Raw genomic sequence first — 54,439 nt, 5'->3', positions numbered from 1 at the left:
CACAAGCGGAATCCGCCCGGGCTCTGTTGCTGGACACAGTGCGGAATGTGGAGGACAAGCTGCGTTCGGGCGCGGGATTGACGACGGAGGACCGGGTGGCCGTGCGCCGCAACTGTGCTTACGTGGTGGAGGTTTGCAAACATGCGATCGCCGAGGCGGTCGAGGCCTGCGGCGCTTCAGCGCAATACGAGGACTCACCGCTGCAGCGTCACCTGCGCGATGTGAACACGTTGTCCACACACGTTGTGTACGACACGGATTCGGCCTACGAGCTGTTCGGGCGGGTAGAACTCGGCCTGCCGCCGGGGTCTGTCGCGTTCTGATGAGCGCAGTCTGGTGAACGCCGAGGTGCCCGAGCTCACCGGGTTACGTTGCGCGCTCGACGATCGCGTCCTGACCGTCCTGTTTGACCACGGCCCGCTCAATCTTCTCGACGGGCCACTCATGTCAAGCCTGTCGCGTCTGGCCCGATGGCTCTCCGATCGTGACGATGTGCGGGTGGTGCTGTTCGGCAGTGCCAATCCGGACTTCTTCATCGCCCACCTGAATGTCGAGATTCTGCAAACGGATTCGGCTCGCACGGCGGAGTCGGTCGAATCCTTTCAGCGACTGGTCGGCAGGTTTCGGGCGTTACGGCAGGCGACCATCGCACTCGTGGAGGGCAGGGTTGCCGGTGGTGGCAGCGAGTTCCTACTCAACCTGGACATGCGGTTCGCGGTGCGCACCAAGGCGGTCTTCAATCAGGTGGAGACCGGATTGGGCATCGTCCCCGCCGGATCCGGCCCCCAACACCTGGTCCAGGCCATGGGCCGGGCGCGCGCCCTTGAGGTGATTTTGGGTCACCAGGATTTCGGTGCGGATCTGGCGGAGCGATACGGCTGGGTGAACCGTGCCCTGGACCCCGATGAGGGGTGGCGGTTCGTGAATCGGCTCGCCCGGCGTATCGCTGTCAACCCGCTCGAACTGATCGCGGGAGCCAAGAGCACGGTCGATGCGCTGGCCAGCGACCTGGAGCCGGGATTGGCCGCCGAGCGCACAGCCATTGTTGCCGCGTTCGCCGACGCCCACAGCACCCGCCGAATCGAGCGTTTTCTGCAACGGGGCGGCCAGACGGTGGAGGGGGAACGTGGCCTCGGCGATCTGGTGGGCGACCCCTAGACTGCGACTACAACCAGTAGTAGAACCAAGTAGCAGCGAGGGAGAACTCATGGGTCAGGTCAGTGCGTCCAGTTCGGTGTTGATCGACGCGGCGCCCGAGGCAGTGCTCGCGGCTGTCGCCGACTACGAGAACGTGCGCCCGAAGATCCTGTCCAGCCACTACCGCGACTACCAGGTGCTCGAAGGTGGTCAGGGTGAGGGCACCGTGGCGTCCTGGAAGCTGCAGGCGACCGAGTCGCGGGTCCGGGACATCAAGTCCAGCGTCAGCGTGGCAGGGCACACCGTCATCGAGAAGGATGCCAACTCGACGCTGGTGACCAGCTGGACCGTCGCACCCGCCGGAACCGGCTCCACCGTCACCACCAAGACCGCGTGGACCGGTGGCAGCGGTATCAAGGGATTCTTTGAGAAGACCTTTGCGCCGTTGGGGCTCAAGAAGATTCAGGCCGAAGTTCTGGCCAACCTGAAGCAGGTCGTAGAAAAGGGTTAAGTCGGCTAGCCGCCGGGAGCGGCCTCGGGTGCCGGGGCCGGTTCCGCGGCGGGCGCGGTACCGCTGAGGTACGCGACGATTCCCTGAACCACGGCCTGTGCGTATTTGGACCTGCCCTCGGGGCTCGTCATCATCGCGGCGTCCTGGGCGTTCTTCATGTTGCCGAGCTCGACGAGCACCTTCGGGTGCTGGGCAAGGTTGAGGCCCGCCAGATCGGAGCGGCCGTAGAGTCCGCCGGTGCCGATGTACGTCGCCGGTGTCAGGCCGGCAGCCTGCAGGCTGTCGCGCATGGTCTTGGCGAAACGCAGTGTCGGTTCACCCTGCACGGCGTTCACCGGCGGGCTTGAGTAGTTGACGTGGAAGCCGTGGCCGCCGGCCGGGCCGCCGTCGGCGTGGATGCTCACCACAGCGTCGGGGTTGTAGCCGTTCTCGATCTCGGCGCGCTTGTCGATGCACGCTGCGAGCTTGTTGTCGTCGCCGCGGGTCATGGCCGTACGCACACCCAGCTGGGTCAGCTGCTGGCGGATGAGCAACACGGTGTTCCACGTGAAGGTGTGTTCGGGGTATCCGCCGTCGGTGGCGGTGCCGCTGGTCTGGCAGCTCTTGGTGCCGCCGCGGCCGTCGGGCACCTGGTTGTTGATCGAACCGTCGTTGGCCCCGTTGTGTCCGGGATCCAGCACGACGATGCGTCCAGCGACACCGGGTGCCGCACCTGCGGTGACGATGGTGGGGGCCGAGGGCGCGACGATAGGCAGCACCGTGACCGATGCCGCCGTCAGCAGCGCCGTCCCAGCTAGACCCGCGGCGCGCCAGAAACTCACTCGCACCTGGCCACGGTAGCCCGGACGGCGGCTACCCTTGTTGACGACCCGCCGAGGCCCGGCGAGCGTGACCAACTTGATATCCGCCACTAAGGAGACACATGCAACCCGGAGGCGCCCCGGATATGTCGGCCCTGCTCGCGCAGGCACAGCAGATGCAGCAGCAGCTGATGGCTGCTCAGGCGCAGATCGCGGCGGCCGAGGTCGTGGGCGAGTCCGGCGGCGGCCTGGTGCGTATCACCGCTAAGGGCAGCGGTGAGGTGACCGGCGTTCAGATCGATCCGAAGATCGTCGATCCCGAAGACGTGGAGACACTGCAGGACCTGGTCATCGGCGCGTTTGCCGATCTGTCATCGAAGACACAGGAGCTCGCAAGCCAGCGGCTGGGGCCGCTCGCGGGTGGTCTCGGCGATCTTGGTGGAGGGCTGGGATTGCCCGGTGTTTGAGGGCCCGGTCCAGGACCTCATTGACGAGCTGGGCAAGCTGCCCGGGGTAGGGCCCAAGAGCGCGCAGCGCATCGCCTTCCATCTGTTGGGAGTCGAGGCCCCCGATATCGATCGACTGACCGCGGCCCTGACGCGGGTACGCGACGGTGTCCAGTTCTGCGAGGTATGCGGGAACGTCTCCGATAAGGAGCGCTGCCGCATCTGTTCCGATCCACGCCGCGATATCGCCCTGGTCTGTGTTGTCGAGGAGCCCAAGGACGTACAGGCGGTGGAGCGCACCCGCGAGTTCCGCGGTCGCTATCACGTGCTCGGCGGTGCGCTGGATCCGCTCTCGGGTGTCGGACCCGAACAGCTGCGAATTCGGGAACTGTTGAGACGCATAGGAACCGAGGAGGATGGTGTCTCCATCTCGGAGGTCATCATCGCCACCGACCCGAACACCGAGGGCGAGGCCACGGCGACCTATCTGGTGCGGATGCTGCGCGATTTCCCGGGGCTGACCGTCACCCGGTTGGCGTCGGGTCTACCGATGGGCGGGGACCTGGAATTCGCCGACGAACTGACCTTGGGACGCGCCCTGTCCGGGCGGCGCCCCCTCTAGATCATTTGGCGGACAACCGCTCCCGGCGCAGTCGCGCCACCTCATCCAGATCCAGCGCAGTCAGTTCCGGCACGTTCATGGCGCGTGCCAGCAGGAGATCGGCAAGCTCGGGATTGCGCGCCAGACACGGACCGTGCATGTAGGTGGCGATCACACTGCCCTGCACCACACCGTCGGTGCCGTCGCCGGCCCGGTTTCCCGCTCCGCGTGACACCCTGGACAACGGTGCCGCTGCGGGTCCTAAAACCGTTCCGCCACGGTGGTTCTCGAACCCGGTCAGCGTGTTTTCGAGCTCATCCATAATGGGCACGCCGGCCAATTCTCCGATGGTGCGCTTGTCCTGGGGACTGGTGGTGACATCCAGCAGGCCGACGCCTTCGACGCGTTCGCCCGATGATGTTTCGTACCAATGCCCGAGCACTTGGATGGCCGCACAGATCGCCAGCACCGGTGCACCGCGCTCGGCGGCGCGCTGCAGTCCCGGGTGTGCGATGAGGTGACGAGTGGCAAGGCGCTGGGCGTAGTCTTCGGCGCCGCCCAACGTGTAGACATCAAGGGAGTCGGGCACCGGATCGGCCAGGGTGATCTCCACGATCTCGGCATCGATACCGCGCATCCGCAACCGCTGCCGCAGCACGACGGCATTACCCGAATCGCCGTAGGTGCCCATGACGTCGGGCAGGACCAGGCCCACGCGGACGGTGGATTCGCTCATACTGCACCACCTTTCGCCAGCGCGCGATTGAGATGGAGGAAGGCCGTGTAGTTCGCGATCACGTCGACCCTTCCGGGTGGGCAGGCTCGGATGGCCTGTATGGGGTCGTGGTGCAGGGTGTGCGTGACGCTGGCGTAGGTCAGCCGGACCGCCAGATCGGTGCCGCGCTCGCCGGACGCGACGACGGGAGGCACGGGGGAGTCCGCGTTATCGCATGCGAAATGCTCGAAGTTGACGTCCCACAGCCAGGACAGGTCCTCGCCGTCGGGCACTTGTCCGTTGACGGCGATGACGAGCCCGTCGGCGTCGGTGTCCACCATCGACAGCGCCTCCTGCCAGCCGGCCGGGTTCTTGGCCAGCAGCAGGCGCACCGTGTGATCGCCGAGCTCGATGCTGCGATAGCGGCCCGCGACCTGATCGACGGCGGATACCGCATCCACGGCAGGACCGGGGCGGGCGCCGAGCTCGACGGCGGCGGCCACCGCGAGGGTGGCGTTTCCACGGTTCGCGGTGCCGGGCAGGGTCAGCGACATCGGCAGGCTGATACCGCTGGGGCCGTAGATGCGATCGTCGTCGAACCACCAGTCCGGATCAGGGCGGGAGAAGTCGGTTCCCGTGCTGTACCAACGGTTTCCGTCCCGCATGATGAGTTCTCCGCTGCGTGGACAGCTCACCGAGTCGCCGGCCCAGCCGCCGCCTGCTGCCACCCAAACCACATTGGGGTTGTCGTAGGCGGCAGATGTCATGAGGACGTCGTCACAGTTCGCGACGATCACCGCATCCCGGTGCCGGGACAGCCCCTTGCGCAGGGTGCGTTCGATGTTGTTGATCTCGCCGACGCGATCAAGCTGATCGCGGCTGAGGTTGAGCAGCACGATGACCGCGGGGTTGACCGCGTCGGCGACATGCGGAACGTGCATCTCGTCGACCTCGAGCACCGCGAGCTCGGCCTCCCGGGTCCCGGCCAGCGCGGCGACCAGACCGGCATCCATGTTGGAGCCTTCGGTGTTGGTGGCCACCGGTCCCACGGTCGCCAGGGCGGCCGCGGTCATCCGGGTGGTGGTGGACTTGCCGTTGGTCCCGGTGATCAGGGCCGTGCGGCGACCCCGGCCCAGCTGCGCCAGCACCGAGCCGTCCAACTTGAGGGCGATGAGCCCGCCGATCATGGAGCCCGCGCCGCGACCGCTGATCCGGGATGCCCAGCGAGCCGACCTCCCGGCGGCCAGTGCGATCCGGCCGCGCACGGATAGGTGGTCTTGGGTCACCCGCGGAGTTTATTGGAGGCGGTGGGGAGGGCACGATGTCACCGCCTTCGAGCACGCGTTCACCGTCCGTGCGACCCGAGGGGAGGGCCGCACGGACGGTGATGAACTACGCCTAGGCCAGGGCGCTCTGGAGCGTCTTCTTGACGTCGTTTACTGAGGCCAGGAGGGTCGCACTGGCCTCGGACAGCTTCTCCTTCTGCGCGTCGGTGCCGGTCAGGGCGATGACACGCGCCAGGCCGGCGACCTCGGCCAGCCCCGAGCGGAGCTTGAGGATGTTGACGAGCTTCGGGAAGAGCTTGGCCCGCAGTGCCTGCGCGGTCTGGCTCGTGATGCCCCGCTTTGCGAGCAACTTGGTGCCGAACTCGGTCAGGCTGGCTACGCCGTCATCGGTCTTGACGACGCCGCGATGGGCGAGTCGTTCGAGGACGCGTTCCACCACGGGCTCGGGAAGCGCGATCTCGCCCTCGGTGGCATCCGAGACGCGCTGCACGATCTCCGCGGCGCTGGCCGGCCCGTCGAGCAGCAGTGAGGCGGTGACCGCACGCTTGATGCGGTGACCGAAGCCGACGGGGCCGAACCCCGGGCCGCCAAACCCGGGTCCACCGAAGCCGGGACCACCGAATCCGCCGAAACCGCCGCCGGGACCTTCGGGGCCTGCAAATGAATCAGACATCTAAATCTCCTTTTCTGATGATCAGGCAGCTGATCTGTCGTCGACAGAACCTGTATCAACATCCTTGATACCCGCGCCGAATCGAGCATGTCAAGGTTCTTGATATGAATCAGCTGAGAATTTAAATAGAAGTGGTAATCCATTGCACGGCAATGGCTCCCCGGCCAGTCCTATGTCGGACGCCCTCGTGAACTCGATAAAAGGTGGTGGGCCGGTGGGTTTACCGCCCGAGCGCACGGAGTCAATGGGCACGAGTCTGCGCACATCCTGGGCGGTTCATGCCAGGATGCTTCCGATGAGTCAATCCGATGAGGTCGAGCCGCTCGGGTACCTGATGTTCCGGGCCGGTGCCGTGATGCGTCCGCAGGTCCTTGCCGCGCTGAAGCCGCTCGGGCTCGGGATGCCGGAGTTCATGTGCCTGCGGATGCTCAACGAAAGCCCCGGGCGCACCAGTGCTGAGCTGGCGCGCGAACACAATGTCTCGGCCCAGGCGATGAATCAGGTCCTCAACGGATTGCAGAACGTCGCCTTGGTGTCCCGGCCGACGGTGCCGGCGTCGGGACGTGCCTTGCCGGCTCGGGTGACCGCCAAGGGCAAGGCACTACTCAAGCGCGTGGAGTCGGCCATCTGGGCGGCGGAGGACGAGATGTTTGGCCGGTTGGATGCCGACGATCAGCGTGAACTCAGGCGAATTCTCGGGCGGCTGATCGACGCTGCCGGCGAAAACGAGTGAGCGTCTCCCCAACCAACCAGCCGGTTGGGTGAGCGGCTAGGGTAACGCCTGTGTTCCGGGCCACAGCTGAGACCACGCCGCAGAATTGGGCCGCGCTGTCGGCCTGGGTGACGCGGCAGGGGCACGTTCTGGACACCTCGGCGGCGCGACAGTTCGCCGGCGGCAAGGCCAATCTCAACTACTTGGTGTCCCTCGACGGGCAACCTGCCGTTTTTCGGCGCCCGCCCGCGGGGCCGATCGCCGAAGGCGCCAACGATATGGCCCGTGAGTGGCGGGTGCTGTCACGCCTGAACGACGGCTTCGCCTTGGCCCCGCGCGGCCTGCTGTACTGCGACGACCTGGACATCGTGGCCGCCCCCTTCCAGTTTTTGGAGTACCGAGAGGGGCTGGCGATCGGTGGCGAGCTGCCACAGGGCCTACCCGCCGACGCCCCGGCACGCATCACCGCCACTCTCGTCGAGGCCATGACCTCTCTGCATCGGATCGCGCCCGAGAATGTCGGATTGGGCGAGCTCGGCAAGCCCGGCGGGCTGCTGGAACGGCAGCTCACCGGCTGGACGCGCCGTGCTCACGCGGTCTGGCCGGACGGCCTACCTGCCGTCGTCACGAATCTGACCGTGCGGCTGCAGCAGCAGATCCCCGAGCCGTCGGGAGTCTCGTTGCTGCACATGGATCTCAAGCTCGACAACATGCTTGTCGACGAGGAAACGTTGGCCCCCAACGCGATCATCGACTGGGATATGACCACCCGCGGCTGCCCGTTGTTCGACCTGGCGATTCTGGTGTCGTACTGGATGGAGCCCGGCGACCCGGCCGAGGTACGTGCCGTCAATCAGATGCCCACCACCGCAACGGGTTTTGGAACCCGGCGGGACATCATCGATTCCTATTTCGCCGCGGCCGGAACAGATCCCCGCCCGCTGCACTGGCATGTTGCCTGCGCGCGGCTTCGATTGGCGGTCGCGTGGATGCAGCTGTACCGCAAGTGGCAATCCGGTGACCTGGTCGGAGCGGATTATCTTGGCTTCCAAGACATCGCCATCGCCGTCCTTGACTGGGCGGCAACACAATTCACCGAGGGAGAAATATGATCGACTTCAGCATTCCGGAAGAGTTGGCCGCCAAGGCGCAGCGGGTGCGCGAGTTCGTCACGGAGACCGTGATCCCCTACGAGCGCGACCCTCGCCTGACCGCGCACGGACCCACCGATGAGCTGCGCAACGAACTCGTCGGTAAGGCCCGGGACGCCGGACTGCTCACCGTTCAGGCACCCGAATCCTATGGTGGCTGGGGTCTTTCACATATCGGTCAGGCAGTGATCTTCGAGGCGGCGGGCTGGTCGACCCTGGGCCCCATTGCCATGAACTGTGCCGCGCCCGACGAAGGCAACATGTTCCTGCTCGGCAAGATCACCAACCAGGAGCAGTCCGAGAGGTTTCTGCGGCCTGTCATCGAGGGACATCAGCGCTCGGCGTTCGCGATGACCGAACCCGACGGCGCCGGATCGGACCCGTCTCAGCTCAAGACCTCGGCGACCTTCGACGGCCAGAACTTCGTCATCAATGGGCGAAAGTGGCTCATCACCGGCGCCCGCGGCGCCAAGACCTGGATCATCATGGCCAATCTGGAGGCCAATGACCATCTGCCCGAGGGGCCGACGCTGTTCCTGTGTGACGGCGACACCGAGGGAATTGTCATCGAGCGAATCATGAACACCATGGACCGCAACTACGCCGAGGGGCACGCGGTCGTTCGGTTCGACAACCTGACCCTGCCGCGCGAGGCACTGCTCGGCGAGACCGGCCAGGCCTTCCGGTACGCACAGCTGCGGCTGGCCCCGGCGCGGTTGACGCACTGTATGCGCTGGCTCGGTGCCGCTTCCCGCGCTCAGGACATCGCGGTCGAGTACGCGCGCACCCGGACCTCATTCGGCAAGACCATCGGTGAGCACCAGGGCGTGTCCTTCATGCTCGCCGACAACGAAATCGCGCTGCATCAATGCCGTCTGACCATCTGGCATGCCTGCTGGATGATGGATAACGGTGCCAAGGGCCGGCACGAGAGCTCGATGGCCAAGTCGTTCGTGTCCGAGGAGCTCTTCAAGGTGACCGACCGGTGCGTGCAGGTATTGGGCGGTATCGGCATCAGCGACGAGACACCGGTGGAGATGATCTTCCGCGATATGCGCGCCTTCCGCCTGTACGACGGCCCCACCGAGGTACACAAATACGCCATCGGCCGGCAGGTACTGCGAACCCCGCGCGCCTAGAACGGGTTGTCGGTCCCACATGCCATCCTTCAGTTATGCCGATCTGGGGGCAGACGCCCGACCACAGCCCCAAGTGGGTGGTGGTTGACCTGGAGACTTCCGGTTTTCAGCCGGGTCGGGCGCGTGTCATCAGCGTCGCGGCACTGGCACTGGATGCGGACGGGACCATCACGGACAGCGTGGTGAGCCTGCTCAATCCGGGCGTTGATCCGGGTCCGACGCATGTCCATGGGCTCACCCCGGAGATGTTGGAGGGCCAGCCGGAGTTTTCCGATGTCGTCCCCGATCTCATCGCGCTCCTGCGGGGACGCACGCTGGTGGCCCACAATGTCGGCTTTGACTATTCGTTCCTGGCGGCCGAGGCCGAGCTTGCCGGTGCCGAGCTGCCCACCGACGCCGTGATGTGCACCGTCGAGCTGACCCGGCGTCTGGACCTGGATACTCCGAACCTGCGTCTGGAAACCCTTGCGGCGCACTGGGGTGTCGAGCAACTCAAGGCCCACGACGCCTACGACGATGCCCGAGTGCTGGCCGAGGTACTGCCGAAGGTGCTCGAACGGGCGCGGGAACGCGGCACCTGGCTGCCGATTCGCGAGACCACCCGCAAGCGTTGGCCCAATGGCCGGGTCACCCACGATGAGCTGCGCCCGCTCAAGACCCTGGCATCTCGCCAACCGTGTCACTGGCTCAACCCCGGTCCGTACACCGCGGGACAACCGCTGGTGCAGGGCATGCGTGTGGCCCTCAGCTCCGAGGTCACCCGCACGCACGAGGAGCTGGTCGAGCAGATCATGCAGGCCGGACTCGCCTATGCCGATACCGTCGACGAGGACACCTCGGTGGTGCTCTGCAATCAGGCAAACCCCGAGCAGGGTAAGGGATTTCATGCACGGTCGCTCGGTGTGCCGTTGCTGGATGACGAGACATTCATGACCGAGGTGCGACGCGTTGTGGGTGGCACCGATATCGAACAATTCGCGATTCCCAGCCGCGCCGGAGCACAGTACTCGCTGTTTTGATGAGCCCAGCCTGATGCGTCGAATCCTCTATGTAGTGCTGACGGTTGTGCTGCTCGTCAGCGGGTGCGGGAATCACTCGGCCATCACTGCCGCGGACCTGGACGCGCAGACTGCCACCACACTGGACACCGCCATCAACGAGGTGCTGACGAGCACCGCGGTCCCGGGCGCGATCGTCGGGGTGTGGGGGCCCAAGGGCAAGTACGTGCGGACCTTCGGCGTCGCGAACACCACAACCCGCGCGCCGATGCAGACCGACTTCTTTCACCGGATCGGCAGTGTCACAAAGACCTTCACGGTGACGGCGGTGCTGCAACTCGTCGACGAGGGCAAGCTCGGACTCGACGATCCGGTTGCCAAGTACATCGACAAGGTCCCGAACGGTAACAAGATCACCCTGCGGCAGCTTGCCCGGATGCAGAGCGGGCTCTTCAACTATTCGATGTCGCTGGCCTTCAACCGCGACCTGGAGACCGATCCACGGCGCCGGTACAGCACCCAGCAGCTGCTCGACTACGCGTTCGCGCAGCCGCCCAATTTCCCGGCGGGGCAGGGCTACGAATACAGCAATACCAACGCCGTGCTGCTGGGGCAGGTGGTGGAGAAGGTCAGCGGGCAGACGCTGCCCGCGTTTGTGCGCGAACACATCACGGAGCCGCTCGGCATGAGCCACACCAGCTTTCCGGATACCAATACCCTTCCCGATCCGCACGCCCAGGGCTACACCCAGCTGACCCCCGCCGGGCCGCTCACCGATAGCACCGACTGGAGCCCGTCGTGGGCGTCGTGGGCGGGTGCCATGATTTCGACGCTCGATGACCTACGGATCTGGGTGCCCGCGTTGGCGACCGGCGCGCTGCTCAAACCCGCCACCCAGGAACAGCGACTCGATGCGACGGCGATGCCTCCGGTGCCCGACGATATCCGTTATGGCCTGGGTATTTTCGATGCCCGGGGGTGGATCGGTCACAACGGCAGCATTCCGGGCTATCAGACGCTCGCCATCTACTCGCCGGCCGAACAGACCACGGTGGTGGCACTGCTCAACACCGATGTGGCCAAGCAGCCCGCGCAGCCCAGCACGCTGTTCGGCACGGCGATCACCAAGGTGATCAGCCCGGAGCATGTGTTCCTGCTGGAGAACGCGATTCCGCAGCCGCGCTGATCAGGCGCGAGGTTGATCAGGCGTAGGGCAGCAGTGCCATCTCGCGCGCGTTCTTGATCGCGGTGGCGACCTGACGCTGCTGTTGCACGGTCAGGCCCGTCACGCGGCGCGACCGAATCTTGCCGCGCTCGGACACGAACAGTCGCAGGGTGTTGGTGTCCTTGTAGTCGACCGTCTTAAGGCCAAGCTTGGCAAAGAGATTCGGCTTGGCGGGCTTGGTGTCGACAAGTTTGGCGCGACGATTGCGCGTGGGCTTGGTGGCCATCACCAGCTCGCTTTCCGCACGCCGGGCAGCGACCCGTCGTGCACTAGTTCACGGACACGTACTCGGGACAGGCCGAACTTGCGCAGGTAACCGCGCGGCCGGCCATCGACGGCGTCGCGGTTGCGCAGCCGGACCGCACTGGCATCGCGGGGCTGACGGTTCAGCTCGGATTGCGCGGCGACGCGCTGCTCGTGGCTGCTGGCCGGCGAGCGGATGATCTCCTTGAGCTCGGCTCGTCGCTCGGCGTAACGCGCGACGAGGGCGCGGCGTTGTTCGTTCTTGGCGATCTTTGATTTCTTGGCCATCTCAGCGCTCCTCGCGGAAATCGACGTGCTTGCGCACCACTGGGTCGTATTTGCGCAGCACCATCCGGTCCGGGTCGTTGCGCCGGTTCTTGCGGGTGACGTACGTGTAGCCGGTGCCCGCGGTTGACCGCAGCTTCACAATGGGGCGAGTTTCGTTGCGTGCCATCAGAACTTCCGTCCTTGCGCGCGCAGCCGGGCCACCACGGCCTCGATCCCGTCACGGTCGATGACCTTGATGCCCTTGGCGCTCACCCGGAGCTTGATGCGCCGATCCTCAGAGGGCAGGTAGTAGGTCTTCAGCTGGATGTTGGGCGACCAGCGGCGACGGGTGCGGCGATGCGAATGCGATACCGCGTTGCCGAAGCCCGGTGACCGTCCGGTCACCTCGCAATGTGCGGACAAGGGAACTCCATTCATACCCATTTGATAATGGGAATCATTTTCGACAAGTGCTGTCCGGGACTGTACCGTGAAGGCGGTACTAATGAAAATCGTTTGCATTTAGCTGCACAAGGGCTGGAAAAGGGAGATTCATGCGCACGCCGGTGCTACTCGTGTCCGGGCAGACCGATACCGATGCGGTCGTGCAGGTCATGGCGCGCGACCCGGGAACGGTCGTCGTCACGCACCGGTTTGACGGGCACATCGTCAAGCGGTCCGTCACGGGTGTCCGCGGTATCTCCGAAACCGTTCTGGAGCTGGCTCATGGCTGTGTGTCGTGCACGGTCCGCGACGATCTACTCGTCCTGTTGCGCAAGCTGCATCGCCGTGACGATGTGGGCAGGATCGTGCTGCACCTGGAGCCATGGTTGGAGGCGGACCCGATCTGCTGGGCGATCAACTCCGTGCCCGTTCGGGTGGGGCCGGGATTCGTCGATGGACCGGCGGCGCGCGATGTCGAGATCGCCGGCGTGGTCTGCTGCGTCGACAGCGCGCACTGGCTGGAGCAGGCGCTCAGTGACGACGAACTCCCGGATGGCCGGACGTTGGCGCAAGTGGTGATCGGTCAGGCGGAGTTCGCCGACGTGCTGCTGGTGCGCAATCCCGAACCCGAGGTGCTGTCGGTGTTGCGGCGCCTGGCACCGCGCGCGCGGATCACCGCACGCACCGGCCGCGTCGAGCAGGCCCTTGACCATCTGGAAGTCGACGCGCGACGTGGCCGGGCCGATGACCCGCACGGCGCGTTGCTCGCCGGGCAGCCTTCCCTGGTCGCCGACGGTCGCGTCGCGCTGGTCGAATTCAACGCGCGCAGGCCCTTTCATCCGCAACGGCTACATGCCGCTATCGACATGCTGCTGGACGGTGTGATCCGCACCCGCGGCCGGCTCTGGCTGGCGACCCAGGACAAGCAGGCGATGTGGCTGGAGTCCGCCGGCGGTGGGCTCAGGGTATCGGCCGCCGGAAAGTGGCTGGCAGCAATGAATTCGATCGAAGCGCAGCGGACCGACCCGGAGCGCAGGGCATTCGCCGACCTCATGTGGGACTACCGGTTCGGCGATCGCCATAGTGCGATGACTGTCTTGGTGTGCGGTGCCGACACCGTCGAGGTGCTCGACGCATTGCGGGGTGCGCTGCTTACCGACGATGAAATGGCAAGCCCCGCAGAGTGGGACGAGTTTGACGACCCATTCGGTGACTGGCATGAGGATCCATGCGAGCACGCGTCCGAGGTTGAGGCATTCCTTTCCTACGGCGAACACAACACAGAAGGGAACCACTGATGAAACCCGGAATTCACCCCGACTATCACCCAGTCATCTTCCAGGACACCACCACCGGCAAGATGTTCCTGACTCGCTCGACGGCGACGAGCACGCGCACCGCCGAGTGGGAGGGCCAGGAGTATCCGCTGATCACTGCCGAGGTGACCGCGGACTCCCATCCCTTCTGGACAGGCGATCGCCGGATCGTCGACACCGCCGGTCAGGTGGAGAAGTTCCGACGCCGGTACGGGACTCGCTAACCGAATCGAGTGCGAGCCTGACGCGGAAACTCGACTAAGAGTCCGCGCCAGGCTCGCGTTCGACGTGAGCGCTAGCGGGTACGAGCAGCACGGTTGACCGCCGACACCACGGCCCGCAGCGAGGCCGTGGTGATTGACGGGGCGATACCGACACCCCAGACCGTCTGGGCCTCACCGCCATTGGGGCCTACGACCATGGCCTCCACGTAAGCGGCGGCCTGGGCGTCGTCACCCGCGCTCAGGGCGTGCTCGGAGTAGTCCAGGACGTTGACGGTGTAGCCCACGGTCGACAGCGCATCCACAAACGCGGCCAACGGGCCGTTGCCCGTGCCATGGACTTCGGTTTCCTTGCCATCGATCTTCACCACGGCGGCAATGGAATCCGTGCCGCCATCCTCTTCGGAGGCGGTCACCTTCTGACGGATGCGCTCCAGCGGGGTGATCGGTGCCAGGTACTCCTCGGCGAAGACGTCCCAGATCTCCTTGGGGTTCACCTCGCCGCCCTCGCCGTCGGTGATGCGCTGGATCGACTGCGCGAACTCGATCTGCAGACGGCGCGGCAGCACCAGTCCATGATCGGACTTCATGATGTAGGCGACGCCGCCCTTGCCGGACTGCGAGTTGACGCGGATCACGGCCTCGTAGCTGCGGCCGACATCCTTGGGATCGATGGGCAGGTACGGCACCTGCCACAGGATGTCGTCGATATCCGAATCTGCTTCGTCCGCATCGCGTTTCATCTGATCCAGGCCCTTGTTGATGGCGTCCTGGTGGCTGCCCGAGAAGGCGGTGTAGACCAGGTCGCCGCCGTACGGGTGTCGCTCGGGGACCTTCAGCTGGTTGCAGTACTCGACGGTGTGCCGGATCTCGTCGATGTTCGAGAAGTCGATCTGCGGATCGACACCGCGGCTGAACAGGTTCAGCCCCAGCGTCACCAGGCAGACGTTTCCGGTGCGCTCGCCGTTGCCGAACAGGCAGCCCTCGATGCGATCCGCACCCGCCTGGAAGCCCAATTCGGCTGCCGCGACGGCCGTTCCACGGTCGTTGTGCGGGTGCAAGCTCAGGATCACCGAGTCGCGGCGCGCCAGGTTGCGGCTCATCCACTCGATGGAGTCGGCGTACACGTTGGGGGTCGTCATCTCCACTGTCGACGGCAGGTTGAAGATGATCGGGTTCGCCGGTGTCGGCTCGATGATGTCGCCGACGGCGTTGCACACCTCCAGCGCGTACTGCAGTTCGGTGCCGGTGTAGGACTCGGGGGAGTATTGGAAACGCCAGTGCGTGTCAGGGTATTTCGCGGCTTCTTCGACACACTTGTGTGCACCGTCGGTGGCGATCTTCTTGATCGCGTCCTTGTCACCGCGGAACACCACGCGCCGCTGCAGGATCGAGGTCGAGTTGTAGAAGTGCACGATCACCCTGGATGCGCCCTCGCACGCCAGGAAGGTCCGCTCGATCAGCTCCGGACGGCACTGCGTCAGCACCTGGATCGTGACGTCTTCGGGAATGGCGTTCTCGCTGATCAGTTCGCGGATGAAGTCGAAGTCGGTCTGGCTGGCCGACGGGAAACCGACCTCGATCTCCTTGAAGCCCATCCGGATCTGCAGATCGAACATCCGGCGCTTGCGGGCCGGGCTCATCGGATCGATCAGCGCCTGGTTGCCGTCGCGCAGATCGACGGCTCCCCACTGCGGCGCGCGGGTGATCACCTTGTCGGGCCAGGTACGGTCCGGCAGTTCGATCTTCTCGACCTCGGCGGCGAAGGATCGGTACCGGTGTACCGGCATCGAACTGTTCTTCTGGGTGTTCCAGGCAGGCTGGTCGGCCGGAATGGGCCCGTTCGGGGTGACGACGCTGCGGGGGGTGTAGTTGAACTCGTCTGAGGAAAAGCTAGTCATGGGAAGGCTCCGGGAGTTTGAGGGTTATCTCGACCGGCACGCCAACAACCCGCGACAGGAAGCCGGTCTGGATCAGACCCTGTCGCGGCGTCGGAGGAGGAGCGTCCGCTGCATAGGACGGGACTCTACCAGCCGCGGGAAGCCCGCTCATCTGGCAAGCTCGCAGAGCATGTGGGTACGCAGGGGGATGGCAGCGCTGGCGATTCTGCTGGTGGCCACCGGCTGCACGCGCACCGTCACCGGGCAGGCGCGGGGAGTCGAACCCGGGCCCGGAGCCGACTCCTTCTTTCAGGGGGATCAGCCGGATTACGGCCAGAAGCTGAATGCTCAGGAGAAGGCGACTCTCACTTATGCGCGCGCGCTGCGGCGTGTGGACCCTTGCGGCTTCGCGGCCGGCCTCAAGGAGTACGGCGACCCGGGACAGGTCGTCGGCGACTTTCAGATGTGTTATGCCAGTGTGAAGGTTACGGGCGCCCCCAACCCCACCGAGGTGTCCTACGAGTACTCGATGCAGGACAAGCGCGACACCGTCGCCGCGTTCCGGGTGGGGTCTGTCCCGGTTTATGCGACGGGGGAGGAGTGCGAGTACGAGATCCCTCTTGGTCTGGAGCGGCTACCTGGAGCACCGTCGAGCCCCACGCTGCAAGCGATGTTGTCGGTCTCTGCGTACCTCTATGGGTCGGACGAGCACTCGGATCCGGACTGCCGAGTCGGCAAGCAAGTGGTGACGTCGATTGCCAAGCAGGTTCCCTCGGGATTGCAGCCGCGTTCGGCGCTGAGCGCCTACCCGATCAAACTGGCCGAGCGTGATCCGTGCGAGATCCTCAGGGAATACCCCGGTCAGGCGCACGAGGTGTCGATCGACCTGCTGGGAGATCCCTTCGGTTGCGACTTCTCGCTCTCGGATTCCGATATCGACTACACCGTGCAGCTCACGAGCAGTGTGGACGACTTTCCGGATGAGTACACCAAATCCAAGCGTGATGGCGTGACGTACTTCCACAATGAGGACCCGTCGCAGCCAACGGGCTGTCATGCTCTGGCTTTAGTTGGAGATCCATTGTACCCCAAAGATATTGGTGGTGGCGCGGCGAATACCGACGCCGACGCCTACTTCCCTGCCGTTGTCGCCAGCGCCTTCACCGGACGGGACCGGAAGGACTGCGGGCACATGCGGGAGATTCTCGACAAGGCGGTGCGGTTATTCGCAAACTCCGCTCGGTAGTGCTGCTTATCGCCACGGTGTGGGCGATCGGGGCGTGCTCCACCGTTGTTTCCGGTATTGCGACCGGACGTCTGTCCGCGCCGACCGGCCAGACGTTGTTCGAGGGTCCGGTGCCCACCTACGGTCAGACCTTCACGGAGAAGCAGACCGCGCTGCTGGCCTACCTGCGGGCGCTACGTCGGGTCGACCCTTGCGGTCTTCTGTTGATGCTGAAGGACATTGGTGCGCCCACGTACATTTCCGGAGATGTAGGGGGTTGCTTCGGATCCGTCAAGGTCGCGGGTTCGGCGAGTCCGTCGAGCGTGGGGCTGTCGCTGATATTGGGCGACTACTCGCGGGAGAAGCCCGAATTCAGGGTCGATGGGACGCCGGTCTTTCACACCGCGGGCACCTGTCTGTACGAGTTTCCGATCGCCTTGGACAAGCTGCCGAATGCGCCGAAGTTGACCAGGGGGGCGGGCACGCCGGCACTGCGGGTCGTGGTCGTCGACGGTGCACGGAGCGGGCTGGTGCCGAACTGCACAATGGCACAACCCGTTATCGGTGTGCTGGCCAAGATGAACCCCGCCGATATGCCCGTGCGTGATGCGTTGAGCGCGTATCCGATCAAGATTGCCGAACGCGATCCGTGTGAGATTCTCGGTGAGTATCCGGGTCAGGCGAACGAGGTGAGACAGTCGCTCTTCGGTGATCCGTACGCGTGCCGATTCTCTTTGCAAGACAATGATGCTCAGTTCGAGCTGACCTTCAGAACCGGCGTCGATCCGCCGTCGAGATTGCGCCGGGAAATCCGCGACGGTGTCGAATACTTCCATGGCCGCGACGGCAGCATGTGCACCAGCATGGTGCGCCTGGGCAAGCCGCTGTACGCCCGGGACGTTCCGGGCGGCGCGATCCAGGAGAGCAGTACTCCCGAGCGGGTTTTCATCGAGGTGCTCACCTTCTCGCTGAAGAACAGCGACTGCAGGTCCACCCACGAGATGATCGACAAGGCGGTACGGATCTTCCGCGGTTCGTTCGACTGAGGCGCGAGCCACGACACCATGGCGGAATGGATACCGACGAGAGGTGGGACGCACCACCATGCGCGCGGTCAGCGCGGAGGCAGGTGTCCCGTTGGGGACTCTTCAGTACGTCTTTCCCAGTAAACAGGGTCTGCTCAAGGCCGTCATCGGGGACGTCGTCAACTAGCCGCCGTACGCGTTCCCCCAGCGCTCGACGAAGGCGATATCGCTGAGTGCCGGGCGCTGCCGGGGAGCGTGGTCGCGTTCGACTGTCGATTCCTCAGCGTCCGCGTAGCTGTCCAGGACAGGTCCGATCGCGACGACCGCGATGGGCCGCACGTGCTCGGGAATGTTGAACACGGTAGAGGCCTCCTCCACCCGGAAGCCCGCCATCGGATGGGTGTGCAACCCGTGGGATCGGGCCTCGACGCCTAATTGGGCGATAGCGAGCCCGGCGTCCACGGCGGCGTAGACCGCGGTGTTGTCGTCGTCACCCAGGTCGGTGCCCACTAGGACGAGTGCCGCCGCAACTTTCGCGTAAGAGTTTCCGCGATTCAGCACGTTGGCGAGGGCCTCATGGGTCGCCTCCCCGCGGCGTCCTACGATGTATCTGACCGGGAAGCGCTTACCCCAGCTCGCCGCCCAGCGACCCGCTTCGAGCAGCGCTGTCAGGGTTTCGGGAGCGAGGCTCGCGTCCGGATCGAAGTTTCGCGGACTCCACCGTGAGGCGATCAACGGCTGAATCGGAACCGCGGTGTCAGCAATGCGTTCGGTGGGGTTGCCCATGAGGGCCAGGTTATCGAGTTGTCCGACCCACTATCCTGATGACCGAGGTCGGACCGACCTTGACCGAACTGCAGGAAGGTATGCCGTGGCGCTCGTCGTCCAAAAGTACGGCGGATCGTCGGTCGCAACGGCCGAGCGTATCCGCAGGGTCGCTGAGCGCATCGTCGAGACAAAAAAGAATGGCAACGATGTTGTCGTCGTTGTTTCGGCGATGGGTGACACCACCGACGAGCTGCTTGACCTGGCCCAACAGGTCTGCCCGGCACCCCCGCCCCGTGAGCTGGACATGCTGCTGACCGCGGGCGAGCGGATGTCCAATGCCCTGGTCGCGATGGCCATTCACTCGCTGGGGGCCTCGGCGCGTTCGTTTACCGGCTCGCAGGCCGGCGTCATCACCACCGGCAGGCACGGCAGCGCCAAGATCATCGACGTCACCCCCGGCCGGTTGCGTTCCGCCCTCGACGAGGGCCAAGTGGTGCTGGTCGCCGGATTCCAGGGCGTGAGCCAGGACAGCAAGGATGTCACCACGCTCGGACGCGGTGGTTCCGATACCACCGCCGTCGCGCTGGCAGCCGCTCTGAAGGCCGATGTCTGCGAGATCTACACAGACGTCGACGGGGTTTTCACCGCTGATCCGCGGATAGTGCCGAATGCGGCCCGGCTCGACAAGGTCAGTTTCGAGGAAATGCTGGAAATGGCGGCAGCGGGAGCAAAGGTGCTCATGTTGCGCTGTGTGGAATACGCCCGGCGATACAACGTTCCGGTTCACGTGCGCTCGTCGTACACCGACAAGCCGGGCACCATCGTCAGCGGATCAATGGAGGACATTCCTGTGGAAGAAGCGATTCTCACCGGTGTCGCACACGATCGTGGCGAGGCCAAGGTCACCGTTGTCGGAATCCCCGACGTGCCGGGCTATGCCGCCAAGGTCTTTCGTGCCGTGGCCGATGCCGAGATCAATATCGACATGGTGCTGCAGAACATCTCCAAGGTCGAGGACGGCAAGACCGACATCACCTTCACCTGCCCCAAGGAGAACGGGCCCACCGCGGTCGAAAAGCTGGACTCACTGAAGAACGAGATCGGCTTCTCGCAGGTGCTCTACGACGATCACATTGGCAAGGTATCGCTGGTGGGCGCGGGTATGCGTAGCCACCCAGGCGTTACTGCAGGGTTCTGCGAGGCGCTGGCCAAGGCCGGGGTCAACATCGAACTCATCTCCACCTCCGAGATCCGGATCTCGGTGCTGGTCAAGGACGATGAGCTGGATACCGCGGTCAAGGCCATCCACGATGCCTTCGAGCTCGGCGGCGAAGAGGAAGCCACCGTGTACGGAGGCACTGGACGATGAGGCGAGCGCAGCGACGGGGGATCCAGGCATGACCTCCATCGGCGTCGTCGGTGCCACCGGTCAGGTGGGCGCCGTGATGCGTCAATTGTTAGAGGAGCGCGAATTTCCGGCCTCTTCGGTGCGCTTCTTCGCGTCGGCACGCTCCGAGGGCAAGAAGCTGACGTTCCGCGGCCAGGAGATCGAGGTCGAGAACACCGAGACGGCCGACCCGACGGGCATCGACATCGCGTTGTTCTCCGCCGGGGCCACCATGTCGCGGGTACAGGCCCCGCGCTTCGCCGGGGCCGGCGTCACCGTCATCGACAACTCGTCGGCCTGGCGCAAGGACCCGGACGTGCCGTTGGTGGTGTCGGAGGTTAACTTCGACCGGGATGTGCGCGGGCTGAAACTGCCCAAAGGCATTATCGCCAACCCGAATTGCACGACCATGGCCGCGATGCCGGTTTTGAAGGTGCTGCACGACGCGGCCGGGCTTACCCGGCTCATTGTGTCGACCTATCAGGCGGTATCGGGTAGCGGCTTGGCCGGCGTGGAGGAATTGGCCACCCAGGTGCGTGCCGGTATCGACGGCAGTGAGCAGCTGGTGCACGACGGTTCCGCCGTCACCTTCCCCGATCCGGTGAAATACGTTGCACCCATTGCCTTCAACGTGATCCCGCTGGCCGGCTCATTGGTTGACGACGGCTCCGGCGAGACCGACGAAGACCAGAAGCTGCGCAACGAGAGCCGCAAGATCCTGGGCATTCCCGAGCTGCTGGTGAGCGGAACCTGCGTGCGAGTGCCGGTCTTCACCGGACACTCGCTGTCGATCAACGCCGAATTCGAGCGCGAGCTGACCCCGGCACAGGCCAGGGAACTGCTCGGCGCGGCGGCGGGAGTCACTCTTGCTGACGTGCCAACGCCTTTGGCTGCGGCGGGTGCCGACGACTCCCTGGTGGGGCGCATCCGCCAGGATCCGGGCGTTCCCGGCAATCGTGGTCTGGCACTTTTTATCTCCGGAGACAACCTTCGGAAGGGTGCGGCGCTCAACACGATTCAGATCGCCGAACTACTCGTCGCGAGCTGACTCACGGGAGGTTCACAGGGTTTTCCTGCGGAGGGTCCAGGCTTATCGAGTCATTCTCGAAGCATGACAAATGCAGAGAAACCCGAAAACCCAACCGAACCGGTTCCTACCGTGCCGCCGGTTGTCGCCGCCGGGCCGTCACCTAAGAAGGCCCGCAATGTCGGCAAGGTGCTGTCCATCGCGACGGTGGCCGCAGGCGGTGCCTGTGTCCTTGCCGCCACCTTCGGCGCCGGATTGGCCGTAGGTGCGCATACCCATCACCACGGTGAGCACCGGGACCGCGCGGCCATGATGTTCCAGCGAGGCGGGCCAGATGGTGGCCAGCCACGCGGTGGCGGCGACTGGAACAGGGACCGTGACCGTGATTGGAACGGTGACCATGGTCGTGATTGGGGGCGCGACAGAGATCGCGGTGGACACGGAGACCGTGATCAGCGCGGCGATCGTGACAGCGACAATCCCGCCAACCCGGGGTGGCAGCGCACGCCTCCCACGGGACAGCCCCCGGGCTTGACGATTACGGTTCCGCCGGGGCCGGGCGCCGCGTCGCCGTTGCATCCGTAGTCGGCCCATCGCGACCTGCTCGCGGTGCCACTGACTACCCTGTGAGCTTTGGGGCTCGGTGGCACCGTGCGGTGCTGGACAGGAGATGCGCGTGCGGCTGGTTGCGGTCTTGGTAACCGCCGCGTCGCTGGTTGTCTCCGAATTACTGGGCGGCACTTTGGCATTGGCCGACCCGCTGCGGCCTGCTGCGCCGCTGCTCGATCCCGGTGAGGTGGCGCGCATCGGGCCGATCGCGGGCACCGGGACGGCTACCGCCGAATACAACCTCGGCGCGACCGATCTGTGCGAGTTCATGGTCTTCACCGGCGGCATGCTGCAGATCTGCGGCGACAGCTTCGCCGGCCAGGGAGTGGGATACGGCGGCTGGCATTCCCCGGTCGCGTTGCGCGTCGACACCGAGACGGTGCCGGGCGCATCCGGTGTCCGGCACTCCGGTGTGCTGGGCACCGACCGTCCGCTGTTGGCGGATCCGGCTCCCCCGGGGTTCTCTCAGCTGCCCTCGGGCGTTGTCGACATCAACGGGACCAACTGGTTGTTGGTGGCCGTCACCAAGAATCTGATTCCGCAGTCGACCCGGCTGGTGAAACCCGACCCGTTCCGGGCGGGCTGGGCGACCGTGCCCGGGTCGGTGCGTCCGGGTGATTACGCGGGTGGCCAGCAGACACAGATCAGCGGCTACTACGACCCGCTGTGGACCCAGGAGTCGCCGAAGGGCTGGGTGTACATCGTCAGCGACGCGTTTGATCGCTCCCGGCCCGCGGTGCTGTACCGGGCCAAGCCGGACACCTTTACCGACCGTGCGACCTGGCAGGGGTGGGGCGTGGACGCACAAGGCAGGGGAGCCTGGGGCCGTCTCCCGACGCCCTTGTGGGGAGACCATCTGGGTGAGATGAGCATGAAAATGGTCGACGGGCAGGCGGTGCTGTCCTACTTCAACCAGACCACTGGCAACGTCGAGGTGCGGGTGGCGGACAGCCCCACGCGGCTCGGTGCGGTACCGGTGACGACGGTGGTCAATGCGGGGGCGTGGCCGGCCGTCGCCGACGAATTACCGGAGTCTTGGGACAACACCTTGGCCCAGCCCTACGGCGGCTACATCGGTCCGGACTCCACGCTGGATCGGCTCAGCATCTACGTCAGTCAGTGGAACACCGATTCGCGCGACCATGCCCCCTATCGGGTGATCGAATTCGCGGTGAACCCGCTGCGGGTCGGTGTGGGCTAACTAACACTCACTTGTTACCAGAGTTGTCGACGCCCGTATGGCTGCTGGTTACGATGGCCATTAATGATTGCTAGCGGAACCTTGATCGACATCGCCGCCGATGATTGGATAACCGGTGGGCAGGGTTCGCGTACCGTCGTTTCTGTGGACGCTGAGGAGCTGGCAACCCGCGCAAGCGAGGCGCTGGCGTCCGGAGACGATAGCGAGGCGATGCGTCTCGCCAACGATGCGTTGGAGCTCGAGCACAAAAATGCGCGGTCATGGCGGATCTTGGCCTACTGCCTCGGCAGCATGGGACGACATTTCGATGCGATCGATTGCGCGCTTTCCGCAGTCCGATACGGCAGCCGTGACGCCATCAATCACTACACCCACGCATGGACTCTCAACGCTGCCAGCAAACCAAACGAGGCGCTGGCAGCGATCGATGAAGCGCTCGATATCGATCCCGAATTCGCCGATGCGCTCGCGCTGCGTGCGGTGATCCGCAACGAGTTGGGTGATCGTGCCGGGGCCATCGACGATATGCGCAGGGCGCGGTCGCTCTAGTCGGCCACGCGCCGTCAGTCCTCGAACGCGTGCCGCTTGAGGAAATAGTCGATCAGGGCGTTGACCTCGTCGGGGCGTTCCAGCGCCGCCAGATGCCCGGTGTTCTCCATGATCACGAATTCCGCCGCGGGAATCGCTTCGGCCATGAGCTCGGTCTCGGCGACGGGAAAGGTCGGATCCTCACGCCCGGCGACAACGAGGACGGGCGTGGTGATGCGTCCGAACAGCTCACGTTGATCGGGCCGGGCGGGAACCACGCTGTTGACCGCCCAGTACACCGAGTCGACGTTGAGATCGCCCAGTTCCGCGCGGATGGCCTGCTCGACGTGGGGGCGCTCGCGCAGGATGGTGGGCCCCACAAAGGCTTTGACGGCGCGGGTGGCGAAGGGTTCGCGGAACCTGCCGAGAATCCGGACTATCTCGGTGAGTAGCCGAAATTCGACCTTCTGGCGTGTACTGGCCGGTGACGCCGTGGCGTTCATCAACACCGATGCTCCGGCCCGGTGCGGATAGAGGGCGGCGAAAGTTCCGCCGATCATTCCGCCCCAGGAGTTGCCGACGACGTGGGCCCGCTCAATGCCCAAGGAGTCGAGTATTTGTTCGATGCTGTGCGCGCAGTCCTCGAATCGGAACATGCGGTGCAGCGACTGACTGTCACCGTGGCCGGGCGGGTCGACGAGGATCACGGTGTAGCGATCGGCGAAGTATCGCGCCTGGTCGGCCCACATGGACCCGGTCATCAGCAGGCTGGGCCAAAAGAGGATGGCAGGCCCTTGGCCGGCGACCCTCACGTGCAGCCCGCCCAGGCAGCTTTGGATATATCGGTCGTGCAATGCGGCGCCGCCCATGCGCAGCAGGCTAGCGGCTGTGGGCAGCTGACAGGGAGGAACTGCAGAATGTGGGACATGCTCACCGCGCGCCTGTTGCCGCCTCTGCTGCTGATTTGCTCGAACGTCTTCATGACTTTCGCCTGGTACGGGCATCTCAAGTTCAAGGATCAACCGTTGTGGCTGGTCGTACTGGTCAGCTGGCTCATCGCATTCTTTGAGTACTGCCTCGCGGTTCCCGCGAATCGCCTTGGCAGCGAGGTGTATTCGGGCGCCGAACTCAAGGCGATGCAAGAAGTCATCACCTTGACGGTGTTTCTCGGCTTCGCGGTGTGGTACCTGGGGGAGAAACTCACGCTGAATCACCTGGTGGGGTTCGTGCTGATCGCCGCCGGCGCCTATTTCGTCTTCAACGGCCCTTTCGGGTAATTAAGCCATTTCTTGACTCATTCCAGAAAAGGCGCATACTGGTGGAGTGACCGCAGTACAGCCCCTCGCCCCAGACGCAGCGTTGCGCCGGGCGGGACTGCGTGTCACCGCTCCGCGCGTTGCGGTTCTGAACGCGATTGCGGCCCATCCGCATTCGACCGCGGACATCATCGCGATGGTGGTGCGTGCCGATCTTGGGAAGGTGTCCACGCAGGCCGTCTATGACGTGCTCAAGGCCTGTGTCAGTGCCGGGCTGGTGCGACGTATCGAGCCGGCAGGTTCCGCGGCGCTTTTCGAAACGCGTATCGGCGATAACCATCACCATCTGGTCTGCCGCTGTTGCGGTGCTGTCACCGATGTGGACTGCGCCGTTGGGCATGCGCCGTGCCTGGAGCCGTCACATACCGCGGGGTTCGTGGTCGACGAGGCCGAAATCGTCTTCTGGGGGCTATGCCCCGAATGTCAGCCCGATTAGTTCAGCCCAGTTAGTCAGGTATCGAGGAGGTTTTCATGTCCATCCGAACAACCACGAACACTGGAATCGCAGTGGAGAGCGACGACGAGTCGTTGACCGCAGGCATCCAGGGCCCGGTTCTGCTGCACGACCACTATCTGATCGAAAAGCTTGCGCAATTCAACAGGGAACGTGTTCCCGAGCGCATCGTGCACGCCAAGGGTGCCGGTGCATACGGGGAGCTCGTTGTCACCGCCGACGTGTCGAAATACACCAAGGCCAAGCTGTTTCAACCGGGCGTGAAAACAGAGTCACTGGTTCGTTTTTCGACGGTGGCCGGGGAACAGGGGAGCCCCGACACCTGGCGTGACCCGCGGGGTTTTGCCATCAAGTTCTACACCGAGGACGGCAACTACGATCTTGTCGGCAACAACACCCCCGTCTTTTTCATTCGTGATGCCATCAAGTTCCCGGACTTCATCCGCTCGCAGAAGCGGTTGCCGGGATCAGGGTTGCGGGACCACAACATGCAGTGGGACTTCTGGACGCTGCGTCCCGAGACGGCACACCAGGTCACCTGGTTGATGGGCGATCGCGGGATCCCGAAGAACTACCGCCACATGAATGGATACGGTTCGCACACCTATCAGTGGGTCAATGCCGAGGGCGAGCGCTTCTGGGTGAAGTACCACTTCCGGACGGATCAAGGTCAGGATTTCCTGACCCAGCAGGAGGCGGACGCACTCGCCGGATCTGACGCCGATGCGCATCGTCGCGATCTGTGGGACGCGATCGAGCAAGGCAATTTTCCGAGCTGGACCCTGCACGTGCAGATCATGCCGGTGGACGAGGCTCAGGGATACCGATTCAACCCGTTCGATCTGACGAAGGTCTGGTCCAAGAAGGATTACCCGCTGATCGAGGTTGGCAAGTGGACGCTCAATCGCAACCCACGCAACTATTTCGTCGACATCGAGCAGGCCGCCTTCGAACCGTCGAATATCGTTCCGGGAATTGGCTTCTCGCCCGACAAGATGCTACTCGGCCGGGTCTTTGCCTACGCCGACGCGCATCGGTACCGGATTGGCACCAACTACGCGCAGTTGCCGCCCAACGAAGCGCGGGCCGCGACCGTGAACTCCTACTCCAAGGAGGGCGCGATGCGGTACCACTTCAATGATCCCGAGGTTCCGGTATACGCCCCCAACTCCTTTGGCGGTCCGCATGCGGATCCGCAGGCTGCGGGCGACGGCGGCGCATGGGATTTCGACGGCACCGCGGTGCGTGCCGGGTACATCCAGCATGCCGAGGACGGCGACTTCGTCCAGGCCGGAACCTTGGTGCGTGAGGTGCTGAACGACGATCAGCGCGCGCGTCTGGTGAGTAATATCGTCGGCCACGTGCTGGGCGGCGTCAGCGAACCTGTGCTGTCCCGGGTGTTCGAATACTGGAAGAACGTCGACGCCGAGCTGGGCAAGGCCGTCGAAGAGGGTGTTCGCGCCGGGCTTGACGGTCAGTAGGCAGTTCGTGGATGACGCCGGTTCTCTCCAAGGGGGCCGGCGTCATCCGTATGCTGGTCGTATGTCCAATGAGGCCGTCTACACCGCAGAAGCCACGTCGACCGGGGGAGGTCGTGACGGGCATGTCCGCTCGTCGGATGGCCGGATAGATCTTGACACTCGAATTCCAAAGTCGATGGGCGGCAACGGAGAAGGCACCAACCCCGAGCAGCTGTTCGCGGCCGGGTATTCGGCGTGCTTCTTGAGTGCGCTCAATCTGGTTGCCCGGATGGCGAAGGTGCAGCTTGATCCCGCGACATCGATTACCGCCAAGGTGGGGATCTTCAAGACCCCCGAGGGTGGTTTCGATCTGTCGGCCGAGCTGGACGGGTACCTTCCCGGGCTGTCGCAGGAGGTCGCCGACGACCTGTTGGAGCAGGCTCACGAGGTGTGCCCGTACTCCAACGCCACCCGCGGCAACATCGAGGTGACGGTCAAGGCGCGCATCTGATGCGAGCTCTTGTCGTCATGGGGGTGTCGGCGATTGCGCTGGCGTTCGCGCCCTCCGCGCTGGCGGTCGGCCCCGAGGTATTGGATAGCGTTCTGCAGAGCCCCGCAACGGTCAGCACGTTGGTCGGGACAGAACTGCAAGCCACGCGCACCCTCGATGCCCCGACGGGCGGCGTTGAGCTCAGCGAGCCCAACTGTGTGGACTTCGCCGAGGTCGGTCTGGATCAGGTGTTCAATGGAAACCAGGGAACGCTCGTTGCGTTCCGGGGCCAGCTCGCGCAGAAGTCCGGATCGGATGCGCGGTATTCGGTGCGACAGGCCGTGGGTGTGTTCAACAGCCCCACGGCGGCCGTCGACCCGGTGGTGGCGTTGCTGTTCATGTCGGACTGCTACGGGCACCCGATCAAGATCACCGATGACCAAGGTGTCACGGACACATGGACATTCACCGAGGGGAGTTCCGGCGGTGGTGCGGCCGGCTGGTCGATGACCAATAGTGCCAACGACCGCAGCTGCTATGTCCAAATGCGGGCGCGACACGAGGTTATGTTCCAGGTGAAGGTGTGCTCGCCAAGGAACGGGGAACGCGCCGCGAACCGTATCGCCGACGCGATGGAAGCTGGTTTGTGATGGGAATGGCTCGGATTACGCTGATTTCGGCGGTAGCCGCCGCCCTGGGTCTGACATCGGCCCCGGTTTCGGGTGCCGGTCCGTCAGATCCGGGCGTCGTCAACTATGCCGTGCTCGCCCGTGGATCCGTAAGTAATGTCATTGGCTCGCAACTGGGTTCGCACAGCGAGTTCACACAGCCATTTCAGGCGTTCTCGGTGGACATCCCGGTGTGTAACAACTGGTCAGATATCGGGCTTGACGAGGTCTACGCCGACCCGGATTTGGCCTCGTTCCGCGGGGCGACGACACAGGACTCCGCCACGGATGCAACGCATTTGGTGAAGCAGGCGATTGGGGTTTTCGCCAACAACGATGCCGCCGACCGCGCGTTCCATCGGGTGGTGGATCGCACCCAAGGGTGTTCCGGGCAGACCGCTACGTTGATTCTGGACGACGGCCGGCGCGAGGTGTGGACATTCACCGGCCCGGCGGCCGGCGCGTCGGATGCCGCATGGGTGAAGGAAGAGGCGGGCGTTGACCGCCGCTGCTTCAACCAGACTCGCAGGCGCGAGAACGTGCTGCTGCAGGCGAAGGTCTGCCAGCCGGGCAATGGCAGCCTCGCAGTGAACGTGCTTGCCAACACCATGCAGAACGGCCTGGGCCAGTAGAAGATTGGCCCAGGCCGCTACCACTCGACTCGTTGTTTAGACCGAGGCGGCCTCGTTGAGCTCATTGAGCGTGTTGGTGGCTTCCAGGTACTCCTGCACCCAACGCTCGATAACGGTGGCCGACTTCTCGACCTTGGTGAACTGCCCGACGACCTGACCGATCGGGTTGAACGCGACGTCGATCGTCTGATCCGGGAACTTGTGCGTGGCAGCCACTGCCATGCCGGAAACCATGTATTGCAGCGGCATTCCCAACGGCTCGGGGTTGCCCTCGGTCTGCCAGGCCTCGGTCCAGTCGTTCTTGAGCATGCGGCAGGGCTTGCCGGTGAAGGACCGGCTGCGCACGGTGTCGCGGCTGGTGGCCTTGGCGTAGGTTTCCTGCTGCACCGCGGTGTTCTCGGCCTCTTCAACCATGAGCCACTGCGAGCCGCTCCATGCACCCTGCGCGCCCATGGCCAGCGCCGCGGCGATCTGGTACCCGCTACCGATACCTCCGGCTGCCAGTACCGGCACGGGGGCGATCTCCTTGACGACCTGCGGCCACAGCACGATCGAGCCGACCTCGCCGCAGTGACCACCGCCCTCGCCGCCCTGGGCGATGACAATGTCCACCCCGGCGTCGGCATGCTTGCGGGCCTGCTTGGGCGAACCGCACAGCGCCGCGACCTTGCGGCCGGCGTCGTGGATGTGCTTGATCATCTCGGCCGGGGGCGTGCCCAGCGCGTTGGCGATCAGCGTCATCTTGGGGTGGCGCAGCGCGATCTCCACCTGCGGTGTCGCGGTGGCCTCGGTCCAGCCCAGCAGCTGCAGGGCGTTGTCGTTGCCCTCCTCGATGGGCACGCCGTGGTCGGTCAGCAGCTTGCGGCCGAAATCGAGGTGCTCCTGCGGGACCATCGACTGCAGCATCGTGGTCAGTTCCTCGGCCGACATGTTGGCGTCCATGCCCTCGTACTTGTTGGGGATGACGATGTCGACGCCGTAGGTGTGGTCACCGATGTGCTCGTCGATCCAGTTGAGCTCGATCTCGAGCTGTTCGGGGGTGAATCCGACGGCACCCAGCACGCCGAAGCCACCGGCCTTGCTCACCGCGACCACGACGTCGCGACAGTGGGTGAAGGCGAAAATCGGGAACTCGATGCCGAGCTCGTCGCAGATAGGGGTATGCATTGCCGCTCCTGTAGGGGTGATGGGGCGCATCGAAAAACTGGAACGTGTTCTAGTTTAGATGAGGTCCTGCACGCGCCGGTAGTGGCTTCCCTACACTCACGCTGACCTAATCGCACGAGCCGGGAGTAGCCAGCGCATGTTTCCGCATATGGGAGTGCCGGACGCGGCCAATACCGCCTGGGTGCTGACGAGTGCCGCATTGGTGCTGCTGATGACCCCGGCACTGGCCTTCTTCTACGGCGGCATGGTGCGCGCCAAGAGCGTCCTCAACATGATGATGATGTGCTTCTCGGCCGTCGCCGTGGTGTGGGTGCTCTGGGTGGCCTTTGGCTACTCGATGGCGTTCGGCACCGACATCGGTGGCGGCCTGCTCGGCGATCCCTTCCAGTTCGCGGGGTTGCAGCACCTGTTCGAGGGCGACTACAAGGCGTCCTCGGTGCCGCTGTGGGGGCCGACGAACATCCCGGCGCTGGTGTTCGTCATGTTCCAGGCCGGATTCGCCATGGTGACCGTGGCGCTCATCGCGGGCGCGGTGGCCGACCGTATGCGCTTCCTTCCATGGATCGCCTTCACGGGACTGTGGGCGACCCTGGTGTACTTCCCGGTCGCGCACTGGGTGTTCGCGGTGGAAGGCACCACCGCCGACAAGGGCGGATGGCTCGCTAACCTGGGTGTCCTCGACTTCGCCGGCGGTACCGCCGTGGAGATCAACTCGGGTGCCGCGGGTTTGGCGCTGGCCGTGGTCCTCGGTAAGCGGCGTGGATGGCCGCGTGAGGCGATGCGCCCGCATAACCTGCCTGCCGTCATGCTGGGCGCCGGACTGTTGTGGTTCGGCTGGTTCGGTTTCAATGCCGGATCGGCGTTGGCTGCCGACGGCACGGCCGCGCTGGTCATCGCCAATACCCTGGGTGCGGGCGCGATATCGATGGCGAGCTGGCTGCTGGTCGAAAAGATCCGGCATGGCAAGCCGACCTCTTTCGGCGCGGCCTCGGGCGTCGTGGCGGGGCTGGTGGCCATCACACCCTCGTGTGCGGCGGTTACCCCGATTGGCGCGTTGGTGATCGGCGCCGTTACCGGTGCGGTCAGCTCCCTTGCCATTGAGCTGAAATACCGACTGGGATACGACGATTCGCTCGACGTTGTGGGCGTGCACCTGGTTGGTGGCGTGGTCGGCACGTTGATGATCGGTGTGGTTGGTAGCGCCGCGGCGCCTGCGGGTGTCAACGGGCTGCTGTACGGCGGTGGGCTGCATCAGTTCTGGCTGCAACTTGTCGCTGTCGTCACGGTGCTGGTCTACTCGGTGGTGGTGACCGGGCTCATCGGGATGAGCTTGCGGCATTCCCTGGGCATCCGATCGCACCCGCAGCACGAGTCCGACGGTCTCGACGACGCCGAACATGCGGAATCGGCCTACGAGCTGGCCACCACACGCGGTGGTGGTCTCATCAACCCTGGGCGTTGAACCTGCCGATTCCAGGCAGGAAACGCCCGACCCGGGTTCCGTATTCGCGATAGGCCACGCCGTGCGCCGCGAGCAGGTAGGGCTCCTCGACGGCGCGCACCTGCAGCTCGATGGATGTCGCAAGTAGGGCAAAGCCACTGAAAGCCAAGGGGTTCGGCGTCATCAACACCGCCCCGGCGGCGAACGTCAGCATTGCGGTGAAGATCGGATTGCGTACCCATCCGAAGACGCCGGTGCTCACCAATGTGGTGGTCTCCCGGGTATCGACACCCACCCGCCAGGATTCGCCCATCGTTTGTTGCGCGCCGATCGTCGCGACGATTCCCGTCACCGCCAGCGCGATTCCGGCAACGTGGACCGGCCGGTTGTCAAGGGCGGCAAGGGGGCTGACGAGTCCGGTCAGCTGCAGAATGGGCGCGAGCAGTGTGACAGCTATCGCGGCGATGAATCCCATGCCCGCAAGCCATTCACGTGAACCCGGGCTGCCGTGGAATCCGCGGAACCCGGTGGACCCTGTCGCACGCCACTGGCGATAGCTCTTCCAGCCAAGCCCGGCCGCGATGAAGACCAGATACAGGACGAGCGCTGCCATGGCCATGGACACCCCTCTCTATCAATGCATACATTCGCATAGAACAATATATGAGCGCAAGTGTCAACACCCCGAGTGAGCCGGGCAGGGGCGGTGTCTACTCGTCTAGCGGGACCACAGCCGCCACATACTTGTCGCGCCGTCGTATCCACGTGCGCGCTCCGCGGCCTCGGCCACGGTCTTGCCTGCGGTCAGCTCGTAGAAGAACAGCACCGCGACAAGAAACGCGGCATGCCCGTCGGGTGCTTCTTGTGGCGCGAAGTAGCCGCCCGCGCCGGCATCCAGGAACGCATCCGCGAGTTCTGGACTCCCCGTTTCGCACCCGATGGATACCACGAAACTTCCGTTGAGCCGCAGGTGCCGGCGTACCTCGTCGGGCCCCAGCAGTCCGGTGAACGGTTGCTCGGAAGCTATCGGTTCGCCAAGCTCGGGGAGCAGGATCCGGCCCTCGTCGCCGTGGCAGCCCAGGATCACAAAGGGCGCGATCTGCCGGGCACTTCCCAGTGCCGCGACAATGTGACGGGACTGCCCGATGGGGTGATAGTGCACCCTGATCCCGAACTCCTCCAAGGCATCCCGCAAAGGCCGGGCAGAGGAATCGTCGATGTCGACGAGGTCGACCTCCGTCCACGTCAGCGCGCCCCCGACCACATCATCGATTCGGGACTGTGACATACGTGGCAGCGTAGACCTTCGGTGCCGAAGCGGGCCAGTGAGTTTTGGTTCGAACGCCACCGAAAGATGCTGCGATAAAACCGGTCTCGGGTAGCCTCGATGCGTGCCTGACACCGACGGCCTCATCGTCTGCGGCGAGACCTTGGTCGACGTGCTATCGGCCGGCGATGGGCTCTGGCGATCGATACCGGGCGGAGGTCCGTACAACACCGCGATCACGGCGGCCAAGCTCGGCACACGGACCGCTCTTCTCACGCAGGTATCTCGCGACGCCTTCGGGCGCCAATGCGTCGAAACCCTGGCCAGGGCGGGTGTCGACGAGTCATTGGTGATGCATCAGGACGTGCCCACCACCCTGGCCGTCGCGGACATCGATGAACGCGGTGTCGCCCAGTATCAGTTCTACTGGCGGGGAACAGCTAACGATGTTGTGCCACAGTCATTTCCTGATCCGGTGCGTCCTCCGGCGGCAATCTGGGCAGGGTCGATCGCCAGCGTGCTCTGGCCGGCTCGCGAGGCGCTACGGGCCTGGATCGCCGAACACTATCCGGACACTCCGCTCACCTTCGATGTCAATGTGCGACCGACGCTCATCGCCGACCGGCAGACCTATGCCGAGCGCATTGCACCATGGCTGTCCATCGCGGAAGTAGCGCGGGCCAGCACCGACGACCTTGCCTTCCTGTATCCGGGCACGTCCATCGAGGGTGCAGTGGAGGGTTGGTTCGGCGATTACCCACGCATCGACATCGCGTTGATCACCTGTGGGCAGGCGGGATCGCTGGCCTTCCGCCGGGGCGACTCATCGCCGCTGCGTATCCCGGCCCACGAGGTCACCGTTATCGACACCGTCGGCGCCGGTGACACCTACACCGGGACCTTTCTCGATGGGTTCTATCAGCGCCGGCTCGATCTGCCCGAGGCGTTGCGCCGGGCAGCGGTGGCATCGGCGCTCACCTGCACCCGACCCGGCGCGCAACCACCGGATGCCGCCGAGCTGGCCAACGAGCTGCGCCGCACCGCGTCCTAGAGTTCAATACACAACAATTGGGGCCGAGCCGAGGGGGACGCACATGCGATCGGTAGTGGGGGCATGGATGGTGGTGGTGGCGATCGTCGCCGTGCATCCCGCCGTCGCGTTCGCCGAACCGGCATCTACCGTGCCGCCGTCGGCGATCGACGGCCTGATGCTCAGCCAGCCGCAGGCCGAACGCGTGATGGGTGTGGCGCTGCCCAACGTGCAGCGGCAGAGCGCCACCTTCACGCTGGATACCGACCGGCCGGACTGCGGAAGCGTGGTGTTGGCGTCGGTGGCGAGTTACGACCGCGCCCCCTATGTGGCGGCGCATTCTCAGGCGCTGTGGGATCACCCCGGCTGGTTCACCTTGGTCGATCAGAGCGTGGCGGTCTTCAGCACCGATGATGAGGCCCGCGATTTCACCCTCAGCGAGGCCGACCGCTGGCGCAAATGCGAGAACCAGACCGTCAATGTCTCCGAACTGGCGATCGATGGTTCCACTCTCGCCTCCACCGCGGAGATCCGGCGTGTGACGCAGGTCGACAACGTCATTGCCGTGGGTTACTCACGCAATGATGCTGCGTATGCGTCGTGCCAGCACGTGCTTCTCGGAGAACGCAACGTAGCGATTGATATACGCACGTGCTCAACGGTTTCCAAGAGCAATGGTGAGCGCGCCTTTGATTTGATGAAGATCGTCGGTCCGCGGATCTGGCAGGCCTAGAAACCTACCGCGCGTCGAGGATTGACCGACGTTTGCAGGGCGGCGATCTCGGCATCCGCCTGAGTCGCCGCGAACTCGTACAGGTCGGCCATGCTCGCGGTGCTGCCCGCGATCGTGCCATCGGTCAGTCGTGCCTCACCGGAGGTGACGGTGACCGGCAGGTGGCCCAACTGATAAGCGCCATCCGGCATTCCGGCCGCACACATCGCGTCGGTGACCAGTGCGATCCGGTCGGGGCCGACAGCCGCCAGCACCATGCGGTAGATCGCGGGGTGGATGTGCACGCCGTCTGCGATAAGTTCGATGGTCACCGCCGGGCTCTCCAGGAGTGCCGGGATGGGGCCGGGTTCACGATGATGGATCGGCCTCATGGCGTTGAAGAGATGGGTAGCGACAGTCGCCCCAGCCGAAATGGCCTGCAGAGTCTGCTCATACGTCGCATCGGTATGCCCCACCGCGGCCACCACGCCCCGTGCCGTAAGCAGCTCGATGGCCGGCATCGCACCAGGAAGCTCGGGAGCGATGGTGACCATCCTGATATGCCCGGCACCGGCGTCCAGCAGTCGCTCGAGCTCGGCGAGGTCCGGGTCGCGCAGCAGTCGTGGATCGTGAGCACCGGCGTATTGCGGTGAAAGCCAGGGGCCTTCGAGGTGAATGCCGGAGATGCCCTGGGCGCCGGCCATATCGGCCAGCACCCGCACGGCATTGAGCATGTCATCGGGGGCGAGGGTCACCAGACTGGCCAGCATGCCGTCGGTGCCGTGGGACCGATGCCACGCGGCGGCAATCAGATTCGCCTCCACGTCTTCGCCGAATGAGGCACCGCCGCCGCCGTGCACGTGCATGTCGAAAAACCCGGGAGCGGTCACTGGCACTTCACAATGTCTCGGTCACCTTGGACAGGCCTCGTGGCACATCGGGGTTTTCACCGCGCCCGATCGCCAACTGCATGGCCAGGAGCTGTAGCGGAATAATGGCCAGCATCGGCGAAAGCTCCTCGAGGGTGGGCTCCAGGGTCACGCCCAGCCCCGTCGCCGCGACCGCGTCTGCCGACCCGATGCAACACACGTCGGCCCCACGCCCGGCCAGTCGATGCAGCACATCGTTCATGGCCCGGCCACCGACGCCATGGGGCACGATGGCGATCACCGGCACCTGCGGGTCGACCATCGCCAGCGGGCCGTGTAGCAGGTCGGCTCCCGAGAACGCCTGAGCCGAAAGATAACTCGTTTCCATCAGTTTGAGGGCGGCCTCACGCGCGGTCGGATAGGAGTAGCCGCGCCCGGTGGTGACCAATCGCGAGGCGAATCGGTAGCGGGTGGCCAGCTGCTGCACGACGGCGCTGTGCAGGATCTCTTCGCCGCGTTCCGGGAGCAGGCTGGCCGCCGTGTTGTCGCGACCCGCCACGTCGGTGAGTAGTAGGTACAGCGCCAGAAGCTGCGCGGTGTACGACTTGGTGGCGGCGACGGCGAGTTCGGGTCCGGCCAGTATGTCCACGTGGTGCTCGGCGGCGGTCGCCAGCGGAGACCGCGCGGCATTGGTCACGGCCACCGTGAGCGCGCCCTGCTGGCGTGCGACCGTGAGCGTCTGCACCAGGTCGGGAGAGCCCCCGGACTGGCTGACCCCGATGACCAGCACGCCCGCGAGATCGGGTCGCGCACCGTAGGTCGTCATGGTCGACGGCGAGGCCAGCCCGGCGGGAACCTGCCAGATGATCTCGGTGAGGTACTTGCCGTACAACGCGGCATGGTCACTGGTCCCACGCGCGACGAAGAGCACGAAGCGAGGCTGGTATTCGATGATCTTCGCCGCAACCTCCGAGATCGCCGACCGGCCGTCCGAAAGGAGCCTCCCCCATACGGTGGGTTGTTGACGGATCTCGTCAGCCATATGCGTCCCGGCGGTCATGCCTTCTCCAATCCCTCGACGTCGACCCCGGCCAGGGCCAATGCTCCGAACACCGGTTCACGTTGCAGCACAGCAATATCCGAAACCCCGGTGGTCCGTGTGTGTTCGATGATATCGGCGACAAGGCCCGGTTGGTTGACCAACAGACCGCCGCCGAGCACCACCGGCAGCCCTGGGCCCAATCGTAGGCAGACACCCTCGATCAAGGCGGCCAAGTCGATGGCTGTTTGCCTAGTGATCACCTGAGCGGCCTCGTCTCCGGTAGCGGCGAGGTCGAAAACCAACCTCGCCATCGTGGCCCAGTACCGCCGCTCGGAGTGGGCGTAGAAATGGTCGAGCAGCTGCGCGGGTTCGGTGACACCGCATTCGGAGGCGAACTTCTGCGACAGCGCGTCCGGCGGATCCCCTCTGTCGGAAAGTGAGAGGGCATGCCGCACAGCGGATCGCGAAACGCCGTAGCCACTGCCGTCGTCTCCGAGTAGATACCCCCAACCACCGACGCGTGCCGTGGCGCCGTCGGCACGCTTCCCCCAGGCTACGGACCCGGTGCCGGAAATCACCGCGATACCCGCCGACAAACCTCCCGCCGCCAGCACCAACTGGGTGTCGTGCACCGCGGTGATCTCGGCCCGGGGCGCATACGGTCGCAGCAGCCGGACCAGTGCTTGGGCGCCCTCCGCGGTGTCCACACCGGCGGATCCGGCACTCACACGAGTGACATCGTCGCCGGCGAACGTGGAAAAGATTTCGGCGAAAACGTTTTTCGCCTGTTCCTCGGTGACAGATTGCAGGTTTGCACTGCCGCCCAATGCGTCACCGATCACCGCGCCCTCCGCGACGGCCACCGCGCGGGTCTTGGACCCGCCGATGTCGATCCCAACTATCACGTCTCGGGCCACTTGCCTCCGCTTTCCCAGAAGTGCCGGATCTCTTCAAGGTTGCGCCCCTTGGTTTCCGGCGCCAAGAGATATACAAACACCAGAGCCGCCACCGCGAGCACCCCGAAGACTCCGAAGGCCGCTACACCGCCGAGTGTTGTCAACAGAGTGAGGAAGTACATGGAGACAACGGCGTTGGCCACCAGGTCCGATGTCAGCATGGCGCTGGCCCCGTAAGAGCGCAGCCGAGCGGGAAAGCTTTCGCCGGCGTACACCCACACCAACGACCCGAATCCGAAGGTGAACCCCACCGCGATGAGCACGATCCCCAGGAATCCGAGGACCGTCAGCACCCCACCGAAAGATGATCCGCCCACCGCGAATACGCCCACCAGGAGTGCGTCGGCGACGATCATGATGCCGATCCCGATCATGAGGATGGGCCGCCGGCCCATCCGGTCAATGCTCGACATCGACACGAACACCGCCAACAGTGCCGCCACCTGGACGAGCGCCGGCAGGCCGAGCTTGGCGAAGTATCCCGACATGCCCATGGCCTCGAAGATCCGGGGCCCGTAGTAGACGACCGCGTTGATACCCGTGATCTGGATGAAGAACCCAAGGCCGACAACGAAAAAGGTCGCTCTGCGGTATGGCGGAGTGACCATTTCCCGCAATCGCGCCAGCACCGAGCTTCCGCCTTCGGCGTGCAGCGCCTCGGCGATCTCCGCAAGCTCGTGGTCGACATCGATGTGCGGATCCACCATGCTCAGCACCTCGCGTGCTCGTGCGTGGTCACCACGCATCATGTACCAGCGTGCGGTATCGGGGAGCCGCAGTAAGGCGATCAGCACTAGTGCGGCCGGCACGGCGGCCAGGCCCAGCATCAGACGCCAGCTGCCGGTCGACGCCAATGCCCAGGCGATGAGATAACCAGCGATGATCCCCGTCACGCAGGCCAGCTGGTAGAGCACCAGCATCGAGCCCCGGATCTTGGTGGGCGAGGACTCCGCGACGAACACCGGAACCACCACGACCGAGACACCCACCGTCACCCCGAGGAGAAATCGGGCGGCGACAAGAGTGTTCAAGTCGACGGCCAATGCGGACAGCAGTGAGAAAACACCAAACGTCGCTGCCACCAAAACCATTGACCGCTTTCGGCCGATCTTGTTGGACAGCGGCCCACCGATGAGTGCGCCAAAGATCTCTCCGATGACCACCGCGGTGGCGGCCACCTGCTGGTCGTGGGTGGAAAGGTGCAGGTCTTCGGTGAGGAACAGCAACGCCCCCGCGATATTGGAGGAGTCGTAGCCGTAGATGACCCCCACCGCGGCGGCGGTCACCGCCACCATGACGCCCAAACGGGACGTCGACCGGAGGTCGGTGATCAGGCTCATTCGCGAGATCCTATGGTGACAGGTGATGTCAGGAGGCTGCTTGTGAAGATCGGTGTCGTCGCTCCAGTGGAGCTCGGAATCACCGCGGAGCCCGACAAGATCCTCGAATTCGCGCATGCCGCAGAGCAGCTGGGATTCAGTGAGATCTCGGTGGTGGAGCACGCGGTCGTCATAGGAAACACGCAGAGCACGTATCCCTACTCGCCCACCGGGCAGTCCCACCTGCCCGACGACGTCGACATCCCCGACCCACTTGAGCTGCTGTCCTTCGTCGCGGCGGCTACCACGACACTGGGGCTGTCCACCGGTGTGCTGGTGCTACCCGACCACCATCCGGTGGTGCTGGCCAAACGCCTGGCGACCGTGGACCGACTCAGTCGTGGGAGGCTGCGGATCTGTCTGGGTGTCGGATGGATGCGCGAGGAGATCGAGGCTTGTGGCGGCGATTTCGATCGTCGTGGTCGCGCTACCGATGAGGCCATCGCGGTGATGCGGGCGTTGTGGTCCGCCGACGGTCCCGCGGCGTACGACGGTGAGTTCTATCGGTTCCAGGAAGCCTATTCCTACCCCAAGCCTGTTCAGCCACAGGGTGTTCCGCTGTATGTCGGCGGGCATAGCAAGGCCGCGGCGCGACGGGCCGGACGGCTGGGGAGCGGATTTCAGCCACTCGGTCTGGTCGGGGAGGACCTGACGGCCGCAGTGAGCATCATGCGGACCGCGGCAGTCGATGCCGGCCGTGATCCCGCCAGCATCGACCTTGTGCTCGGGCATGGTCTGCACCGGGTAGACCATGCGGCGCTGGATCAGGCGGCCCAAGCGGGTGCGGGCCGGATGTTGCTCTCGGCCTCGCGGCGCGCCACCACCCTGGAAGCAGTGCTCGACGAGATGGCGCAGTGCGCTACCCGACTCGAACTGGCCGGTCCTCGCTGAACACCACGACGGGTTCGCGGCGGGTGAAGACCCAGCCCGCGGGTTCGCGCTCGTAGTTGTCCAGGTACCGCACCGCCATCGTGTTATCGCGGTACTCGTCGCCCCGAAGGTAGATGTGGTGCGCCATGCAGTAGGCCTCCCCCGTCGCGATATCGCCGTCGACGGTTGCCGTGTGCTGCCCGATGAGGTGATACGTCGCGTGCAGCGGCGTGAGCGCCGCGATAATCGAACCCGCGATGGCCTCGCGACCCTGCAGGACAGCCGAATCACCCTTACGCAGGAGGGCTGGCGGGCGCACCAGCTCGGCGTCTACGGAGAACAGCGCGACGAGCCCATCGACGTCACGGCGGTCGGCAGCACCGGCATACCGGGCGACGAGATCGTGGATGGCGAGTCGGTCATTGGTCACGGATACGAAGCCTATGGGGCCTGGATCTCCCAACCAACCGATCGGTTATGGTGCGGCTCATGGATATCAATGGTGTGTCTGCAATCGTCACGGGTGGTGCCTCGGGTCTTGGCGCCGCAACTGCTCGCCTGCTCGCTGCACAGGGTGCAAAGGTCGTCATCGCCGACGTCCAGGACGAAAAGGGTGAGGCTCTGGCCAAGGAACTCGGTGGCGCTTTCGTGCACACCGATGTCACCAGCGAGGCCGACGGTATCGCTGCCGTCGACGCCGCCAAGGAGCTCGGCCCGGTGCGCGTCCTCATCAACTGCGCGGGCGTCGGCTGGCCCGGTCGGACCATCGGCAAGGACGGCCAGTACGCCTCGGCGCACTCGCTGGACATCTTCTCCAAGGTCATCGGCATCAACCTGATCGGCTCGTTCAACCTGATCCGTCTCGCGGCCACCGCGATCAGCCAGGAAGAGCCTGTCGACGAGTTCGGCGAGCGCGGTGCCATCGTCAACACCGCATCCGTGGCGGCCTTCGACGGCCAGATCGGGCAGGCCGCCTACTCGGCCTCCAAGGGCGGCATCGTCGGCATGACTCTTCCGATCGCGCGCGATCTGTCGGTCGTCGGCATCCGGGTGAACACCATCGCACCGGGTCTGATCGACACCCCGATCTACGGCGAGGGCGAGTCCGCGCAACAGTTCAAGGACCGTCTGGCACCGAACGTGCTGTACCCGCAGCGCCTGGGTAACCCCGAAGAATTCGCCTCGCTGGCCCTGGAGCTTGTCACCAACAGCTACATGAACGCCGAGACAATTCGCATCGACGGTGGAGCCCGCCTCCAGCCGAAGTAGCGCTACTTGTCGGTGGCCTATGGAACATTGGAGAGATGGCCACCACGGCGACAGTGGGAACACTGTCGAACGCGGACGAGGCTGCCGAGCACATTGCTCGGCAGGCCTTCGCCGACGCACATATCGGCGCGGTTGGGCTGGAGCTGGAATCTCATACCGTCGAGCTGACGGCTCCGTACCGCCGAGTCACCTGGAACCGCCTCCATGAAGTCGCTGAGTCGGTTCCTGACCTGCCCGGATCCAGCGCGATCACGTTCGAACCGGGCGGTGCCGTCGAACTCTCCGGCCCCCCGCATGCCGACGTGTGGTCCGCTATCTCCTCGATGCGGGCCGACCACGAGATTCTGACCTCGACTTATCGTGACGCCGGGATCGCGCTCGCCAGCCTGGGCACCGACCCGCTGCGCACACCCGAGCGCGTCAATCCCGGCGCCCGATACGCGGCCATGGCCGGCCATTTCGGCGCCGCCGGATACGGCGAAACCGCGCTGCAGATGATGACCTGCACGGCGTCATTGCAGGTCAATGTGCAATCCGGGACTCCGCGCCAGTGGCGGGACAGGCTTGTGTTGGCGCAACGGATCGGCCCCACGATGGCGGCGCTGTCGGCGTCCTCGCCGATGCTTGCCGGTCGTCGTACCGGTCGGCAAAACACTCGACAATGGATCTGGGACAACCTGGACCCGCTGCGCTGCGCTCCCGTTGAGATCGGCGCCGATCCGGCCGAGTCCTGGGCCAAATATGCGCTGCGCGCGCCCGTCATGTTGGTGCGAAACAAGGACGGCGCCGACGCGGTTGTCACCCACGTGCCCTTCCAATCCTGGGTCGACGGGACCGTGCCGCTAGGCGGGCGGGCTCCGACGACCGAAGACCTCGACTATCACCTGACCACGCTGTTTCCGCCGGTGCGGCCGCGCCGCTGGTTGGAGCTGCGGTATCTGGACGCGGCACCGGATTGGTGGTGGCCCGCGCTGGCGTTCACGGCGGTCGCCGCGCTCGATCATCCGCGGGTCTCTGACATTGCCGCGGAGGCCGTCGAACCGGTGGGTGAGGCGTGGGACGCGGCGATACGAATCGGTGTGGAGGATCCTGACTTGCTTGCGGCGGGGCATCGGCTGGTGTCCGCGGCCTGCGCGGTGGCGCCGCCGGAGTTGGCCGCGGATATGGAATTCCTGCTGGAGCGCGTAGAGCAAGGCCGATGTCCGGCAGACGATTTCACGGATAATGTCGCGGAATACGGTGTGGAGAGGGCTTTCTCTGGAGCGTCGCAATGAGCCGTGAAGAGTTGGCGCGCGACCTTGAGGCCGCGCGGGTACGCACGTTGACGATCACCGATCATGACGACGCCGAGCTGCACCGTCAGTACGACCCGCTGATGAGTCCATTGGTGTGGGACCTGGCGCATATCGGACAGCAGGAAGAGCTGTGGCTGCTCCGTGACGGAGATCCGCGTCGGCCAGGGATGCTGCCCGGCGAGATCGAGTCCCTCTACGACGCGTTCCGCCACACCAGGGCCAGCAGGGTGCAGCTGCCGCTGCTATCCCCGGCGCAGGCGCGGTCCTTTTGTCACGAGGTGCGCGGACGAGTCTTGGATCGGCTGGAGGCGCTGCCCTCCGATGGTTCGGCCCGCGCGGACGAATTCTCGTACTCCATGGTGCTGAGCCATGAGCATCAGCATGACGAAACCATGTTGCAGGCCTTGTCGATTCGCCGCGGGGCCGCCCTGCTGGAGCGTGCCGACACGCTGCCGCCCGGACGGGCAGGTGTGGCCGGAACCTCGGTGCTGGTCCCGGAGGGACCGTTCGTGATGGGCGTCGACGCGATCGACGAGCCGTACTCGCTCGATAACGAACGGCCGGCACATAGCGTTCATCTCAAGGGATTCCGAATCGGGACTGTTCCGGTAACCAATGCCGAGTGGACGGCATTCATCGCTGAGGGTGGATACCAGCGTCAGGAATTCTGGACCGAGATCGGGTGGGCGCACCGGTGTGCGGAGGATCTGACGGCCCCCAAGTTTTGGAACGGCGGCGGTACGCTCACTCGGTTCGGGCGCGTACTGGAGATCGTGCCCGAGGAGCCGGTACAGCACGTCAGCTTTCACGAGGCGCAGGCCTATGCGGCCTGGGTAGGTGCGCGATTGCCGACCGAGGCCGAATGGGAGAAGGCCTGCGTCTGGGATCCGGAAATCGCTGCGCGGCGACGTTTTCCGTGGGGAGGGCAGGCCCCGAGCAGTGATCTGACCAACCTCGGTGGCGGCGCCCTCGGACCGGCGCCGGTGGGTGCCTATCCGGAGTCGGCGTCGGCCTACGGTGCCGAGCAGATGCTCGGCGATGTGTGGGAGTGGACCACATCCCCGCTCCGGCCGTGGCCAGGTTTCACGCCCATGATCTACCAGCAGTACAGCGAACCGTTCTTCGAAGGTTCTGGGGCCGGCGACTATCGGGTGCTGCGCGGCGGCTCATGGGCGGTGGCCCCGTCGATCATGCGGCCCAGCTTCCGGAATTGGGATCACCCGATCCGGCGCCAGATCTTTTGCGGCGTTCGTCTGGCCTGGGACATCTGACATGTGTCGTCATCTGGGCTGGCTCGGTGAGCCGAGGTCGCTGTCTTCGTTGATGCTGGAGCCTGCGCATGGTCTTCTGGTGCAGTCATATTCGCCACGCCGGCAAAAACATGGTCTGGTGAACGCTGACGGATGGGGCGCCGGATTCTTCGCCGACGGGGCGCCGCACAGGTGGCGCGGCGCGCGCCCGCTGTGGGGTGACGCATCCTTCGCCTCGGTGGCTCCGGTGCTGCGCAGCGGATGTGTGGTGGCGGCCGTTCGCTCCGCCAGTGTGGGGATGCCCATCGATGAGTCGGCGGCCGCGCCGTTCACCGACGGGACATGGTTGTTGTCGCACAACGGGATCGTCGATCGCGGTGCCGTAGGTGCGGTGCCCGGTGCCGAATCGATAGTGGACAGTGCGATTCTCGCGGCACGGGTATTCGCGTCGGGCCCGGAGAACCTGGGTGAGACGGTGCGGCAGGTGGGAGCCGCGGACCCGGGTGCTCGACTGAACGTCTTGGTGGCCAATGGAAACGAATTGATCGCCACGACGTGGGGCGACACGCTGTCGATTCTGGAGGCCGCCGACGGTGTGGTGGTGGCGAGTGAACCGTATGACGACGACCCGTCCTGGGTCGACATCCCCGACCGGCGATTGGTACGGGTACGCGATGGGAAGGTGGAGGTGGCGTCACTATGACGATGACTCTGGAGAATCACTTGGCGTCTGGTGCGGCGGCGCAGGCGCTACGGCGTGATGTGCTGCAGGGGCTGACCGCAGACGCGAAATCGCTTCCTCCCAAATGGTTTTACGACGAGGTCGGTAGCGATCTGTTCGATGAGATCACCCGGCTTCCCGAGTACTACCCAACCCGCACCGAGGCGGGGTTGCTGCGTGCGCACGCCGTCGACATCGCGGCGGCTTCCGGTGCCGACACCCTGGTGGAGCTGGGCAGTGGCACTTCCGAGAAGACGCGGATGCTGCTGGATGCGTTGAACCCGAACACGTTCATACCCTTCGATGTGGATTCCGGGGTGCTGCGCGCCGCGGGCGACGCGCTGGTCACCGAGTATCCGGGGATGCGCGTGCGTGCGGTGTGTGGCGACTTCGAGAAGGACCTCGGGCGCATTCCGCGCGAGGGGCGGCGTCTGGTGGCTTTCCTCGGATCCACGATCGGAAACCTCACCACCGAGTCTCGGGCGCAGTTCCTGGCAGATGTCGCCGCGACGCTACAATCCGGTGAAATGCTTTTACTAGGAACGGATCTAGTCAAGGACACCGAACGCCTGGTGCGCGCCTACGACGACAGCGCCGGGGTGACCGCAGCCTTCAACCGCAACGTGCTGGCGGTGATCAACCGTGAGCTCGACGCCGATTTTGAGCTGGACGCATTCGAGCACGTCGCGCAGTGGAACGGCGACGAGGAACGCATGGAGATGTGGTTGCGGTCGGTGCGTGATCAGCGAGTTGCCATCGAGGCTCTGGATCTGACGGTCGAATTCGAGGCGGGGGAGATGATGCTGACCGAGGTGTCCTGCAAGTTCCGTCGTGAGGGTGTGGCGCGTGAGCTGGCCGCTGCTGGTCTGCGTCAGACCCATTGGTGGACTGATGATTCCAACGACTTCGGGCTGTCACTTGCGGTGAAGGAGTGAGTCTGCGCGAACAGTGGCGGCAGGCCCGGCCGCCGGTACTGGGTGTGCACCTGGATTCGGCCGCCTGTTCGCGCCAGAGTGTCGAGACCATTCGGGCGGTGGCTCAGCATGCCGAGCATGAGGCGCAGATCGGTGGGTACGTCGCCCAGGAGGCGGCGGCACCGGTTCTGGATGCGGGACGTGCCGCGGTGCGTCAGCTGACGGGCATGGCCGAGGCGCAGGTGCAGTTCACCACCGGCGCGGCCGATGCACTGCGCACCCTTCTACAAGGGTGGCCCGCCGACGCAGGGCGCGCTATCGCCTGCCTGCCAGGCGAATTCGGGCCAAACCTGATGATCATGCACCACTTCGGATTTACTCCGGCGTGGCTGCCGGTGGACGGAGACGGCCGCGCCGATGTTGACGGGATTGAAGCCTTCCTGCGCCGCGAGAAGGTCGACCTGGTGCACTTCACCGTTGTTGGCAGCCACCGCGGCACCGTGCAACCGGCCGCCCAGGTGGTGGCGTTGGCGCGCGCAGCCGGGGTTCCGGTCGTCGTGGATGCTGCACAGGCCCTGGGGCATATCGACTGCACTCATGGCGCCGACGCGATGTATGCACCCTCGCGCAAGTGGTTGGCCGGACCGCGCGGTGTGGGTGTGCTTGCCATCAATCCCGCTCTTGCGCATGTGATTCCGCAGTGGGCAGGGCACGTCGAGGCACACGTCGCGGGCTGGGTAGGTTTGTCCGTTGCGGTGGGCCAGCATCTGGCGGCTGGCCCCGCACAGGTGCAGGCCGCGCTGGCAGAACGCGGGCGATCGGCCCGAAAGATCCTGGGGGATCTCAAGGATTGGCGGGTTGTGGAATCCGTGGACGAGCCCAGCGCCATCACGACACTGGAGCCGGTTGTCGACGTCGACGTCATCGCGGTACGGGCGCGTCTCATCGAGGAACACGCGATTGTCACGACGGGAGCGGAGACGATTCGGGCACCGTTCGAGATGACCAAGCCGGTGTTGCGGATCAGTCCGCATGTCGATGGCACCGATGAGGAACTGGAGCTGGTGGCGCAGGCGCTGCGCAGCCGCAAAAGCTGAATCTCGCAACGATCCTTTACCCTCGTATACTGCGCCGTAGTGCTGATAGCAACATTAGGAATGTGGGGGTTGAAATGCGCAAACCGATCGCTTTAGCGGCTGGCGCGCTCGCAGTCGGTGGACTGCTGGGAGTACCCGTTTCGGCCAACGCTGAACCGGCCAAGAGTCCGTACCCGGATATCAGCCGCTACGCAAAGGTCGACTTCGAGAGTTACAGGCTTTCGCCCAATGACGACGATTTCTGGTTCAGTACGCCCGCCGGGCTGAACTGTGGCATCTGGGCAGACGGCAGCTTCGGTTGCACCGGCTCGATACCGGGTGCTCCGGCGGGCACCAATCAGGTTGGCTGGTTCAACGGGGATTCATTGCCCCACTTCGATCAAACGGAGCAGCCCAGATTCACCAACCCCGGGGGACTCGCACAACGAGTCATCGCGCGCGACAACTACATAGCGGTGGTGCAGGGGACCGGCACCGGCGATACCACTACGTGTGCGGTCACAGATTCCGACAGTGTCTACTGCTTCAAATCTGGGACCTGGAAGGGCGCCGGCGGAGCCTACGCGGCGGTTCGTTTCATTGTCGGCCCGTCGGCGACGTATATCGGTGAGGCGCCCACAAGCTAAATCAACTCCCAGGTATGCACCGGCTCATTGGAATGCATGTGCCCGCAATATATTCGGAGCATCTCGGTGAGTGCTTCCCTCCGATTCAACCCGCGCCGCTCCAATGCACCGACGGTTCGGGTCTGCCAGGCCGCACCGTTGATCCCGGACTTTGCCCGCGCCTCGATGACGCCGAGGTAACGGTCACGCACCTCCGGCGCGACACCCCAGCGCCGCAGTCCCTCGTGGGCCAGGGGCAGCAGGTGTCGCAGGGTCAGTTCGTCGGCGGTGATTTCGCCGACCCCGGGCCAGTAGATCCGGGCCGTCGCACCGTGTTGTGCACCCGCGAGGAAATTGTCATGTGCCGCAGCAAAAGTCATCTTCGTCCACACCGGTCGGTCATCTTCGGACAACGCCCGTAAGGCCCCGTAATAGAACGCGGCGTTGGCCATCACATCGATAACCGTCGGCCCTGCGGGCAGCACCCGGTTCTCCACGCGTAGATGCGGGGTGCCGTCGACGACGTCGTAGATGGGCCGGTTCCAGCGGTAGACGGTCCCATTGTGCAAGCGCAGCTCCTGCAGCCTTGGCGCCCTCCCTGCCGCGAGCTCGGCGACGGGATCCTCGTCGGAGATCTCTGGCAGCAGCGACGGGAAGTACAGGACGTTCTCCTCGAACAGGTCGAAGATCGAGGTGATCCAGCGCTCGCCGAACCACACTCGAGGACGCACCCCTTGCACCTTGAGCTCCTGGGGGCGGGTGTCGGTGGACTGGGTGAAGAGCTCGATCCGAGTCTCCGCCCACAACGACTTACCGAAGAAGAACGGTGAGTTGGCGGCCAGTGCCAGCTGCGGACCGGCGAGCAGCTGGGCAGCGTTCCAGTTGGCGGCAAAGTCGTCGGGGGCCACCTGTAGATGCAGCTGAATGCTGGTGCACGCCGATTCCGGGGCTATCGACGGCGATCTGATGCTCAGTCGCTCGGGGCCGGTGATGTCGATCTGCATGTCCTCACCGCGGGCAGTGAACACGGCGTCGTTCAGGGCCCGGTATCGGGAGGAGGGGCTCATCCACGCGCCGTCGAGATTTTCGGGCATCACCGTCGGCAGGATGCCGATCATGACGATGTGCGCTCCCCGCTCACCGGCCCGCTGCTCGGCGGCGTTGAGACTGGCCCGCACCTCGTTCTCGAGTTCGAGGGCCACCGAGCCGGCGAGTGCGCGCGGCGGCACATTCATCTCGATGTTGTAGGCACCCAGCTCGGTCTGAAAAGCGGGGTCGGCGATCGAGGCGAGGACTTCGGTGTTCGTCATCGCGGGTTGATAATTTCCGTCGACGAGATTGAACTCGATTTCCATCCCGGTCAGGGGCCGCTCGACGTCGAAGCGGGACTCCGTGAGCATGGTCTCGAATACGTCCAGACAGTTCTGCACCTTGGTGCGATAGGCCCGGCGGTGCTCACCGGTGAACTGGGTGCCCGCGACTTCGTCGCCCATGGGTCGTATTGTTCCTCAATCAGGGGGTTGGACCTGGCGGTTTGCCCGCACGCGGCCGCGGCGGACGGGCGCGAAAAAAGGTAGAAAAACATGGAACCAAATCGGCACTAGTGCCGTCGTATCTGATCAGAGGCACATTCCGGCGATGAACCGCGCCGTCACGTGCGCGCAGGACCGGTTCCTTGGGGAGGTATCTATGAACGACACCATGAAGGCCAACGGTGCTGAGATGGCACGGCTGGCGAGTCGTGTGGCAGGACGCGCGAAGGACGCATTCCCCGAGGTCGACTTCGAGGCGGCGGCCAACGCGGTGGCCGGCACCGAGTTCGCCGAGGTGCTGCGTGCGGTCAGTGCGGCGCTCAAGCGCGCCGGCGGCGGAGCATCCGACCGCATCGAGAACATCTCCAACTTTGTGCAGAGCAGCTCGGGCGCGTTGACGGGCCAGGACGCCGTCAACGGCAAGCGGGTGGCCAGGGCCGGGGAGGTCCGGCTGTGAGGCCGACGATTTCGCAGCTGCGCGGGTGGGATGTCGCCAACTTGGACGCGGCCGCCAAGGCCATCGAGGACGCCAGCAAGAACCTGGATCTGTCCATCGACGGGGTGGTCCGCGATCTGGACTCGGCTGAGTCGTTCTGGAAGGGCAAGGCCTTCCAATCCGCCTACGACCAGGCGTCGAGTGAACAGTCTTCGACGAACCGGCTCTCGTTCGCGATCAGTAATGTCGCCGACGCCGTCCGCGGCGGGCATTCCGCGCTCACCGCGGGGCGCGACAAGGTGATGGCGCTGGTGGACGAGGCCACCTCCAAGGGCCTGCACGTTGCCGATGACGGCACCGTGACCGCCCCTGAGGGCAATCGGGATCTGCAGGCAGAGGCCAGGCGGTTGACCGACGCGATCCGGCAGGCCCTGAAGTCGCTGGAAGAGGCCGATCGCGCCTCGTCAAACGATCTGCGGAAGGCATCGGCGAGCGTCGACGCGGAACACAACTCAGCCAGCACCCAGCCCGCGGCATTCATGCCCGCCAGTGGTGGCGGGGGCGCGGCAGCCGCCTCTATGAAGGCCGGTAGCGGTGGATTCAGTGGTGGCAGCGGGGGCGGCGGTTTTGGTGGCGGCAGTGGAGGCGGCCACGGCGGTGGCGGGTTCGGCGGTGGCCATGGCGGCGGGGGCCACAGCGCGCCCGACGGCAGCTACTCCAACACCGGCGCGCCGTCGCTGCGCCCGTCGGGTCCGTCGGTCTTCATGAACCTGGACGCCGGTCAGATGGAAGTCGCTCGCAAGATCATCGAGGAAGGCCTGCGCCGCGGGCTCTCTCCCGAGGCGATTCAGATCGCGCTGGCGACCGCGCTCACCGAGTCGGGTCTGCGCAGCCTCGCGAACTCTTCGGTGCCCGACTCGTTGATGCTCGCCAATGACGGTGTGGGACATGACCATGACTCGGTAGGTCCGTTCCAGCAGCGCCAAAGCTGGGGTGCCACAGCAGATTTGATGGATCCGTCGCGGTCTGCCGGCAAGTTTTACGACCAGTTGGTCAAGGTGTCCGGCTGGCAGGACATGAGCGTTGCCCAAGCCGCACAGGCGGTTCAGCGGTCGGCTTTCCCCGACGCCTACGCCAAGTACGAGGCGCAGGCCGCGCAGATTTTCCACCAGGTCAGCGGCCGATAGCCGCGCTTCGTCTCGACTGACTGTGGTGCAATGTGGGCATGCCCACGCCGCGACGCACTCAGGAGGAGCGTTCGGCGGCGATGCGGGCCCGGTTGCTCGAGGCGACCATCGATTGCCTCGTCGAGTTCGGGTACTCGGGCACCACCACGTCGCGCATTGCAAGTCGTGCTGGTGTCACCCGCGGCGCGTTGATCCATCATTTCCAGTCCAAGTCGGAATTGATGGCCGAATCGGTGCGCCACCTCGCGTTCAAGCGCACCCAGGCAGTGCTCGAAGAGCTGATGGCCATGGATCAGTCCGCGGATCCCATCGCGCGGTATCTCGATGTGTTGTGGCGGATCCATCAGGGGCCCTTGTTTATCGCGGTGGTGGAACTGCTGATCGCGGCGCGGACCGAACCTGATCTGCGGGTGCACCTCGATCAGTTCGAGAAGATGGTGCTGCACAATCTGTCGGCGCTCAACGTGCTCGACGACGATGACCCGGGCTCGCCCAAGGATCGGCGTGACCTGGGCCTGCTGGCCATGGACATCATTCGCGGTCTCCTCGTCAGCAGCCTGACCGCCTCCCAGGAAACCCGTGACCGTCGGTGGTTGCGGGCCAAGCAGATGCTGGAGCTGCGGCTACGCGCTCCGCTGCCTGATACGCAGAAACAAACCACGCTGTAGGTAAACGATCTGGGTGTTCCGGGCACGTTTGACGGGTGTTCACCAAGCGCATCGTTCGTTGGGGCTGCCTTTTCGCTCTTTGGCGATACATCTGTATCGCACCCTTACATTCAGGATGGAACGTATGTTACGTTGGCGGAGCCCCCATCGAAGTGCGCAAAAGGAGCTTGGAACGATGCCCTCTAAGGCCCCCGAAAAGGTATTTGTCATCGGCGTCGGGATGACGAAATTCGAGAAACCCGGACGACGCGAGGGCTGGGACTACCCGGCCATGGCCAAGGAGTCGGGCACCAATGCGCTGACCGACGCCGGCATCGACTACGACAAGGTGGAAGCCGCCTATGTCGGGTATTGCGCGGGCGAGTCCACCTCCGGCCAGCGCGCGGTGTACGAGCTTGGTATGACCGGCATCCCGGTCACCAACGTCAACAACAACTGCTCGACGGGCTCGACCGCCTTGTTCAACGCGGCGCAGGCCATCCGCGGCGGGCTCGCCGATGTCACGCTGGCGCTGGGATTCGAAAAGATGCAGCCCGGTTCGTTGGGTGCGACCTTCACCGACCGTGAGCAGCCGATGCAGCGGCACATCGAAGCGCTCGCCGGGTTGTTCGATTTCGCTTTCCCGCCTGCGCCCTGGATGTTCGGTGCCGCCGGTCGTGAGCACATGCAGAAGTACGGCACCACCGCCGAGCACTTCGCCAAGATCGGCTACAAGAACCACAAGCATTCGGTGAACAATCCCTACGCGCAGTTCCAAGAGGAATACACCCTGCAGGACATCTTGGACGCCAAGATGATCTACGAGCCGCTGACCAAGTTGCAGTGCTCACCGACCTCCGATGGATCGGGCGCGGCCATCCTGGCCTCCGAACGGTTCGTCGAGGAGAACGGGCTCGGTGACCGCGCCGTGGAGATCGTCGGCCAGGCGATGACCACCGACACCCCCGGGACCCTGGAGTCCAAGTCGGCGATCACGCTTGTCGGCTTCGACATGGCCAAGCTCGCTGCGCAGAAAGTGTATGAGCAGGCGCAGATTTCGGCCGATGACGTGGACGTCATCGAATTGCACGACTGTTTCTCGGCCAACGAGCTGATCACCTACGAGGCGCTGGGTCTGTGCGCCGAGGGCGAGGGCGGAAAGCTCATCGACAACGGCGACACCACCTACGGTGGCCGTTGGGTGGTGAACCCGTCGGGTGGCCTGATCTCCAAGGGGCATCCACTCGGTGCCACCGGTCTGGCGCAGTGCGCCGAGCTGACCTGGCAGCTGCGCGGCGACGCCGACAAGCGTCAGGTGGCGAGTGCGTCCGAGAAGACCGGAGTCGCGCTACAGCACAACCTTGGCCTCGGCGGTGCCTGCGTGATCACCGCCTACAAGCCGGCCAATCGCTGAAAGGGGCTGGCAGATAATGGCTGACACCAAGTACCCCTTCAACAACGACGGCCTGGATCAGTGGGGCGCCGAGGAGACCATCGAGGTCGACAAGGACCGTTTGATCGCCTACGCCGAGGCCACCAATGATCCGATCGAGGAGCACCGCAAGGGCGAGGTGGCAGCTCCGGTCTTCGCGATCGTGCCCATCTTTCAGTCGCTCGTCGGTACCACGATGAGCGTCGTTCCCTACCAGCTGATTCCGCGTGTGGTGCACGGTGAGCAGTTCTTCAAGTTCCACCGACCCATCAAGCCCGGTGACACGCTGGTGGCCAGGTCGAAGATGACCGGCTATGAGGGCATGGAGAACGGAACCCGCGGCACTGTGTACGCCGAAACACGGGATGCTGCGGGCGATCTGGTGAATGAGCAGTACGTCACGTTCTTCTTCCGCAAGTACGACGTGGGTGAGACACGTGGCGAGCTGGGTCCGAACTTCGTGCTGGACGAGACGGTCAAGGCCAACTCGCCCACCGCGACGCTGACGCAGCACGTCGACGACGACCAGACGTTCCGCTACGGCCCGGCCGCCGGCGACCCCATGCCGATCCACCTGGACAACGATGCCGCGGTCGCGGCCGGACTGCCCGGCATCATCGCGCATGGGCTGTGCACCATGGCATTTACCTCGTGGGCGGCCCTGACTGAGCTGGCCGACTCGCGCACTGAGCGTCTCAAGGAGCTTGCAGTCCGGTTCGCGAAGCCGGTGCTGCCCGGACAGGACATCACCACCAATTTCTGGGGCAACGGTGCCGCAGGCGCCTTCTCGTACGAGACCAATGTCGGCGAGGACCTCGTCATCAAAAACGGCCACGCCGTAATCGCTTAAGTCATCGCATCAGGAGAGGGAAAGACATCATGGGACAACTTGACGGACGGGTCGCGGTCATCACCGGTGCCGGACGTGGCATCGGTCGTGAGCATGCGCTGCTCTTCGCCAGGGAAGGTGCTTCGGTGGTCGTCAACGACCTCGGTGGCGCCAACGACGGCTCCGGTTCAGACGCCGGGCCCGCGCAGGAAGTGGTCGACGAGATCACCGCTCTGGGCGGAAAAGCCGTTGCGAATACGGACAACATCTCCACCTGGGCCGGCGCCTCGAACCTGGTGAATCAGGCCGTCGAGACCTTCGGTCAACTGGATGCCGTCGTGAACAACGCGGGCATCCTTCGCGACGGCTTCATCGCCGGTCTCGAAGAGGACCAGTGGGATGCGGTCATTCAGGTGCACCTCAAGGGGCACTTCTCGGTGCTGCACCACGCGGCGGTCTACTGGAAGAACCAGGCCAAGGCCGGAGCCGATGTCAAGGCTACCGTGGTGAATACAGCGTCGGATTCCGGTGTGACACTGCCCAACCCGGGCCAGGGCAACTATGGTGCCGCCAAGGCTGGTATCGCGGCGCTGTCCTGTGTCGCGGCCGCCGAACTGGAGCGTTACGGGGTCAAGGTGAATGCGATCGCGCCGGTCGCGCGTACCCGCCTGACGCTGGCCACGCCCGGTATGGGCGCGATCTTCGCGGCTCCGGTCGACGAGGGCCAGTTCGATATGTTCAGCCCCGCCAACATCTCTCCGTTGGTGGCGTACCTGAGCACCGAGAAGAACCCGTGGACGGGCCAGGTGTTCAAGGTGACGGGTGGATCCATCCAGCGGCTCAAGGGCTGGTCGGTCACCGATACCGCCGAGACCGACGGGCCGTGGAGCATCGACCTGGTGCGCGACAGTGTCGAGCCGTGGAAGTAACGCACCGCTAGTTTCCGCGAACAGACGCTGACTGCACGAAAACGCCAGAAGGCACGTGTAGTCAGCGTCTGTTCGGCGTTTCCGGGTGTGCCTGGCGCGGCCCGCCCCTAGATTCGGTGATATGCGGAACATGGGCCAGCTCGCCGCGGAGTTCGTCGGCACGCTGATCTTGATCCTGTTCGGGGTGGGCGTCGTCGCCCAGGTGGTCACCGCGGGGGATGAGGATTACGGCAATCACAACTCCATCGCCTGGGCCTGGGGCATGGGCGTCACCTTCGGCATCTTCGCCGCCGGACGGATATCCGGCGCGCACCTCAACCCGGCGGTCACGGTGGCACTGGCGGCCTTTCGTGGATTCCCATGGAAACAGGTGGTTCCGTTCATTCTCGCCCAGACCGCCGGAGCATTTGTGGCGGCACTGCTGGTCCGGTGGAACTACGGAAGCGTGCTGTCGGCCGTCGATCCCGGACACACCCTCGCGACGCAGGGTGTCTTCTCGACACTGCCGGGTAACGGCGTGCTCGACGTCAGTCTGTGGGGTGGCCTGCGCGACCAGATCATCGGCACGGCCATCCTGATGTTCCTGATCTTCGCCATCTCGGATCGGCGAAACGTGCGCATGCCCGAGAGCCTCACACCGCTCGCGATCGGCGGGGTGGTCGTGGGTTTGGGCATGGCGTGGGGGTCCATCGCCGGATATGCGATCAACCCCGCGCGCGACTTCGGTCCCCGGCTCGCGTCCTATCTCACCGGTTTCGATACGGCCTTCCTGGACCAGCACGGGGCACAGTACTGGTGGGTGCCCATCATCGGGCCGCTCGTCGGTGGCTTGTTGGGCGCCGCGCTGTACCGGTACTTGGTGGAACCGTTCTTACCCGCAGATGATCTTGTAACCCAATCACCTTCGCATACCGAGGAGTTCGCCAATGGCTGATTTCGTGGCATCGATCGACCAGGGCACGACCAGCACGCGTGCCATGATCTTCAACCACCGGGGCGAGGAGGTGG

Annotated in this window: 64 protein-coding genes and 1 pseudogene (2 of these 65 cut by a window edge); 45 read left to right on the top strand and 20 right to left on the bottom strand. The window is 64.8% G+C overall.

Features of this window, described 5'->3' with window-relative positions; translation table 11 throughout:
* The 3 genes in view from BKG76_RS09505 to BKG76_RS09495 are tightly spaced (at most 49 nt apart) and all read left to right on the top strand, a layout consistent with a single transcriptional unit that may run on beyond the window.
* Positions 1 to 323, top strand: the end of a protein-coding gene (locus tag BKG76_RS09505) for an acyl-CoA dehydrogenase family protein (protein ID WP_070937433.1). The gene continues 871 nt to the left of window position 1, outside the view; only the last 323 of its 1,194 coding nucleotides appear in the window; its start codon lies off the left edge, out of view; the stop codon is at positions 321 to 323.
* A gap of 13 nt (positions 324 to 336) precedes the next feature.
* Entirely contained in the window at positions 337 to 1,158 is an 822-nt protein-coding gene (locus BKG76_RS09500) for an enoyl-CoA hydratase/isomerase family protein (protein ID WP_070937432.1), read from the top strand.
* Between the two features lie 49 nt (positions 1,159 to 1,207).
* Complete coding sequence (locus BKG76_RS09495) at positions 1,208 to 1,648, top strand: SRPBCC family protein (RefSeq protein WP_070937431.1); 441 nt, start codon at positions 1,208 to 1,210, stop codon at positions 1,646 to 1,648.
* A 5-nt stretch (positions 1,649 to 1,653) separates the two neighbouring features.
* Here BKG76_RS09495 and BKG76_RS09490 read toward each other — a convergent pair whose 3' ends face one another.
* A complete protein-coding gene (locus tag BKG76_RS09490) occupies positions 1,654 to 2,406 on the bottom strand; it encodes an Rv3717 family N-acetylmuramoyl-L-alanine amidase (RefSeq protein WP_070939087.1) in 753 nt (250 codons plus the stop codon).
* 164 nt (positions 2,407 to 2,570) lie between these two features.
* On the opposite strand from BKG76_RS09490, the gene BKG76_RS09485 reads away from it, so the two are divergent.
* The gene (locus BKG76_RS09485; protein ID WP_070937430.1) at positions 2,571 to 2,915 is read left to right on the top strand and encodes a YbaB/EbfC family nucleoid-associated protein; all 345 of its coding nucleotides are present in this window, start codon (positions 2,571 to 2,573) and stop codon (positions 2,913 to 2,915) included.
* Complete coding sequence (gene recR / locus BKG76_RS09480) at positions 2,908 to 3,516, top strand: recombination mediator RecR (RefSeq protein WP_070937429.1); 609 nt, start codon at positions 2,908 to 2,910, stop codon at positions 3,514 to 3,516. The genes BKG76_RS09485 and recR overlap by 8 nt, the downstream gene beginning before the upstream one ends.
* A gap of 1 nt (position 3,517) precedes the next feature.
* Here the strand turns inward: recR and BKG76_RS09475 are convergent, their stop codons facing one another.
* The 3 genes from BKG76_RS09475 to BKG76_RS09465 all read right to left on the bottom strand — a co-directional run bounded on the left by BKG76_RS09475 (position 3,518) and on the right by BKG76_RS09465 (position 6,169).
* The gene (locus BKG76_RS09475; protein WP_070937428.1) at positions 3,518 to 4,231 is read right to left on the bottom strand and encodes a type 1 glutamine amidotransferase; all 714 of its coding nucleotides are present in this window, start codon (positions 4,229 to 4,231) and stop codon (positions 3,518 to 3,520) included.
* A complete protein-coding gene (locus BKG76_RS09470; RefSeq protein ID WP_109420674.1) occupies positions 4,228 to 5,496 on the bottom strand; it encodes a Mur ligase family protein in 1,269 nt (422 codons plus the stop codon). Before BKG76_RS09470 ends, BKG76_RS09475 begins: the two co-directional genes overlap by 4 nt.
* A gap of 112 nt (positions 5,497 to 5,608) precedes the next feature.
* Complete coding sequence (locus tag BKG76_RS09465; protein WP_070937427.1) at positions 5,609 to 6,169, bottom strand: hypothetical protein; 561 nt, start codon at positions 6,167 to 6,169, stop codon at positions 5,609 to 5,611.
* A gap of 286 nt (positions 6,170 to 6,455) precedes the next feature.
* Here BKG76_RS09465 and BKG76_RS09460 point away from each other — a divergent pair, with 286 nt between their 5' ends.
* The 5 genes from BKG76_RS09460 to BKG76_RS09440 are packed head-to-tail and all read left to right on the top strand — an operon-like array spanning position 6,456 to position 11,355.
* A complete protein-coding gene (locus BKG76_RS09460; RefSeq protein ID WP_078334918.1) occupies positions 6,456 to 6,902 on the top strand; it encodes a MarR family winged helix-turn-helix transcriptional regulator in 447 nt (148 codons plus the stop codon).
* Positions 6,903 to 6,952: 50 nt separating this feature from the next.
* On the top strand, positions 6,953 to 7,993 hold the full coding sequence (locus tag BKG76_RS09455) for a phosphotransferase family protein (protein WP_070937426.1): 1,041 nt from the start codon (positions 6,953 to 6,955) through the stop codon (positions 7,991 to 7,993).
* Positions 7,990 to 9,171 (top strand): acyl-CoA dehydrogenase family protein, encoded by a 1,182-nt coding sequence (locus tag BKG76_RS09450; RefSeq protein ID WP_070937425.1) that lies wholly within the window; start codon positions 7,990 to 7,992, stop codon positions 9,169 to 9,171. Before BKG76_RS09455 ends, BKG76_RS09450 begins: the two co-directional genes overlap by 4 nt.
* A gap of 35 nt (positions 9,172 to 9,206) precedes the next feature.
* Positions 9,207 to 10,190: a DEDDh family exonuclease gene (locus BKG76_RS09445; RefSeq protein ID WP_070937424.1), complete on the top strand. Its 984-nt coding sequence runs from the start codon at positions 9,207 to 9,209 to the stop codon at positions 10,188 to 10,190.
* A 13-nt stretch (positions 10,191 to 10,203) separates the two neighbouring features.
* A complete protein-coding gene (locus BKG76_RS09440; RefSeq protein ID WP_070937423.1) occupies positions 10,204 to 11,355 on the top strand; it encodes a serine hydrolase domain-containing protein in 1,152 nt (383 codons plus the stop codon).
* Between the two features lie 16 nt (positions 11,356 to 11,371).
* Here BKG76_RS09440 and rpsR read toward each other — a convergent pair whose 3' ends face one another.
* From rpsR to rpmB, 4 genes are read right to left on the bottom strand one after another with little or no spacing between them, the layout of a single operon-like run.
* On the bottom strand, positions 11,372 to 11,620 hold the full coding sequence (gene rpsR, locus BKG76_RS09435; RefSeq protein WP_070937422.1) for a 30S ribosomal protein S18: 249 nt from the start codon (positions 11,618 to 11,620) through the stop codon (positions 11,372 to 11,374).
* Positions 11,620 to 11,925, bottom strand: coding sequence for a 30S ribosomal protein S14 (rpsN, locus tag BKG76_RS09430; RefSeq protein WP_070937421.1), 306 nt, complete (start codon positions 11,923 to 11,925; stop codon positions 11,620 to 11,622). The genes rpsR and rpsN overlap by 1 nt, the downstream gene beginning before the upstream one ends.
* Before the next feature lies 1 nt (position 11,926).
* Positions 11,927 to 12,091, bottom strand: a complete 165-nt coding sequence (rpmG, locus tag BKG76_RS09425) for a 50S ribosomal protein L33 (protein WP_070937420.1) — start codon at positions 12,089 to 12,091, stop codon at positions 11,927 to 11,929.
* Positions 12,091 to 12,327, bottom strand: a complete 237-nt coding sequence (rpmB, locus tag BKG76_RS09420) for a 50S ribosomal protein L28 (RefSeq protein WP_005063156.1) — start codon at positions 12,325 to 12,327, stop codon at positions 12,091 to 12,093. The genes rpmG and rpmB overlap by 1 nt, the downstream gene beginning before the upstream one ends.
* Positions 12,328 to 12,458: 131 nt before the next feature.
* On the opposite strand from rpmB, the gene mrf reads away from it, so the two are divergent.
* Positions 12,459 to 13,646, top strand: a complete 1,188-nt coding sequence (gene mrf / locus BKG76_RS09415) for a ribosome hibernation factor-recruiting GTPase MRF (protein WP_070937419.1) — start codon at positions 12,459 to 12,461, stop codon at positions 13,644 to 13,646.
* Entirely contained in the window at positions 13,646 to 13,888 is a 243-nt protein-coding gene (locus BKG76_RS09410) for a type B 50S ribosomal protein L31 (protein ID WP_070937418.1), read from the top strand. The genes mrf and BKG76_RS09410 overlap by 1 nt, the downstream gene beginning before the upstream one ends.
* Positions 13,889 to 13,959: 71 nt before the next feature.
* On the opposite strand, the gene leuA is transcribed toward BKG76_RS09410, so the two are convergent.
* Positions 13,960 to 15,786, bottom strand: a complete 1,827-nt coding sequence (gene leuA, locus BKG76_RS09405; protein ID WP_070937417.1) for a 2-isopropylmalate synthase — start codon at positions 15,784 to 15,786, stop codon at positions 13,960 to 13,962.
* A gap of 187 nt (positions 15,787 to 15,973) precedes the next feature.
* Between leuA and BKG76_RS09400 the strand changes: the two genes are divergently transcribed.
* The 3 genes and pseudogenes from BKG76_RS09400 to BKG76_RS24340 form a co-directional block, all read left to right on the top strand.
* Positions 15,974 to 17,011: a hypothetical protein gene (locus BKG76_RS09400; protein ID WP_070937416.1), complete on the top strand. Its 1,038-nt coding sequence runs from the start codon at positions 15,974 to 15,976 to the stop codon at positions 17,009 to 17,011.
* Positions 17,012 to 17,121: 110 nt separating this feature from the next.
* Positions 17,122 to 18,036, top strand: a complete 915-nt coding sequence (locus BKG76_RS09395; RefSeq protein WP_070939084.1) for a hypothetical protein — start codon at positions 17,122 to 17,124, stop codon at positions 18,034 to 18,036.
* Positions 18,008 to 18,199: pseudogene (locus BKG76_RS24340) on the top strand (TetR/AcrR family transcriptional regulator); the annotation flags it as partial. The gene BKG76_RS09395 and the pseudogene BKG76_RS24340, both read left to right, overlap by 29 nt.
* Here BKG76_RS24340 and BKG76_RS09390 read toward each other — a convergent pair.
* On the bottom strand, positions 18,199 to 18,801 hold the full coding sequence (locus tag BKG76_RS09390) for a nitroreductase family protein (RefSeq protein WP_070937415.1): 603 nt from the start codon (positions 18,799 to 18,801) through the stop codon (positions 18,199 to 18,201). The pseudogene BKG76_RS24340 and the gene BKG76_RS09390 overlap by 1 nt on opposite strands.
* 85 nt (positions 18,802 to 18,886) lie before the next feature.
* Between BKG76_RS09390 and BKG76_RS09385 the strand changes: the two genes are divergently transcribed.
* The 5 genes from BKG76_RS09385 to BKG76_RS09365 all read left to right on the top strand — a co-directional run bounded on the left by BKG76_RS09385 (position 18,887) and on the right by BKG76_RS09365 (position 23,556).
* Complete coding sequence (locus BKG76_RS09385; protein ID WP_030095982.1) at positions 18,887 to 20,152, top strand: aspartate kinase; 1,266 nt, start codon at positions 18,887 to 18,889, stop codon at positions 20,150 to 20,152.
* A gap of 28 nt (positions 20,153 to 20,180) precedes the next feature.
* The gene (locus BKG76_RS09380) at positions 20,181 to 21,218 is read left to right on the top strand and encodes an aspartate-semialdehyde dehydrogenase (RefSeq protein ID WP_070937414.1); all 1,038 of its coding nucleotides are present in this window, start codon (positions 20,181 to 20,183) and stop codon (positions 21,216 to 21,218) included.
* A 63-nt stretch (positions 21,219 to 21,281) separates the two neighbouring features.
* On the top strand, positions 21,282 to 21,782 hold the full coding sequence (locus tag BKG76_RS24335; RefSeq protein ID WP_083337986.1) for a hypothetical protein: 501 nt from the start codon (positions 21,282 to 21,284) through the stop codon (positions 21,780 to 21,782).
* A 211-nt stretch (positions 21,783 to 21,993) separates the two neighbouring features.
* Positions 21,994 to 23,007 carry a DUF4185 domain-containing protein gene (locus BKG76_RS09370; protein WP_070939083.1) on the top strand — a complete coding sequence of 338 codons (1,014 nt, stop codon included), beginning with the start codon at positions 21,994 to 21,996 and terminating at the stop codon, positions 23,005 to 23,007.
* A gap of 63 nt (positions 23,008 to 23,070) precedes the next feature.
* On the top strand, positions 23,071 to 23,556 hold the full coding sequence (locus BKG76_RS09365; protein WP_070937412.1) for a tetratricopeptide repeat protein: 486 nt from the start codon (positions 23,071 to 23,073) through the stop codon (positions 23,554 to 23,556).
* Between the two features lie 14 nt (positions 23,557 to 23,570).
* Here the strand turns inward: BKG76_RS09365 and BKG76_RS09360 are convergent, their stop codons facing one another.
* The gene (locus tag BKG76_RS09360; protein WP_070937411.1) at positions 23,571 to 24,404 is read right to left on the bottom strand and encodes an alpha/beta fold hydrolase; all 834 of its coding nucleotides are present in this window, start codon (positions 24,402 to 24,404) and stop codon (positions 23,571 to 23,573) included.
* 57 nt (positions 24,405 to 24,461) lie between these two features.
* Here BKG76_RS09360 and BKG76_RS09355 point away from each other — a divergent pair, with 57 nt between their 5' ends.
* The 6 genes from BKG76_RS09355 (at position 24,462) to BKG76_RS09330 (ending at position 28,555) form a co-directional block, all read left to right on the top strand.
* Positions 24,462 to 24,812, top strand: coding sequence for a DMT family protein (locus BKG76_RS09355; RefSeq protein ID WP_070939082.1), 351 nt, complete (start codon positions 24,462 to 24,464; stop codon positions 24,810 to 24,812).
* Positions 24,813 to 24,858: 46 nt separating this feature from the next.
* Complete coding sequence (locus BKG76_RS09350; RefSeq protein WP_070937410.1) at positions 24,859 to 25,287, top strand: Fur family transcriptional regulator; 429 nt, start codon at positions 24,859 to 24,861, stop codon at positions 25,285 to 25,287.
* A gap of 35 nt (positions 25,288 to 25,322) precedes the next feature.
* The gene (locus BKG76_RS09345; protein WP_070937409.1) at positions 25,323 to 26,786 is read left to right on the top strand and encodes a catalase; all 1,464 of its coding nucleotides are present in this window, start codon (positions 25,323 to 25,325) and stop codon (positions 26,784 to 26,786) included.
* Between the two features lie 61 nt (positions 26,787 to 26,847).
* On the top strand, positions 26,848 to 27,276 hold the full coding sequence (locus BKG76_RS09340) for an organic hydroperoxide resistance protein (RefSeq protein ID WP_070939081.1): 429 nt from the start codon (positions 26,848 to 26,850) through the stop codon (positions 27,274 to 27,276).
* A complete protein-coding gene (locus BKG76_RS09335) occupies positions 27,276 to 27,905 on the top strand; it encodes a sensor domain-containing protein (protein WP_070937408.1) in 630 nt (209 codons plus the stop codon). The genes BKG76_RS09340 and BKG76_RS09335 overlap by 1 nt, the downstream gene beginning before the upstream one ends.
* Positions 27,905 to 28,555 (top strand): sensor domain-containing protein, encoded by a 651-nt coding sequence (locus BKG76_RS09330; protein ID WP_070937407.1) that lies wholly within the window; start codon positions 27,905 to 27,907, stop codon positions 28,553 to 28,555. The genes BKG76_RS09335 and BKG76_RS09330 overlap by 1 nt, the downstream gene beginning before the upstream one ends.
* A 36-nt stretch (positions 28,556 to 28,591) precedes the next feature.
* Here the strand turns inward: BKG76_RS09330 and BKG76_RS09325 are convergent, their stop codons facing one another.
* A complete protein-coding gene (locus BKG76_RS09325) occupies positions 28,592 to 29,722 on the bottom strand; it encodes a nitronate monooxygenase (protein ID WP_070937406.1) in 1,131 nt (376 codons plus the stop codon).
* A gap of 136 nt (positions 29,723 to 29,858) precedes the next feature.
* On the opposite strand from BKG76_RS09325, the gene BKG76_RS09320 reads away from it, so the two are divergent.
* On the top strand, positions 29,859 to 31,184 hold the full coding sequence (locus BKG76_RS09320) for an ammonium transporter (protein WP_070937405.1): 1,326 nt from the start codon (positions 29,859 to 29,861) through the stop codon (positions 31,182 to 31,184).
* Here the strand turns inward: BKG76_RS09320 and BKG76_RS09315 are convergent.
* Complete coding sequence (locus tag BKG76_RS09315; RefSeq protein ID WP_070937404.1) at positions 31,168 to 31,782, bottom strand: methyltransferase family protein; 615 nt, start codon at positions 31,780 to 31,782, stop codon at positions 31,168 to 31,170. The genes BKG76_RS09320 and BKG76_RS09315 overlap by 17 nt on opposite strands.
* Positions 31,783 to 31,881: 99 nt before the next feature.
* The gene (locus BKG76_RS09310) at positions 31,882 to 32,451 is read right to left on the bottom strand and encodes a hypothetical protein (RefSeq protein WP_070937403.1); all 570 of its coding nucleotides are present in this window, start codon (positions 32,449 to 32,451) and stop codon (positions 31,882 to 31,884) included.
* A 103-nt stretch (positions 32,452 to 32,554) separates the two neighbouring features.
* On the opposite strand from BKG76_RS09310, the gene BKG76_RS09305 reads away from it, so the two are divergent.
* Complete coding sequence (locus BKG76_RS09305) at positions 32,555 to 33,481, top strand: carbohydrate kinase family protein (RefSeq protein ID WP_070937402.1); 927 nt, start codon at positions 32,555 to 32,557, stop codon at positions 33,479 to 33,481.
* A gap of 43 nt (positions 33,482 to 33,524) precedes the next feature.
* Complete coding sequence (locus BKG76_RS09300; protein WP_070937401.1) at positions 33,525 to 34,193, top strand: sensor domain-containing protein; 669 nt, start codon at positions 33,525 to 33,527, stop codon at positions 34,191 to 34,193.
* On the opposite strand, the gene nagA is transcribed toward BKG76_RS09300, so the two are convergent.
* Genes nagA through BKG76_RS09280 form a run of 4 tightly spaced genes read right to left on the bottom strand, consistent with a single transcriptional unit; the run spans position 34,190 to position 38,379 of the window.
* Positions 34,190 to 35,068, bottom strand: coding sequence for an N-acetylglucosamine-6-phosphate deacetylase (gene nagA / locus BKG76_RS09295; RefSeq protein ID WP_070937400.1), 879 nt, complete (start codon positions 35,066 to 35,068; stop codon positions 34,190 to 34,192). The two genes, BKG76_RS09300 and nagA, sit on opposite strands and share 4 nt — an antisense overlap.
* 1 nt (position 35,069) lies before the next feature.
* Positions 35,070 to 36,083 carry an SIS domain-containing protein gene (locus BKG76_RS09290; RefSeq protein WP_070939080.1) on the bottom strand — a complete coding sequence of 338 codons (1,014 nt, stop codon included), beginning with the start codon at positions 36,081 to 36,083 and terminating at the stop codon, positions 35,070 to 35,072.
* 14 nt (positions 36,084 to 36,097) lie between these two features.
* A complete protein-coding gene (locus BKG76_RS09285; protein WP_070937399.1) occupies positions 36,098 to 37,000 on the bottom strand; it encodes an N-acetylglucosamine kinase in 903 nt (300 codons plus the stop codon).
* The gene (locus BKG76_RS09280) at positions 36,985 to 38,379 is read right to left on the bottom strand and encodes a sugar porter family MFS transporter (RefSeq protein ID WP_070937398.1); all 1,395 of its coding nucleotides are present in this window, start codon (positions 38,377 to 38,379) and stop codon (positions 36,985 to 36,987) included. The genes BKG76_RS09285 and BKG76_RS09280 overlap by 16 nt, the downstream gene beginning before the upstream one ends.
* Positions 38,380 to 38,421: 42 nt before the next feature.
* On the opposite strand from BKG76_RS09280, the gene BKG76_RS09275 reads away from it, so the two are divergent.
* Positions 38,422 to 39,309: an LLM class F420-dependent oxidoreductase gene (locus BKG76_RS09275; RefSeq protein WP_070939079.1), complete on the top strand. Its 888-nt coding sequence runs from the start codon at positions 38,422 to 38,424 to the stop codon at positions 39,307 to 39,309.
* Here the strand turns inward: BKG76_RS09275 and BKG76_RS09270 are convergent.
* Positions 39,278 to 39,718 carry a nuclear transport factor 2 family protein gene (locus tag BKG76_RS09270; protein ID WP_070937397.1) on the bottom strand — a complete coding sequence of 147 codons (441 nt, stop codon included), beginning with the start codon at positions 39,716 to 39,718 and terminating at the stop codon, positions 39,278 to 39,280. The genes BKG76_RS09275 and BKG76_RS09270 overlap by 32 nt on opposite strands.
* Before the next feature lie 59 nt (positions 39,719 to 39,777).
* On the opposite strand from BKG76_RS09270, the gene BKG76_RS09265 reads away from it, so the two are divergent.
* From BKG76_RS09265 to BKG76_RS09235, 7 genes are all read left to right on the top strand, one after another.
* Positions 39,778 to 40,557 carry an SDR family NAD(P)-dependent oxidoreductase gene (locus BKG76_RS09265; protein ID WP_005063198.1) on the top strand — a complete coding sequence of 260 codons (780 nt, stop codon included), beginning with the start codon at positions 39,778 to 39,780 and terminating at the stop codon, positions 40,555 to 40,557.
* A 35-nt stretch (positions 40,558 to 40,592) separates the two neighbouring features.
* Positions 40,593 to 41,831, top strand: a complete 1,239-nt coding sequence (gene egtA, locus BKG76_RS09260; RefSeq protein WP_070937396.1) for an ergothioneine biosynthesis glutamate--cysteine ligase EgtA — start codon at positions 40,593 to 40,595, stop codon at positions 41,829 to 41,831.
* A complete protein-coding gene (gene egtB, locus BKG76_RS09255; protein ID WP_070937395.1) occupies positions 41,828 to 43,123 on the top strand; it encodes an ergothioneine biosynthesis protein EgtB in 1,296 nt (431 codons plus the stop codon). Before egtA ends, egtB begins: the two co-directional genes overlap by 4 nt.
* 1 nt (position 43,124) lies before the next feature.
* Complete coding sequence (gene egtC / locus BKG76_RS09250) at positions 43,125 to 43,805, top strand: ergothioneine biosynthesis protein EgtC (protein ID WP_070937394.1); 681 nt, start codon at positions 43,125 to 43,127, stop codon at positions 43,803 to 43,805.
* 2 nt (positions 43,806 to 43,807) lie between these two features.
* Positions 43,808 to 44,758, top strand: coding sequence for an L-histidine N(alpha)-methyltransferase (egtD, locus tag BKG76_RS09245; RefSeq protein WP_207543781.1), 951 nt, complete (start codon positions 43,808 to 43,810; stop codon positions 44,756 to 44,758).
* Positions 44,755 to 45,834 (top strand): ergothioneine biosynthesis PLP-dependent enzyme EgtE, encoded by a 1,080-nt coding sequence (gene egtE, locus BKG76_RS09240; protein WP_070937392.1) that lies wholly within the window; start codon positions 44,755 to 44,757, stop codon positions 45,832 to 45,834. Before egtD ends, egtE begins: the two co-directional genes overlap by 4 nt.
* 74 nt (positions 45,835 to 45,908) lie before the next feature.
* Complete coding sequence (locus BKG76_RS09235; RefSeq protein WP_070937391.1) at positions 45,909 to 46,460, top strand: hypothetical protein; 552 nt, start codon at positions 45,909 to 45,911, stop codon at positions 46,458 to 46,460.
* Here BKG76_RS09235 and BKG76_RS09230 read toward each other — a convergent pair.
* Positions 46,457 to 47,932: a glutamate-cysteine ligase family protein gene (locus BKG76_RS09230; protein ID WP_070937390.1), complete on the bottom strand. Its 1,476-nt coding sequence runs from the start codon at positions 47,930 to 47,932 to the stop codon at positions 46,457 to 46,459. The genes BKG76_RS09235 and BKG76_RS09230 overlap by 4 nt on opposite strands.
* A 196-nt stretch (positions 47,933 to 48,128) precedes the next feature.
* On the opposite strand from BKG76_RS09230, the gene BKG76_RS09225 reads away from it, so the two are divergent.
* From BKG76_RS09225 to glpK, 8 genes are all read left to right on the top strand, one after another.
* On the top strand, positions 48,129 to 48,428 hold the full coding sequence (locus BKG76_RS09225) for a hypothetical protein (protein WP_070937389.1): 300 nt from the start codon (positions 48,129 to 48,131) through the stop codon (positions 48,426 to 48,428).
* Positions 48,425 to 49,594, top strand: coding sequence for a hypothetical protein (locus BKG76_RS09220; RefSeq protein WP_070937388.1), 1,170 nt, complete (start codon positions 48,425 to 48,427; stop codon positions 49,592 to 49,594). The genes BKG76_RS09225 and BKG76_RS09220 overlap by 4 nt, the downstream gene beginning before the upstream one ends.
* Positions 49,595 to 49,674: 80 nt before the next feature.
* Complete coding sequence (locus BKG76_RS09215; protein ID WP_407937656.1) at positions 49,675 to 50,262, top strand: TetR/AcrR family transcriptional regulator; 588 nt, start codon at positions 49,675 to 49,677, stop codon at positions 50,260 to 50,262.
* 175 nt (positions 50,263 to 50,437) lie between these two features.
* Complete coding sequence (locus tag BKG76_RS09210) at positions 50,438 to 51,655, top strand: lipid-transfer protein (protein ID WP_070937386.1); 1,218 nt, start codon at positions 50,438 to 50,440, stop codon at positions 51,653 to 51,655.
* Positions 51,656 to 51,671: 16 nt separating this feature from the next.
* Positions 51,672 to 52,523: a MaoC/PaaZ C-terminal domain-containing protein gene (locus tag BKG76_RS09205; protein WP_070937385.1), complete on the top strand. Its 852-nt coding sequence runs from the start codon at positions 51,672 to 51,674 to the stop codon at positions 52,521 to 52,523.
* Positions 52,524 to 52,552: 29 nt separating this feature from the next.
* Positions 52,553 to 53,431 carry an SDR family oxidoreductase gene (locus tag BKG76_RS09200; RefSeq protein WP_070937384.1) on the top strand — a complete coding sequence of 293 codons (879 nt, stop codon included), beginning with the start codon at positions 52,553 to 52,555 and terminating at the stop codon, positions 53,429 to 53,431.
* 130 nt (positions 53,432 to 53,561) lie between these two features.
* Positions 53,562 to 54,365: an MIP/aquaporin family protein gene (locus BKG76_RS09195; RefSeq protein WP_070939078.1), complete on the top strand. Its 804-nt coding sequence runs from the start codon at positions 53,562 to 53,564 to the stop codon at positions 54,363 to 54,365.
* A protein-coding gene (glpK, locus tag BKG76_RS09190; protein ID WP_070937383.1) for a glycerol kinase GlpK crosses the window boundary here: on the top strand, positions 54,358 to 54,439 show its 5' end (the start). 1,436 nt of this gene lie beyond the right edge of the window; the window shows 82 of its 1,518 coding nt (coding positions 1-82); the start codon lies at positions 54,358 to 54,360; its stop codon lies off the right edge, out of view. Before BKG76_RS09195 ends, glpK begins: the two co-directional genes overlap by 8 nt.

Source organism: Mycobacteroides franklinii (genome assembly GCF_001853795.1).
GTDB classification, from domain to species: Bacteria; Actinomycetota; Actinomycetes; order Mycobacteriales; family Mycobacteriaceae; genus Mycobacterium; species Mycobacterium franklinii.
Note: the sequence above shows the minus strand (reverse complement) of the source record. Positions and strands in the feature narration are given on the sequence as shown.

Bases quoted from the DNA above. Each gene is read 5' to 3' on its own strand.
- BKG76_RS09400 (WP_070937416.1), top strand. From the start codon at position 15,974: ATGGCAGCGCTGGCGATTCTGCTGGTGGCCACCGGCTGCACGCGCACC.
- rpsN (WP_070937421.1), bottom strand. From the start codon at position 11,925: ATGGCCAAGAAATCAAAGATCGCCAAGAACGAACAACGCCGCGCCCTC.
- BKG76_RS09315 (WP_070937404.1), bottom strand. From the start codon at position 31,782: ATGGCCATGGCAGCGCTCGTCCTGTATCTGGTCTTCATCGCGGCCGGG.
- BKG76_RS09410 (WP_070937418.1), top strand. From the start codon at position 13,646: ATGAAACCCGGAATTCACCCCGACTATCACCCAGTCATCTTCCAGGAC.
- BKG76_RS09340 (WP_070939081.1), top strand. From the start codon at position 26,848: ATGTCCAATGAGGCCGTCTACACCGCAGAAGCCACGTCGACCGGGGGA.
- egtC (WP_070937394.1), top strand. From the start codon at position 43,125: ATGTGTCGTCATCTGGGCTGGCTCGGTGAGCCGAGGTCGCTGTCTTCG.
- BKG76_RS09445 (WP_070937424.1), top strand. From the start codon at position 9,207: ATGCCGATCTGGGGGCAGACGCCCGACCACAGCCCCAAGTGGGTGGTG.
- BKG76_RS09360 (WP_070937411.1), bottom strand. From the start codon at position 24,404: ATGGGCGGCGCCGCATTGCACGACCGATATATCCAAAGCTGCCTGGGC.
- mrf (WP_070937419.1), top strand. From the start codon at position 12,459: ATGCGCACGCCGGTGCTACTCGTGTCCGGGCAGACCGATACCGATGCG.
- BKG76_RS09200 (WP_070937384.1), top strand. From the start codon at position 52,553: ATGGGACAACTTGACGGACGGGTCGCGGTCATCACCGGTGCCGGACGT.
- BKG76_RS09210 (WP_070937386.1), top strand. From the start codon at position 50,438: ATGCCCTCTAAGGCCCCCGAAAAGGTATTTGTCATCGGCGTCGGGATG.
- BKG76_RS09495 (WP_070937431.1), top strand. From the start codon at position 1,208: ATGGGTCAGGTCAGTGCGTCCAGTTCGGTGTTGATCGACGCGGCGCCC.
- BKG76_RS09195 (WP_070939078.1), top strand. From the start codon at position 53,562: ATGGGCCAGCTCGCCGCGGAGTTCGTCGGCACGCTGATCTTGATCCTG.
- BKG76_RS09450 (WP_070937425.1), top strand. From the start codon at position 7,990: ATGATCGACTTCAGCATTCCGGAAGAGTTGGCCGCCAAGGCGCAGCGG.
- egtD (WP_207543781.1), top strand. From the start codon at position 43,808: ATGACTCTGGAGAATCACTTGGCGTCTGGTGCGGCGGCGCAGGCGCTA.
- BKG76_RS09390 (WP_070937415.1), bottom strand. From the start codon at position 18,801: ATGGGCAACCCCACCGAACGCATTGCTGACACCGCGGTTCCGATTCAG.
- BKG76_RS09215 (WP_407937656.1), top strand. From the start codon at position 49,675: ATGCGGGCCCGGTTGCTCGAGGCGACCATCGATTGCCTCGTCGAGTTC.
- BKG76_RS09290 (WP_070939080.1), bottom strand. From the start codon at position 36,083: ATGGCTGACGAGATCCGTCAACAACCCACCGTATGGGGGAGGCTCCTT.
- egtA (WP_070937396.1), top strand. From the start codon at position 40,593: ATGGCCACCACGGCGACAGTGGGAACACTGTCGAACGCGGACGAGGCT.
- egtB (WP_070937395.1), top strand. From the start codon at position 41,828: ATGAGCCGTGAAGAGTTGGCGCGCGACCTTGAGGCCGCGCGGGTACGC.
- BKG76_RS09465 (WP_070937427.1), bottom strand. From the start codon at position 6,169: ATGTCTGATTCATTTGCAGGCCCCGAAGGTCCCGGCGGCGGTTTCGGC.
- rpsR (WP_070937422.1), bottom strand. From the start codon at position 11,620: ATGGCCACCAAGCCCACGCGCAATCGTCGCGCCAAACTTGTCGACACC.
- BKG76_RS09330 (WP_070937407.1), top strand. From the start codon at position 27,905: ATGGGAATGGCTCGGATTACGCTGATTTCGGCGGTAGCCGCCGCCCTG.
- BKG76_RS09335 (WP_070937408.1), top strand. From the start codon at position 27,276: ATGCGAGCTCTTGTCGTCATGGGGGTGTCGGCGATTGCGCTGGCGTTC.
- BKG76_RS09310 (WP_070937403.1), bottom strand. From the start codon at position 32,451: ATGTCACAGTCCCGAATCGATGATGTGGTCGGGGGCGCGCTGACGTGG.
- BKG76_RS09440 (WP_070937423.1), top strand. From the start codon at position 10,204: ATGCGTCGAATCCTCTATGTAGTGCTGACGGTTGTGCTGCTCGTCAGC.
- BKG76_RS09230 (WP_070937390.1), bottom strand. From the start codon at position 47,932: ATGGGCGACGAAGTCGCGGGCACCCAGTTCACCGGTGAGCACCGCCGG.
- BKG76_RS09485 (WP_070937430.1), top strand. From the start codon at position 2,571: ATGCAACCCGGAGGCGCCCCGGATATGTCGGCCCTGCTCGCGCAGGCA.
- rpmG (WP_070937420.1), bottom strand. From the start codon at position 12,091: ATGGCACGCAACGAAACTCGCCCCATTGTGAAGCTGCGGTCAACCGCG.
- BKG76_RS09380 (WP_070937414.1), top strand. From the start codon at position 20,181: ATGACCTCCATCGGCGTCGTCGGTGCCACCGGTCAGGTGGGCGCCGTG.
- BKG76_RS09325 (WP_070937406.1), bottom strand. From the start codon at position 29,722: ATGCATACCCCTATCTGCGACGAGCTCGGCATCGAGTTCCCGATTTTC.
- BKG76_RS09205 (WP_070937385.1), top strand. From the start codon at position 51,672: ATGGCTGACACCAAGTACCCCTTCAACAACGACGGCCTGGATCAGTGG.
- BKG76_RS09355 (WP_070939082.1), top strand. From the start codon at position 24,462: ATGCTCACCGCGCGCCTGTTGCCGCCTCTGCTGCTGATTTGCTCGAAC.
- BKG76_RS09225 (WP_070937389.1), top strand. From the start codon at position 48,129: ATGAACGACACCATGAAGGCCAACGGTGCTGAGATGGCACGGCTGGCG.
- BKG76_RS24335 (WP_083337986.1), top strand. From the start codon at position 21,282: ATGACAAATGCAGAGAAACCCGAAAACCCAACCGAACCGGTTCCTACC.
- BKG76_RS09345 (WP_070937409.1), top strand. From the start codon at position 25,323: ATGTCCATCCGAACAACCACGAACACTGGAATCGCAGTGGAGAGCGAC.
- leuA (WP_070937417.1), bottom strand. From the start codon at position 15,786: ATGACTAGCTTTTCCTCAGACGAGTTCAACTACACCCCCCGCAGCGTC.
- BKG76_RS09280 (WP_070937398.1), bottom strand. From the start codon at position 38,379: ATGAGCCTGATCACCGACCTCCGGTCGACGTCCCGTTTGGGCGTCATG.
- BKG76_RS09265 (WP_005063198.1), top strand. From the start codon at position 39,778: ATGGATATCAATGGTGTGTCTGCAATCGTCACGGGTGGTGCCTCGGGT.
- BKG76_RS09235 (WP_070937391.1), top strand. From the start codon at position 45,909: ATGCGCAAACCGATCGCTTTAGCGGCTGGCGCGCTCGCAGTCGGTGGA.
- BKG76_RS09460 (WP_078334918.1), top strand. From the start codon at position 6,456: ATGCTTCCGATGAGTCAATCCGATGAGGTCGAGCCGCTCGGGTACCTG.
- BKG76_RS09300 (WP_070937401.1), top strand. From the start codon at position 33,525: ATGCGATCGGTAGTGGGGGCATGGATGGTGGTGGTGGCGATCGTCGCC.
- BKG76_RS09320 (WP_070937405.1), top strand. From the start codon at position 29,859: ATGTTTCCGCATATGGGAGTGCCGGACGCGGCCAATACCGCCTGGGTG.
- BKG76_RS09475 (WP_070937428.1), bottom strand. From the start codon at position 4,231: ATGAGCGAATCCACCGTCCGCGTGGGCCTGGTCCTGCCCGACGTCATG.
- BKG76_RS09365 (WP_070937412.1), top strand. From the start codon at position 23,071: ATGATTGCTAGCGGAACCTTGATCGACATCGCCGCCGATGATTGGATA.